The organism is Streptomyces geranii (genome assembly GCF_002954775.1).
In the GTDB taxonomy this organism is placed as follows: Bacteria; Actinomycetota; Actinomycetes; order Streptomycetales; family Streptomycetaceae; genus Streptomyces; species Streptomyces geranii.
Window position 1 is genome coordinate 372,554 of sequence record NZ_KZ672952.1, and the last position, 57,671, is coordinate 430,224.

Annotated in this window: 40 protein-coding genes and 3 pseudogenes (2 of these 43 running past the window's edge); 19 read left to right on the forward strand and 24 right to left on the reverse strand. The window is 68.0% G+C overall.

Annotated features, from left to right (window positions below):
* Positions 1-868, forward strand: partial view of a (2,3-dihydroxybenzoyl)adenylate synthase gene (locus tag CW359_RS01460; protein ID WP_105967820.1) — the 3' portion only. It extends 758 nt beyond the left edge of the window; only the last 868 of its 1,626 coding nucleotides appear in the window; its start codon lies beyond the left edge, outside the window; it ends in the stop codon at positions 866-868.
* 4 nt (positions 869-872) lie between these two features.
* Entirely contained in the window at positions 873-2,093 is a 1,221-nt protein-coding gene (locus CW359_RS01465; protein ID WP_105967821.1) for an FAD-dependent oxidoreductase, read from the forward strand.
* Positions 2,094-2,184: 91 nt separating this feature from the next.
* On the opposite strand, the gene CW359_RS01470 is transcribed toward CW359_RS01465, so the two are convergent.
* Complete coding sequence (locus CW359_RS01470) at positions 2,185-11,814, reverse strand: non-ribosomal peptide synthetase (protein WP_105967822.1); 9,630 nt, start codon at positions 11,812-11,814, stop codon at positions 2,185-2,187.
* A gap of 294 nt (positions 11,815-12,108) precedes the next feature.
* On the opposite strand from CW359_RS01470, the gene CW359_RS01475 reads away from it, so the two are divergent.
* The 4 genes from CW359_RS01475 (at position 12,109) to CW359_RS01490 (ending at position 16,775) form a co-directional block, all read left to right on the forward strand.
* Positions 12,109-13,848, forward strand: coding sequence for an ABC transporter ATP-binding protein (locus tag CW359_RS01475; RefSeq protein WP_232838159.1), 1,740 nt, complete (start codon positions 12,109-12,111; stop codon positions 13,846-13,848).
* A complete protein-coding gene (locus CW359_RS01480; RefSeq protein WP_105967823.1) occupies positions 13,845-15,605 on the forward strand; it encodes an ABC transporter ATP-binding protein in 1,761 nt (586 codons plus the stop codon). Before CW359_RS01475 ends, CW359_RS01480 begins: the two co-directional genes overlap by 4 nt.
* The gene (locus tag CW359_RS01485) at positions 15,605-16,462 is read left to right on the forward strand and encodes a class I SAM-dependent methyltransferase (RefSeq protein ID WP_105967824.1); all 858 of its coding nucleotides are present in this window, start codon (positions 15,605-15,607) and stop codon (positions 16,460-16,462) included. Before CW359_RS01480 ends, CW359_RS01485 begins: the two co-directional genes overlap by 1 nt.
* Before the next feature lie 61 nt (positions 16,463-16,523).
* On the forward strand, positions 16,524-16,775 hold the full coding sequence (locus CW359_RS01490; protein ID WP_105967825.1) for a phosphopantetheine-binding protein: 252 nt from the start codon (positions 16,524-16,526) through the stop codon (positions 16,773-16,775).
* Between the two features lie 103 nt (positions 16,776-16,878).
* Here CW359_RS01490 and CW359_RS01495 read toward each other — a convergent pair whose 3' ends face one another.
* From CW359_RS01495 to tcuA, 11 genes are all read right to left on the reverse strand, one after another.
* The gene (locus CW359_RS01495; protein ID WP_105967826.1) at positions 16,879-18,729 is read right to left on the reverse strand and encodes a siderophore-interacting protein; all 1,851 of its coding nucleotides are present in this window, start codon (positions 18,727-18,729) and stop codon (positions 16,879-16,881) included.
* Positions 18,730-18,783: 54 nt separating this feature from the next.
* Entirely contained in the window at positions 18,784-26,349 is a 7,566-nt protein-coding gene (locus tag CW359_RS01500; protein ID WP_157968462.1) for a non-ribosomal peptide synthetase, read from the reverse strand.
* Positions 26,350-26,404: 55 nt separating this feature from the next.
* A complete protein-coding gene (locus CW359_RS01505; RefSeq protein ID WP_105967828.1) occupies positions 26,405-27,292 on the reverse strand; it encodes an ABC transporter ATP-binding protein in 888 nt (295 codons plus the stop codon).
* Positions 27,289-28,398 carry a FecCD family ABC transporter permease gene (locus CW359_RS01510; protein ID WP_105967829.1) on the reverse strand — a complete coding sequence of 370 codons (1,110 nt, stop codon included), beginning with the start codon at positions 28,396-28,398 and terminating at the stop codon, positions 27,289-27,291. The genes CW359_RS01505 and CW359_RS01510 overlap by 4 nt, the downstream gene beginning before the upstream one ends.
* Positions 28,395-29,393 (reverse strand): FecCD family ABC transporter permease, encoded by a 999-nt coding sequence (locus CW359_RS01515; RefSeq protein WP_232838160.1) that lies wholly within the window; start codon positions 29,391-29,393, stop codon positions 28,395-28,397. Before CW359_RS01515 ends, CW359_RS01510 begins: the two co-directional genes overlap by 4 nt.
* 44 nt (positions 29,394-29,437) lie before the next feature.
* A complete protein-coding gene (locus tag CW359_RS01520; protein WP_105967830.1) occupies positions 29,438-30,439 on the reverse strand; it encodes an ABC transporter substrate-binding protein in 1,002 nt (333 codons plus the stop codon).
* 41 nt (positions 30,440-30,480) lie between these two features.
* Entirely contained in the window at positions 30,481-32,346 is a 1,866-nt protein-coding gene (locus tag CW359_RS01525) for a siderophore-interacting protein (RefSeq protein ID WP_105967831.1), read from the reverse strand.
* A gap of 251 nt (positions 32,347-32,597) precedes the next feature.
* Complete coding sequence (gene panD / locus CW359_RS01530) at positions 32,598-33,011, reverse strand: aspartate 1-decarboxylase (RefSeq protein ID WP_105967832.1); 414 nt, start codon at positions 33,009-33,011, stop codon at positions 32,598-32,600.
* Positions 33,012-33,085: 74 nt separating this feature from the next.
* Positions 33,086-33,361: an MbtH family protein gene (locus CW359_RS01535; RefSeq protein ID WP_105967833.1), complete on the reverse strand. Its 276-nt coding sequence runs from the start codon at positions 33,359-33,361 to the stop codon at positions 33,086-33,088.
* Between the two features lie 21 nt (positions 33,362-33,382).
* On the reverse strand, positions 33,383-34,768 hold the full coding sequence (locus tag CW359_RS01540; RefSeq protein ID WP_198655034.1) for a lysine N(6)-hydroxylase/L-ornithine N(5)-oxygenase family protein: 1,386 nt from the start codon (positions 34,766-34,768) through the stop codon (positions 33,383-33,385).
* Between the two features lie 171 nt (positions 34,769-34,939).
* A complete protein-coding gene (gene tcuA, locus CW359_RS01545; RefSeq protein ID WP_105967834.1) occupies positions 34,940-36,388 on the reverse strand; it encodes an FAD-dependent tricarballylate dehydrogenase TcuA in 1,449 nt (482 codons plus the stop codon).
* Between the two features lie 356 nt (positions 36,389-36,744).
* On the opposite strand from tcuA, the gene dapB reads away from it, so the two are divergent.
* Together dapB and CW359_RS45715 are read left to right on the forward strand one after the other, a co-directional pair.
* Entirely contained in the window at positions 36,745-37,491 is a 747-nt protein-coding gene (gene dapB / locus CW359_RS01550; protein ID WP_105967835.1) for a 4-hydroxy-tetrahydrodipicolinate reductase, read from the forward strand.
* 21 nt (positions 37,492-37,512) lie between these two features.
* Positions 37,513-37,680 (forward strand): hypothetical protein, encoded by a 168-nt coding sequence (locus CW359_RS45715; protein ID WP_198655070.1) that lies wholly within the window; start codon positions 37,513-37,515, stop codon positions 37,678-37,680.
* Here the strand turns inward: CW359_RS45715 and CW359_RS47480 are convergent.
* A pseudogene (locus CW359_RS47480) lies at positions 37,639-37,722 on the reverse strand (hypothetical protein); the annotation flags it as partial. The gene CW359_RS45715 and the pseudogene CW359_RS47480 overlap by 42 nt on opposite strands.
* A gap of 260 nt (positions 37,723-37,982) precedes the next feature.
* On the opposite strand from CW359_RS47480, the gene CW359_RS01555 reads away from it, so the two are divergent.
* Entirely contained in the window at positions 37,983-38,222 is a 240-nt protein-coding gene (locus CW359_RS01555; RefSeq protein WP_105967836.1) for an NUDIX domain-containing protein, read from the forward strand.
* Positions 38,223-38,583: 361 nt separating this feature from the next.
* On the opposite strand, the gene CW359_RS01560 is transcribed toward CW359_RS01555, so the two are convergent.
* The 3 genes from CW359_RS01560 to CW359_RS01570 form a co-directional block, all read right to left on the reverse strand.
* Positions 38,584-38,940: a PRC-barrel domain containing protein gene (locus CW359_RS01560; protein ID WP_232838162.1), complete on the reverse strand. Its 357-nt coding sequence runs from the start codon at positions 38,938-38,940 to the stop codon at positions 38,584-38,586.
* 175 nt (positions 38,941-39,115) lie between these two features.
* On the reverse strand, positions 39,116-39,298 hold the full coding sequence (locus CW359_RS46220; protein ID WP_105967838.1) for a hydrophobic protein: 183 nt from the start codon (positions 39,296-39,298) through the stop codon (positions 39,116-39,118).
* Positions 39,295-39,720, reverse strand: a complete 426-nt coding sequence (locus CW359_RS01570) for an ATP-binding protein (RefSeq protein WP_105968196.1) — start codon at positions 39,718-39,720, stop codon at positions 39,295-39,297. The genes CW359_RS46220 and CW359_RS01570 overlap by 4 nt, the downstream gene beginning before the upstream one ends.
* Before the next feature lie 307 nt (positions 39,721-40,027).
* Between CW359_RS01570 and CW359_RS01575 the strand changes: the two genes are divergently transcribed.
* The 7 genes from CW359_RS01575 to CW359_RS01605 all read left to right on the forward strand — a co-directional run bounded on the left by CW359_RS01575 (position 40,028) and on the right by CW359_RS01605 (position 46,552).
* On the forward strand, positions 40,028-40,879 hold the full coding sequence (locus CW359_RS01575) for an STAS domain-containing protein (protein WP_105967839.1): 852 nt from the start codon (positions 40,028-40,030) through the stop codon (positions 40,877-40,879).
* Positions 40,876-41,247 (forward strand): STAS domain-containing protein, encoded by a 372-nt coding sequence (locus tag CW359_RS01580; protein WP_105967840.1) that lies wholly within the window; start codon positions 40,876-40,878, stop codon positions 41,245-41,247. Before CW359_RS01575 ends, CW359_RS01580 begins: the two co-directional genes overlap by 4 nt.
* A gap of 80 nt (positions 41,248-41,327) precedes the next feature.
* Positions 41,328-41,666, forward strand: a complete 339-nt coding sequence (locus tag CW359_RS01585; RefSeq protein ID WP_408647444.1) for an ATP-binding protein — start codon at positions 41,328-41,330, stop codon at positions 41,664-41,666.
* Positions 41,654-42,715: an ATP-binding SpoIIE family protein phosphatase gene (locus CW359_RS01590; protein ID WP_105967842.1), complete on the forward strand. Its 1,062-nt coding sequence runs from the start codon at positions 41,654-41,656 to the stop codon at positions 42,713-42,715. The genes CW359_RS01585 and CW359_RS01590 overlap by 13 nt, the downstream gene beginning before the upstream one ends.
* A gap of 89 nt (positions 42,716-42,804) precedes the next feature.
* Complete coding sequence (locus CW359_RS01595) at positions 42,805-44,184, forward strand: sensor histidine kinase (protein ID WP_105967843.1); 1,380 nt, start codon at positions 42,805-42,807, stop codon at positions 44,182-44,184.
* Entirely contained in the window at positions 44,174-45,781 is a 1,608-nt protein-coding gene (locus CW359_RS01600; protein ID WP_105967844.1) for a fused response regulator/phosphatase, read from the forward strand. The genes CW359_RS01595 and CW359_RS01600 overlap by 11 nt, the downstream gene beginning before the upstream one ends.
* An 81-nt stretch (positions 45,782-45,862) precedes the next feature.
* Positions 45,863-46,552 carry a GAF and ANTAR domain-containing protein gene (locus CW359_RS01605; protein WP_232838163.1) on the forward strand — a complete coding sequence of 230 codons (690 nt, stop codon included), beginning with the start codon at positions 45,863-45,865 and terminating at the stop codon, positions 46,550-46,552.
* 85 nt (positions 46,553-46,637) lie between these two features.
* On the opposite strand, the gene CW359_RS01610 is transcribed toward CW359_RS01605, so the two are convergent.
* From CW359_RS01610 to CW359_RS46225, 3 genes and pseudogenes are all read right to left on the reverse strand, one after another.
* Positions 46,638-46,844, reverse strand: coding sequence for a hypothetical protein (locus CW359_RS01610; protein WP_105967845.1), 207 nt, complete (start codon positions 46,842-46,844; stop codon positions 46,638-46,640).
* A 40-nt stretch (positions 46,845-46,884) separates the two neighbouring features.
* Complete coding sequence (locus CW359_RS01615) at positions 46,885-48,405, reverse strand: catalase (RefSeq protein WP_232838200.1); 1,521 nt, start codon at positions 48,403-48,405, stop codon at positions 46,885-46,887.
* A 231-nt stretch (positions 48,406-48,636) separates the two neighbouring features.
* Positions 48,637-48,864, reverse strand: a pseudogene (locus tag CW359_RS46225) (SRPBCC family protein); the annotation flags it as partial.
* An 89-nt stretch (positions 48,865-48,953) separates the two neighbouring features.
* On the opposite strand from CW359_RS46225, the gene CW359_RS01620 reads away from it, so the two are divergent.
* Positions 48,954-50,852, forward strand: a complete 1,899-nt coding sequence (locus CW359_RS01620) for a hypothetical protein (protein WP_105967847.1) — start codon at positions 48,954-48,956, stop codon at positions 50,850-50,852.
* A gap of 30 nt (positions 50,853-50,882) precedes the next feature.
* Here CW359_RS01620 and CW359_RS44870 read toward each other — a convergent pair.
* Together CW359_RS44870 and CW359_RS01630 are read right to left on the reverse strand one after the other, a co-directional pair.
* Positions 50,883-51,050 (reverse strand): annotated as a pseudogene (locus tag CW359_RS44870) (MMPL family transporter); the annotation flags it as partial.
* 133 nt (positions 51,051-51,183) lie between these two features.
* Complete coding sequence (locus tag CW359_RS01630) at positions 51,184-52,950, reverse strand: S8 family peptidase (protein WP_105967849.1); 1,767 nt, start codon at positions 52,948-52,950, stop codon at positions 51,184-51,186.
* Positions 52,951-53,505: 555 nt separating this feature from the next.
* Between CW359_RS01630 and CW359_RS01635 the strand changes: the two genes are divergently transcribed.
* Positions 53,506-54,129, forward strand: coding sequence for a hypothetical protein (locus CW359_RS01635; RefSeq protein ID WP_105968198.1), 624 nt, complete (start codon positions 53,506-53,508; stop codon positions 54,127-54,129).
* A 28-nt stretch (positions 54,130-54,157) separates the two neighbouring features.
* Here CW359_RS01635 and CW359_RS01640 read toward each other — a convergent pair whose 3' ends face one another.
* Both CW359_RS01640 and CW359_RS01645 read right to left on the reverse strand, forming a co-directional pair.
* A complete protein-coding gene (locus CW359_RS01640) occupies positions 54,158-54,373 on the reverse strand; it encodes a DUF4177 domain-containing protein (RefSeq protein WP_105967850.1) in 216 nt (71 codons plus the stop codon).
* 97 nt (positions 54,374-54,470) lie between these two features.
* Positions 54,471-56,051 (reverse strand): purple acid phosphatase family protein, encoded by a 1,581-nt coding sequence (locus CW359_RS01645; RefSeq protein ID WP_105968199.1) that lies wholly within the window; start codon positions 56,049-56,051, stop codon positions 54,471-54,473.
* 627 nt (positions 56,052-56,678) lie between these two features.
* Between CW359_RS01645 and CW359_RS47485 the strand changes: the two genes are divergently transcribed.
* A complete protein-coding gene (locus tag CW359_RS47485) occupies positions 56,679-56,966 on the forward strand; it encodes an FAD-dependent oxidoreductase (protein WP_105967851.1) in 288 nt (95 codons plus the stop codon).
* Here the strand turns inward: CW359_RS47485 and CW359_RS01655 are convergent.
* Positions 56,949-57,671, reverse strand: partial view of a sulfite exporter TauE/SafE family protein gene (locus CW359_RS01655; RefSeq protein ID WP_105967852.1) — the 3' portion only. 12 nt of this gene lie beyond the right edge of the window; only the last 723 of its 735 coding nucleotides appear in the window; its start codon lies off the right edge, out of view — the gene reads right to left on this strand; its stop codon occupies positions 56,949-56,951. The two genes, CW359_RS47485 and CW359_RS01655, sit on opposite strands and share 18 nt — an antisense overlap.

Consider the following 57,671-nt stretch of genomic DNA (forward strand, 5'->3'; position numbering starts at 1 on the left):
TGCGTTCAGCGTGGGCGCCACCATCGTGATCGCACCGAACGGCAGCCCCGACACGGCGTTCCCGCTGATCGAGAAGCACGGGGTGACCCGCGTTTCGCTGGTGCCCCCGATCCTGCTGGCCTGGCTGAACTCCTCACTCCGCAAGCGCTATGACCTCTCCAGCTTGAAGATTCTCATGTGCGGCGGCGCGAAGCTGACCGAGTCCGTGGCGTCGCGGGTCGAGCCGGAGTTCGGCGTGCAGCTGTCGCAGAGCTTCGGAATGGGTGAGGGCCTCGTCGTCAGCAATCCCGCCGACGTCGACCGGGCCACCAGCGTGCGGTACCAGGGCCGGCCGGCCTCGGCGGCCGACGAGTGCATCGTCATCGACGACGAGGGCAACGACGTGCCACCCGGTGCACCCGGCCACCTGCTGACGCGAGGACCGTCGGTGATTCGCGGCTACTACCGCAACCCCGAGCAGAACGCGCTGGCGTTCACCAGCGACGGTTTCTACCGCACCGGTGACATCGTCGAGCGGGACGAGCGCGGCTTCATCAGGGTCGTGGGACGGTCGAAGGACCAGATCAACCGGGGCGGCGAGAAAATCGCGCCCGAGGAGCTGGAGAACGCGCTCCTCACTCATGCCGGCGTCCACAACGTCTCCGTCGTCGGCGTCGACGACGAGGTTCTCGGCGAGCGTGTCAAGGCGTACCTGATTCCCCGGACGCCGGAGAGCGCGACCGAGCTGACCTTGGGCAAGTTGCGCCAGTTCCTGCGCGACAAGGGCCTCGCCACGTTCAAGCTCCCCGATGTCGTGGAGGTCGTCGACGAGTTCCCGTACACCGCGGTCGGCAAGGTCAGCAAGCGCCTGCAGCGCGAGCTGGGCTAGGCGCATGTCGGACAAGACCACACGTGTCCTCGTCGTGGGCGCGGGCCCTGTCGGAATGGTCTGCGCGCTGGCGCTGAATCGGCGCGGTATCCCGGTGACCGTTCTCGAGTCCGAGCCGGCGCCGGTGCGGGATCAGCGCGCGGCGACCATCCATCCGAGCACGCTGGAGATGCTCGACGAACTGGGCGTCACCGAGAAGATCCGGGCGCACAGTCTGCTCTCCAGCACCTACCGCTTCCACGACCGGCCGACCGGAGAGGTCGTGGCGGAGTTCGATCTCGGCCGGCTCAAGGACGAGATCCGGTTCCCGTACGTACTGCAGTACGAGCAGTACAAGCTGACCGCTGCCATCGCCGCGGAGTACGCGAACGAATCCGACTTCGACGTGCGGTTCTCCCACACGCTGACCGGTCTGACCGAAACCGCGAACGGCATCGAGGTGGAGTACACCTCACCCGCCGGCACGGAACGCATGACGGCGGCCTACGTCGTCGGCTGTGACGGTGGCCGATCGACGGTGCGCAAGTTCGCCGGCATCGCATTCGAGGGATTCACCTATCCGGAGCGGTTCATCAAGATCGCGACCAGCTTCGACCTCAGCACCGTCAAACCGGAGCTGGCGTTTCGCAACTACTTCTCCGACCCCCATGAGTGGGCCAACGTGTTCAAGGTGCGGGGAGAAACGCCCGGCGGGCTCTGGCGGGTGATTCTGCCGATCGGCCACGACGAGGACGACGCCACCGCGTTGTCTCCGGCGCGCGTCGAGCAGCGGCTGCAGAAGTTCCTCCCGCAGACCGGCTCGTACGACGTCGAGTACCGCAACGTCTACCCGGTCAATCAACGCGTGGCCGCGACCTTCCGTCAGGGGCGCATCCTGCTCGCCGGCGACAGCGCGCACGTGAACAACCCGATCGGCGGCATGGGCATGAACGGCGGCATCCATGACGCCGTCAACCTGACGGAGAAGCTCGCGAAGGTGATCGCCGGTGAGGCCGGCGACGACCTGCTCGACCTCTACAGCCGCCAGCGCCGCCATGCCGCGGTGAACTACGTGCAGGCCCAGACGATCGCCAACAAGCGGCTGCTGGAAGAACGCGACCCCGAGGTGCGTCGGCACAACTTCGACCAACTGCGCCGCACCGCCGAGAAGTTCGACACCGCCCGGGCCTACATGCGCCGCGCGGCCCTGTTCGACAGCCTGCAAGACGCTGCCGCCATCACCTGAGCCATCACCTCAGTGACCGGCTCATCAGCTCATCGGCTCCGAATCTGGTGCGGTACGGCTCGCCGTACCGCACCAGATTCACGAAATCCGCTCAGCCGTCCAACAGGTTCGTCAGCAGCGGGCCCCACTTCAGCAGACCGGAATCGGGTTCGAGGACGGACTGGTGGTCTTCGTCCTCAGCGACGAAGAACGAGAAGTTGGTCAAGTGCCCGTCCCATCCCAGCGCGTCCTCGCGGCCCAGCTCCGCCACTCGGGGCGTGTGCGTCGCGGATGACGCGATCACGAGCGTCTCGATGTCGAGGATGCCCCGCGTCGGCGTGGACGTCAGGACATCACATCGACGGCCGGCCGTCTCGACAGCCTTGAGTTGCTTCGCGTCGGCGAGCAACTCGTTGAACGCCTCCTCGCCGAACGCCTTCAGCATCTCGTCACGCATCGACTCGGCGGATCCCGGTCGTACGAGGAGCTCCCCCGCGTTCTCCGAACCGGCAGGCATGGCGTCCACGATCACCAGGGGGCCGACGCGTTCCCCTCGCGAAAGAAGCTGGCGTGCCACAGCGAACATGATGTGCGCGCCGTACGACCAACCCAGCAGTTCGTACGGTCCGGTCGGCTGCAGCCCCTGGATGACGTCGGCGTAGGTCGAGGCGAGGTCGTCGAGGTCGTCGAACTCGACGTCCATGCCGATGATCGCCGGATCGTCGATCCCGACCAGCCCGACCCCGTCCGGGAGGTATCGCGACAGTTCCGAGTACATGGACGAGGCGCCGAACTTCGGGTGCGCGCAGAACAGGGTGCGGCCGTTCAGGGACTGGGTGAATCGGGTCGCGATCGCGGTGATGTCGACCTCGGTATCGGCGCCAGGCTGCGTCCTCTTGTCGACCACCGCACTCAGTTCGCCGATCGTCGACGCAGTGATGACGTCCCGCATCGCTATGTTCACGGGGAACGCGCGATTCATCTGCGACGCGAGCCGCATTGCCGCGAGCGAATGCCCGCCCAGCCGGAAGAAGTCGCTCGCGGCGCCCAGGGTCAGTCCCTCGTCGAGGTCGAGCACGGCACGGAAGATCGCGGCCACCGCCAGCTCCGTCTCCGACTCCAGTGCCCGGCCCGCGCTGACTCCGGACGCGGCCACGTCAGCCGCAGGCAGCGCTCGGCGGTCCAGCTTGCCGGTCGGGGTGAGGGGGAAGGACTCCACCGGGACAAGGGCTGCCGGGACCATGTAGTCGGGCAGGTACTTGGCCAGGTGGTTGCGCAACGACTCGCTGATGTCGCGGTCCGCGGTCGTGCGGTAGTAGGCGGCCAGTTGTAGCCCGGTGGCATGCTCGAAGGCGACCACTTCGGCGCGCGTCACCTCGGGGAACTCCTGCACGACGTCCCGGATCTCGTCCGGTTCGATGCGATAACCGCGAATCTTGATCTGTTCGTCGGCGCGACCGAGGTAGTCGATCATCCCGGCTTCGTTCCACCGGGCGAGATCTCCGGTGCGGTACATGCGTTCCGCCGTTTCCCACGGGCAGGCGACGAAACGTTCGGCGGTCAGCGCGGACTGGCCCCAGTATCCGCGCGCGGTTCCCTCGCCGGCCAGGTACAGCTCGCCGGCGACACCGGGAAGGGCGGGTTGCAGGTTCTCGTCGAGGATGTAGGCCCGGGTGTTGAAGATCGGCGTCCCGACACTCGAGTCGGTGCTGTCGGCCAGGTCGGCTCCGAGGGCGTTGATGGTGTACTCGGTAGGTCCGTAGAGGTTGTACGACTCGACTCCGGGGGCGTCGCGCAGCTGCTGCCAGAGCCGGTCGGGGACGGCCTCGCCGCCGAGGGAGACGAAGACGACACCGGGCGCGTCGGAGGACACGGACCGGCCGGCCGGCCGGTCTCGCTCCAGCAGCCCTTCCTCAACGAGGAGTTGACCGTAGGACGGGGTCACGTCGAACCCGTCCATGCAGACCTCGTCGTAGTGCGCCAGCAGCCGCTGATGGTCGCGTCGCATCTCCTCGTCGATGACGTGCACCTCGTGGCCGTTGAGCAGCCAGAACAGCTGCTCCCACGAGGCGTCGAAGGAGAAGGACGTCGTGTGCGCGATCTTCATCCGGCGCCCGCGCTGGTGGTCCACCACCCGGTCGAAGATCTTCTCTACGTGGTTGACGTACATGTTCGTCAGTCCGCGGTAGCCGACGGCGACTCCCTTGGGCCGTCCGGTGGTCCCCGAGGTGAAGATGATGTACGCGAGGTTGTCGAGCGAGACCTCCCCGCCTCGCTCCGCTGCCGTAATCGGAGCTGTTCCGGTCTGCGCGAGGCGATCCACCGTCGTCGTGGAGTCCAGGTTGATCACCTTGCCGACGGCGCCGGTGAGCCGGTCCACGTCGCGGTCGGTCACCAGAGTGACGGTCGGTTCGGCGACCTCGATCATGTAGCCGATCCGTTCGTCCGGCAGTTCACTGTCCACCGGGACGTAGGCGGCTCCGATGGCGAACACCGCGAACATCGCGATGACCGTGCGCTCGTCGCGCGGCAGCAGCAGCGCGACCCGGTGCTCCGGGCGCACTCCCTCGTCGAGCAGAAGTCGGCCGTAGCGGTTCACCTCGGCGAAGAACTCCGCGAAGGTGAACCGGCGATCGCCGGCGACCAGCGCCGTCTCCGATCCGGACAGCCGCACCTGCCGGTGCAGCAACTCGGCGACCGTGACCGGTTCGATGTCGCGGACGAGGTCAGCGGCGATACCCGTATGCGGGGCGGTCTCGTCCGGCAGCAGGGCGGACAGCGTACCGACGGGCTCGTCAAGCCGCCGGGTAAGGGAAACGAGCACCTGGACGTAGCGCTTGAGCAACAGCTCCGCGGCCGGGGCGTCGAAAACGTCCCGGCGGTAGGACAGGCGCACGTGCACGGTCGCCGCTCCGTCGCGTTCCTCCGGGTCGACCGCGAACGTCACCGGGTAGTGGGTCGCGTCATCGACCTTCGCGTCGACGACCTGCAACCCGGCTGTGTCCTGCCCCGCGGCCTGGCCGAGCGGCACGTTCTGCACCACGAACAGCGTGTCGAACAGAACAGGCATGCCTGCGTTGGTCTGGATCTGGGTCAGAGCGGCTTGCGGATGGTCGATAACGAGCAGCTGCTCGGACTGGACCTGGGCGAGCAGCTGCCGATTCGTCTGGAACGGCGGCAGACTCACCCGCATCGGGACCGTGTTGAACAGCAGCCCGATGATTCGGTCGGCGTCGGGCAACGACGGCGGCCGACCGGAAACCGTGTTTCCGAACACGACGTCGTTGCTGCCCGTGAGCCGGCTGAGCGCGATCCCCCAGGCGGTCTGCAGCAGGGTACCCACCGTGACCTTGGCGTCTCGTGCGGCACCGAACACCGTCGCGGCCTCTGCCGGGCTGAGATCGAGGTGCAGTTCACCGGTCTCGCTCTGTGCGTCACCGAGGTCGACGAAGTCAGGGCACAGCAACGTCGGACCGGTCAGTTCCGCGAGGTAGCCGTCCCAGGCGCGATAGGCGGCAGCGGGATCCTGGTCGTCGACCCAGTCCAGGTAGGAGCGGAAAGACGCCGGTCGCACGCGATCGACGTAGCCGTCATCGGCGTAGATGCTGAGGATTTCGGCGAACAGCCCGTTGATGGACCAGCCGTCCAGCAGGATGTGCTCGAAACTCATGACCAATGTCCACGCTCGGTGGCCGTGTTCGAGCACCGTGAACCGGATCAGCGGCGGGACCTCGAAGTCGAACGGCTCACCTCGCTCGGCCGCCAGGAACTCCTCCACATCGACCCCGCGGCCACCCCACTCGTCCAGTCGGATGACCCGTACCGGGACTTCGACACCGGACGGGATCACCTGTACGTCCCCGGGCGGGACGAACGCCGCCTGGAGATTGGGGTACCTCTCCATCGCACTCGCGATGGAGGCCGTCATCCGCTCGGGGTCGAGATCTCCCGCGATCTGTCGGGTGATCTGCGATACGTAGGTGTTGTGGTCGTCGGATTCCCGGGACCGCAACAGGTGATAGAACAATCCGCGCTGCAAGGGGGCAAGCGGAAGGATCTGGGCGTCGTGCCCGTAGCGGGCTCGGATGGATTCCTCTTCGCCGGGCGTCAACGTGACCCGGTCGGCGCGACGCAGAGTGAATGCCTCTCGACGCTCGCGACCGGGGGCAGGGACGCCGACTCCGGCAATCTCCTCAGCGATGGCGGCAGCCAGCGCCTCGGTGTCGACACCAACGGTGTCCGCCGACTCCGCCCAGACGCGGACGACGCAATCGCCGGGCTCGCGACCCGCGATGAGGACACGGATGTCGAGTTCGAGTCCGTCCTCTGGTACGCCGACGCCTGCGGCAGGCTCGGTGATCAGCTCCGCGTGGCTGCGGAACACACCTACACGGATCCGTGGGATCGGAAGGTCATCGAAGAAGCGGCTGAACCGGGGGTGTCCGGCCAGCGAGGCGTATTCGGCCGCTCGCTCCGGGCTCAGTCCGATGACATCACCGTCATCGAGCAGCACGGGGAATCTACGCGTCATCAGGGGACCGTCGGACTCATGGAGCTCCACGAGCAGATCACCTTCGGCGATCTCGGCCAAGGCCTTGGCCACGGCCGCCAGCACAACGGACCGCAGAGAGGTTTCCGAGGTTACGGAGGTTTCGTCTGTGGCGGGAGCCGCTCGTCCAGCCGTGACACTTGATGCTTCCGATACCTCCGATGCTTCCGAAGCCACCGAGTCGCCTCGCTGCGGCAGCACAGTGGCGGTCGCATCGGCGAGCTGGTCTACCCAGTCCTCCCAGAACGGATCGTCGAGGACAGCCGCCAGTTCGTCGTCCTTGTATCCGGACGCGGCCCGAGTGGACGTGACGACGACCATCGGAATTTTCGCCTGATACGCGGTGACCAGCTCGGTGAGCTTCTCCCTGACCGCATCCAGCAGCTCAGGATTGTCGGTCTCGGCGACCAGTTCACCGGCGCCGCTGTCGCGGATCGCCAATCGCAGGGCGAGGCTTGCTCCCGACAGGGCGTGACTGACGTGGTCGATCGCCGCCCGCCAGAGCGGAGCCACGCTGATGTCGAAATCTTCGAGCGGCAGCTGGAAGCGGCGAATGTCACCGCCGTTGTCGTCTGCTTTGGTGCTGTCGGCTTTGGTCCGGCCCTCGTCGCCGGCACGAACGATCTGGGCGAGTTGCCTGACCGTCAGATCCGGGTGCTGGGAGCCAAGCACAAGGAAGCGCGCTGTGTTCCGCAACAACCGTGACGTGGTTTCCGCCGAGAACAACTCGCGGGCCGCGTTCAGATTCACTCCGAATGCGCCGCTGTCGAGTCTTTCGATACTCGACACGAGATCGAACAGGGCAGGCTGAGATTCCAGCGGGCCATCCGCAGTGGTCGAGGCGTAGTTGGTGAGCGGCGACGCCGCACCCGAATCTCCACCGCGGTCCACGTAGGCGGCCATGACCTGGAAAAGCGGACTGATCCCGACCTGGCGCGGCGGGTTCACCGCCTCGACGACCTGCTCGAACGGAACGAGCTTGTGGTCAGCGGCTTCGAGCATGCGATCGCGGCAACGGAGCAGCGTCTGCGCGAACCCGGTCGCGGCGTCGATATCGGCGCGCACCACGACGGTGTTCACGAAGTACCCGATGAGGTCCTGCAATTCGGGCTGGTCACGCAAACTGGCCGGGGTGCCGACAGGGACCGTATCGCCGGCACCTTCATCCCAGAGCGACAACGAAAACGCCGCAATCAACGCCTGCAGCGGTGTCGCCTTGTGCTCGACCAGGAATTCTTCGACCGTGGCTGTCTCACTGCTGGTGAGGGACGTGGTGGCAGGCCGTATGGTTCGTTCTTCGGATGCGTCGCGTGGTTGGTCGATGGGGAGGACGGTTTCCGTCGGGAGATCCGACAGCACGTCCTGCCAGTAGCGCAGATCCGATTGATAGCGAGACTCCGGATCTCTCCGGCTGCCCAGCACATCTCGCTGCCAGACCGCGAAGTCGGCATACTGGATGGGCAAGGGCGCGACCTCGGTGGAATTACCGGAAGCAGCTTCGAGATAGAACTTGTTCAGCTCTTGGACAAGGATCCCGAAGGAATCCGCATCGGTAACTATGTGATGCCCGTAAGCCACCAGCACATCGCCATCAGAATGGCGCAACAGATGAAACTTCAGCCCGAACTCGGACGTGAAGTCAAGTGGCAGTGCGGCAACCTGAGCGATCTTGTCGCTGAGCAGCTCAGGACCGACGTGTTCGACCTCCAGGACCTTGGTGTCGTCGTCGGGTTCCGCGCAGATGACCTGGCGGAGCGACGAGGTCTCCTCGTCCGGCACGAGGATCGTACGCAAGATCTCGTGGCGAACGAATATCCGGCGTATCGCCCTTGCCAAAGCATCCAGATCGAGCCGCACGCCTGCTTGCAGCACGATTTCGGTCCGGTAGATCGAACGCCCTGCGATCTGCTCTGTGAACCAGAGTGCTTGTTGTCCGTACGAGACTGGTAGCGGGGTTGGGCGGGGTAGTTCGCCGATTCGGGTGGTGGATGTCTCGGTGGTGGCGGTGGTAGCGGTGGTGGTGTCGGCGACTCGGGCGAGTTCGCTGATGCGGGGATGGTCGAAGACATCGCGCAACGTGAGTGCGACGCCGAGCAGGGCGTTGGCGCGTGCGATGACTCGTGCGGCGAGCAGGGAGTGCCCACCAAGGCGGAAGAAGTCGCTGTCCACGCCGAGATCGACGTCGTCGGCGAGGTGGAGTACGTCGCGGAAGATGCCGGCGAGGGTGACCTCGGTGGCGGTTTGCGGTGGGCGGCCGTCGGCTGCGCCTGCGGTCAGGTCTGGTTGCGGCAGTGCGTGGCGGTCGAGCTTGCCGTTGGCGGTGACGGGGAAGCGGTCCAGGCGGGTGAACGTGGTGGGGACCATGTAGTCCGGCAGCGACCGTGCGAGGTGCTCGCGGAGTTCGTCGATCGGCACTGCGTCCGTGGTGCTGGTGCTGGTGCTGGTGCTGGTGCTGGTCGTGGTGATGTATGCGGCGAGGTACTTTCCGCCGGCGGGATGGTCCAAGGCGATGATGGCGGCGCCCGATACTGCTGGGTGTTGTTCGAGGACGGCGCGGATTTCGCCGGGTTCGATCCGGTAGCCGCGTATCTTCACCTGGTCGTCGCTGCGCCCGAGGTATTCCAACTGGCCCTGGGGGTTCCATCGCACGACATCGCCGGTGCGGTACAACCGTGCGCCGTCGTCACTGAACGGATCGGCCACGAATCGGTCGGCGGTCAGGCCCGGGCGGGCGACGTAGCCGTCGGCGAGCTGGACTCCACCCAGGTACAGCTCACCTGCCACACCGGCCGGTACCGGGCGCAGCCACGCGTCAAGAACACGTGCTGTCGTGTTCGCGACCGGTGCACCAATCGCGGTGTTGCCGGTGATGGTGGCCGTTGTGCCGTCGCCGGTGACCTCGGTCGAGCCGTAGAAGTTGTGCAGTACTGCTTGTGGCGCGGCAGTTCGCATGCTGGTCGCGGTGCCCGAGGTGAGTGCTTCACCGGAGGAGATCCAGGACCGGATCGACGCAAGCGCGGTGGGTGCGTCGTCGTGGCGGACGAGGACGTCGGCCAGGCTGGGCACGGTCAGCAGATGTGTCACGCGGTGCCGGGCGATGGTGTCGAGCAGCCCGGCTGGATCTTGCGCGGTTTCCGCGGGCACGACCACGATCCGGGCACCGGCGATCATCGGCCCGAACAACTCCGTCACCGCGTCGACGAAACCCACACCGCTCTTCGACAGCGCCACATCACCTGGCCTGTAGTCCAGTACTCGCTGACCCCACGCGAGGCGGTTGGCGAGTGCACGGTGTGTGAGGGCAACGCCCTTCGGGTGGCCCGTCGTTCCCGATGTGAAGATCACGACAGCAGCGTCGAGGTCGCTCAGCGGCCGGGCTGGAACGGGGGCGATTTCCTGACCGGTGGTCAGCTGTCGCTGTACCTCGTGGTCGTCGATCCGCAGTGCTGGTGCGCGATGTTCACCCAGTACGTGTTGATGTATTTCTGCGGCGAGTTGGTCGGTGATGACCAGCGCAGGTGCGGCGTTGTCGAGGATGTGCTTGACGCGTTCGGCGGGGTATCCCGGGTCGATCGGCACGTAGGCCGCTCCCGCGCGGATCACCCCCGTAAGTGCTACGACCAGGTCGACCGAGCGTGTCATGGCGATCGCGACGCGGTCCCCGACCCGCACGCCCTCCTCGATCAGGAGGTGGGCGAAAGCGTTGACCCGCGCATCGAACTGACTGTAGGTGAGTTCGCTGCCGTCGTCGGCGACGATCGCGACCGCGTCCGGATCGGCCGCGACCCGGCGGCGCACCAGTGCGTCCACCGTCACCGACGCGTCCGCTGTCGTCGGCGCGATATCAAGCGTGTCGCCTTGCGTCCACGACAGATCCGGGCCATCAGCAACGGGTATGAATCCGGCACTCAGTTCGTGCAGAGTCCGGGCCGCGGACCCGTCGAGTACACCGTTGAGGAAACGGCCGAATTGTCCGGCGTGCAAGAGCGGATCGCCCGTGGCGGACCCTGCGGACAGCTCCAGCCGGAGTCCAGAGTCGGAGTTGCGGTAGATCGCGAGGTCAAGCGAGCCGACCGGGCCGGTGCTGATCGTCTCGGAGACCGCGGCAATGTCGCCCAGGCTCGGCGTCGACTCGAAGAGTCTGATGTTGATCGTCGGGAGCGTGAGGAACGAGGCTTGGCCGCTTGGCCATAGACGGGCGATCTGGTGATCTTCGACAGTCGTGTGACGCCGCGAATCCCTCAGCTGGCCCGCGACGATCCCGAGAACATTTCCGAAGGTGTCGTACGGGCTGATCTCAGTGACGACCGGAATCGCCCTCGATATCGCACTCGGTGTCTTCAGCGATTCACGGTCATCTCGCAACATCAGCGGAACCCGGACCGCCACACAGTCACGCCCATCGACCAGAGCGGTGTAGACACCCCACAACGTGATCAGAGAATCAGTCCAGGAGACCCGAGCCGCGCGAGCGAACTGCTGAACCCTCGAGTAGGTGTCATCAGGTATCGGAACGACAACCGGTCGACTCGACGACACGAAGACCCCGGACAAGTCCTCCACGATCTCGTGGCCGACGTGCTCGATTCCGAGGACGCCACTCCAATACGCGGCACTTTCTTCGTTCCTGAAATCGCCGGAATTCCTGGCGTCTACGACGTTCTTCAGGGTGCCGAACCAGCGGTCCGGGACCGAATCACCGGACTGCTGTGCGGAGTAGACCTCGGCGACTCGGCGGATGAACAGAGAAATGCTGTAGCCGTCGACGAGCAGGATGTTGGTGACCAGGATCCACGCCCAGGTGCCGTCCTCGCGACGGACCAAGGTCGAGCAGGTCGTCGGCTCTCCCGAAGTGGCCGACGATCCGGTGAGCTGCTCGCGGGCCAGCACCCGGACCTCATCATCGCCATGACCCGCGTCGACGACCTCCGTCGAGAGTGTCGTGGAGGTGTCGATGTATTGGAAAGGGACACCGTCGTCGTCCCCGAAACGAACCCGCAACGCATCGGTCTCCGCGAAAACAACACTGACCGAAGACGCGAACAGGGCCGGATCGACCGGGCCGTTCAGCCAGATCAACTGACCCGCACAGAACACCGAGGACTCAGGGGCAAGTCTCCGAGCCACCCAGTTGCCTCGCTGACTCGCAGTCAACTCCACACGGTCAAAAGCCGCCAACGGAAGCACACCCACTTCTCTTGAGACCCGATCGAGCCGATCGAGCCGACCGAGGCAACGATCACTAGAACCTCAATGAAGGGTAGGCTAACCTTGCCCCGTGCCACCACCCATACCGCCACCCGACCGAGGAGAAGCCTCCATCAGGTACGACAACCGCCCTGCGACGACGGCCTGTTGGTGTTCGATCCCGGACAGGTCGTTCCAGGAAGACGAACTCTCCGGAGCCCGGCAGCAGCGAGTGTGGGTGGCTGCGGCGCTCACTCAGCACACCGACGTCCTCTTGCTGGGCACGGACCGGGGGCGGCCATGAGGAACGACTCGCACTCCGACCCGTCGGGGCTGGGGCGGGGACCTCTGACCCGTCGGCTGCCTGTGCTTTGGCAGGCGCCCGCCGATCCGCCCGAGGTCCAGCCGTTCGAGGCCGGTTCGGAGACCACGGCCGGTCGATTCCTGTTGCGCGTGATCCTCTCGGTGCGGCGGGTCTCCGTTCCCGCGGCGCTGGCCGCGATCGTGTGGCAGGTGGGCGAGGCCGCGGTCCCCGTGGTGATGGGCCTTGCGATCGACCGGGCGCTGGCAACCGGGAACGCGGGGCAGTTGGTGCTGTGGCTCGGCGTGCTGGTGGCCCTGTACATCGTGTTGACGGTGGCGGCGAAGTTCGCTGTCCAACTGACCGCGTATGCGATCCAGCTGCTGCAGCACCGCCTCCGGAGCACCCTCTCGACCGTCGTGCTGCATCCGGTCGGCGGCGGCGCCCACGCGCCGGACGGCGGTGTCGTCTCGGTGATGACCAACGACGTCGGCCGCCTGGCCAACGGGGTTCAGCTCGCGATCATGCCGATCGCGAGGATCATGACCATCGGGTTCATCGCCGTGTCCCTGTTGAGGACGCACTGGCTGCTCGGGCTCGCGGTACTGGTGGGGGCGCCGCTGGCGGTGTGGTTGATGGGCGTGCTCAGCGAGCGGCTGTCCCGTGACACCCGTGAGTACCAGGGACTGCTGGCCACCACGGTCGGACTGGCCACGGATGTCGTGGCCGGCTATCGGGTGGTCAAGGGGATGCGCGCCGAGACCGAGGCGACCAGAAGGTACCGGCAGGCAAGCCAGGAGACGCTCGTCGGTGCCAAGCGCAACGCGGGACTGCTGGGGAGATTCCTGATGGGCTCCGGTGTGGTCACCGGCACGTTCGTCGCGGCGGTGATGGGACTGGCGGGCTGGTTCGCCGTGGACGGGCAGCTGAGCGTCGGCGAGCTGATCGCCGCCGTCGGCCTCGCCCAGGCGCTGCTGCCGCAGATCCAGTCGATCGCGAACGACTCCATCCCCAACCTCGCCGGATCCCGCGCCTCGTCCGCGCGCATCCTCGACGTGCTGAAGACCGACGTCGCCGTAACGCCCGAGCCTGACGACGCGGCACGGCCGGTGGTTCAGCGGCTGCCGGTGCTGGAGGTGTCCACGCCCAGCGGGACGATCCGGGTGGAGCCCGGCGAACTCGTGGGAGTGCGCACCGACGATCTGACCGCTGCCCGCGTCGCGGAGGCGCTGCTGGATCCCCGCGAGCCCGGCGGCGAGGTCGCGGTGCGGCTGGACGGGATCGCCGCGCGGGAGTTGACCGCGCAGGAGTACCGATCCCGGGTCACTTTCACTCCGCACCGGGTCATGCTGTTCAGCGGAACGATCCGCGACAACCTCACCGCAACCGCGGCCTCACCCGAGCTGGTGACAGCCGCGGTGCGAGCTGCGGCATGCGGTGACTTCGCCGCCGATCTCGACCTCCCGGTCGGCGAGGACGGCAACCGCTTCTCCGGCGGTCAGCTCCAGCGACTCGCGCTTGCCCGCGCTCTCGCGAGCGACGCGCCGGTGCTCGTGCTGCACGACCCGACCACGGCGGTCGACTCGGTCACTGAGCACACGATCGCGAAGCGACTGCGCGATGTCCGCGCGGGCCGCTCGACCCTGCTGATCACCTCCTCCCCCGCGTTGCTGAGCAGTTGCGACCGCGTCGTCGACCTGCTTGAGGACGCACCGATACGCGCAAGGACAACGCTATGAGCGGGGCATCCGCGGCAACCGGGCACGCGCTTCCGGTCGCGGGCAGCAGGGAGACGGCCAGGGAGGTGTGGCGGCTCAGCCGCGGGCACCGGCTCCGGCTCGCCGCTGTCGGAGTGCTGGGGATCGTCAGCACCGGCGTCAACGTGATCCCGCCCGTGATCATCGGGTTCCTCGTCGACCGGGTGCGGGCCGGCACCGCCGACCTCGGCACCGTACTGACGGTCACGGCCGTCATGGCGCTCTCGGCGGTTCTCGGCGCGGTCGGCAGCGCGGTGACGATCGTGCTCGCCACCCGCGTCTACCACACCATCCTCGCCGCGCTGCGCGAACAGCTCGTGAGCCGTGCCATGACACTCCCGCAGCACCTCGTCGAACGCGCCGGGACCGGGGACCTGATCTCCCGGACCAGCGACGACGTCACCGCCGTAGCCGATGCCGCGCCCGCCGTGATCCCCGCGCTCACCGTCAGCGGGTTCACCATCGTCGTGTCGCTGGGCGGGCTCGCCGCGCTGGAATGGCCGTACGCCGCCGCGTTCGCCGTCGTACTGCCCGTCTACGTACTCGTCATGCGCTGGTATCTCCGCGTCGGCCCTCGGGTGTACGGCGCCGAGCGCGCGGCGATGAGCGCGCGGGCACAGCAGATCCTCGAGTCGCAGCGCGGCTACTCCACCGTGCTCGGGCTGGGGCTCGCCGAGCAGCGGCACGACACCGTGATGGCCGCGTCCTGGGGCGTCTCGGTGCACACGCTCCGCGCGCGCACCGTGATGGCCATGCTCAGCCTCCGCCTGAACTTCGGCGAGTGTCTGAGCCTGGCCACCGTCCTCGTCGTCGGCTTCGTCCTGATCGACGCGGACGCGTCCACCGTCGGCGCCGCCACCGCCGCGATGCTGATCGTCCTGCGCCTGCTCGGACCGATCAACGAGCTGCTGTACGTCGTCGACGACCTCCAGTCGGCCCTCGCATCGCTCAGCCGCATCGTCGGGGTCGCCACCATCCCGGAGGAAGCGGGCGAGCAGACAGCGGCAGCGGACTCGGGCATCGCCGTGCGGCTGCACGAGGTCGCGTTCGGCTACGGCGACGGCCCCCGCGTATTCGACAACCTCACCCTCGACGTCCCCACCGGTCAGCGCGTCGCCGTGGTCGGCGCCTCCGGGGCCGGCAAGACGACGCTCGCCGCCGTCATCGCCGGTATCCATCTGCCCGACGCCGGGACGGTGGCCCAGCCCGGCCGAACCACGTTGATCACCCAGGAGACGCACGTGTTCGCCGGCACCCTGCGGGACAATCTCACGCTCGGCGCCCCCACAGCCACCGACCACGACATCCACGCGGCGCTGGACGCCACCGGGGCAGCCGGTCTGCGCGACCTGCTGCCGGACGATCTCAACACGATCATCGGCACCGGCGGGCATCCGCTCACCGACGCACAGGCCCAACAGCTCGCCCTCGCGCGGCTGCTGCTCGCCGACCCGGAACTGGCGATCCTCGACGAGGCGACCGCCGAGGCCGGCTCCACCCATGCGGGGTTGCTGGACCGTGCCGCCGAGGCGGCCTTGCGCGGTCGTACCGGGTTGGTGATCGCGCATCGTCTCTCCCAAGCCGCGACCTGCGACCGGATAGTCGTCATGGAGCACGGCCGGATCATCGAGACCGGAACACATGACGAGCTGGTCGCCGCCGATGGCGTGTACGGCGGGCTGTGGAGCGCGTGGGAGGCCGGACGGGGCATGAACAACAAGCCAGGAAGGACTGACTGATGACGGGAAATGTTGTCGGCACGCCGGACAACACAGCGGTACGGACCGCGTTGTGGCGCGCCTTGCACACACAGGTGGACGAGCCGCCGCACGTCCTTGAGGACGTGCTGGGTGCCCGGCTGGCGCAGGACGACGACGGATGGCGTGAGCGCGGGGACATGGTCCCTGGCGACTCGCGCGGAAAGCGCGCCACTGTCGTCGGGCGGGCGCGGTTGACCGAGGACCTGGTGGCGCAGGCCGCGAGCCGCGGTGTGGATCAGTACGTGATCCTCGGCGCGGGCCTGGACACCTTCGCTCAGCGGCATCCCGACGCGGGCTCGGCCATGACCGTCTTCGAGATCGACCAGCCGGAGACGCAAGGGTGGAAGCGGAGCCGGTTGATCGAACTCGGATATGGCATCCCGGATTGGCTGCGCCTGGTTCCGGTCGATTTCGAGGCGAACGACGACTGGTGGGATCGGCTGCAGGCGGCGGGATTCGATACCTCGCGTCCTGCGGTGGTGTCCTGGCTGGGGGTCACCATGTATCTGACCGAAGAGGCCACGGCTGCGACCCTCAAGCGGGTGGCGAGTCTGCCGTCCGGCTCCTCACTGATCCTCACGTTCTTCCGTCATCTCGAGGATCTCGCGCCGGAGGACGTACAGATTCGGCGAGCCTCCAGGGAGGGTGCTCGGCGGGCCGGTACGCCGTTCATCGGCTTCTACACTCCCGACCAGATCATCGAGCTGGCGCGACAGGCAGGTTTCGCCGACGCCGAATACGTCTCGGCAGCCGACCTGGCCGATCGCTACTTCGCTGGCCGGACCGACGGCCTGCGGCCGTACAGCGGCGAGGAAGTGCTGATCGCCACCGTGTGACACAGCCGGCTGGAACTGTCAGAAGAGGTTGGACAAGCAAAGCAATGAACGAGGAGTCCTGATGAGCCTGAGCAGCGAGCAGTTGATCGCCGACGTCGCCGACGTGTTGTACCTCGAACCTGCGGAGATCGACTACGAGTTGAGCCTCCGTGACCAGGGGATGGACTCGGTGCGCCTGATGGATCTGGTGGAGCGGTGGCGCACCGCGGGGGTGGACCGGATCGACTTCATCACCCTGGCCGAGGACTCGCGACTGGGTCACTGGATCGAGGTCATGGAGAAGCTTCAGGCTGGTGAAGAAGTGCCTTCATGATCCTGCGGTAGGGCGGTCGCCGGGCTCGTCGTGGACGACGACCCGGCCGGACCGCTCGGCGGGACTGCTCGGCGGGACTGCTTGGCGGGCCCACGACCTCAGGTCACGGTGCCAGCACCCGCAACGTGTTGCCCCATCCCACGAGCGACGTCGCGGTGACTTTCAGTCCGGCGCCGGCGATGACCGCCTGGAGTTCGTCCTCGGTGCGGTATCCGGACCCGTGGAGCGTCAACCGCAGAATGTCGAGTTCGGCGTCGTGTTCGTCCAACTCGGCGGGATCGAAAGTGTCCTCCACCAGCAGCACCCGCCCACCGGGGGCCAGGCTCGCGGCGGCCCGCTGAAGAATGAGCTTCGCCTCCGCGTCACGGTACTGCCCGAGCGTGTCGATGATCAGTACGGCGTCCGCGGGTTCGGTCTTCTCGAACACCGACTGCTCGGCAATCCGTATCCGCTCGCGTCGCGTCGCGTCCGCGATGCTGATCGGAATGTCCCTGCGGAACCAGTCCGCCGCGGTGGGCAGCGCGACGACGGTCACCGTCGCCTCCGGATGCCCCGCGGTGAGGTAGTCGGCGTGGACCACCGCACCAGGTGCGTGGACAACCACCTTGCCGACGCCCCCGAGCACGGGTGACTTCGCGAGCGGCTCGGCGAGTACCTGCGCGAACCGGGACTTGCTCTCCAGACGCTTGTGCTCGAAGGTCGCGTCGCTGCGCAGAGCGTCCCAGTCCTGGCCGGTCACCGACTCCAGCACCGGATGATCGTGGCGGACGGCCGCTTCGAGACCGAAGAAGGCCTGCGACATACGGAAGTCGACCCCGCCGGAAACCAGGTGATCGAGCACGGACTCACTGGTCAGGAACTCGCCGGTCTCACTGAGCTTGTATTCGTCGCCTTCCTGCTCCAGGAGTTCGATCGCCTTCAGGTACCGCAAGAACTTCGCCAGCGAGCGTTCGTTCGCGCCGGTGTGCCGTGCGAGCGCGGGTACGGTGCGCACTCCGCGGCTGATGCAGTCGGCGATGCCGAGGTTCGCGGCTGCCCGAATCGCCAGCGGCGGAAGCAGCTCGGACATCTCGTGGAACCTGTCGAAGGCCTCGTCGTTGCGCTCGGGGTCCGGCATGGAGGGGTCCTCGTCCAACGCCACAACCTCTGCGCGCCGCCAGTAGCCGGTGAAGTCGATGTCGGACTTGTCGACACCGCGCTCCTCGATGAGATACCGCCGCAGATCACGTACCACGGACTGTTCCCCGGCGAGCCAGGCGAACATCGCGCCCTCTCGCCGGCCGCCCTCGCGTACCGCCCGCAGCAGCAACGGCTCGGATCCCGCTGCCAGTCCGTTCCGCACAACCCAGGTCACCTCGACACCGGGGCGTTGCGGGAAGTCGATCCGGTGCGACTCCTCGGCCACCTCGATGTAGACCTCGGCCTGCGCGTCGTCGGGCAGTTCCCCGAGCAACCGGTCGATCGCCGGGACGGCCGTGTCGTCGCCGACGACGAGGTGCCAGTCGTAGCCTTCGGGCCGCCTGGTGGAGACCGAGGGTCCCCCGACGTGCAGGCGATCGCCGGGGTTCGCCCGGTACGCCCACGTCGTCGCGACGCCCACACCATGTTTCGCGAAGTCGATGTCGAGCTCGCGAGCCTGCGCGTCGTAACGCCGTACCGTGTAGACCCGCCACAGCGCCGGCGGGTCGGCCGGCCACCTGTACTTGCCGTCCTTGTAGACCGGGAGCACCGGCTCGCTCTCGCCGGGGTACGGGAAGATCAACCGGACGTTGTCGTCGAAACCCTCGCTGGCGAACTCGGGGAAGGCCGTACCGTCGCTTGCGGTGAACGATCCCAGCTGATCACCGGTCAGGGTCACCCGGCGCATCCCGGGAGTGACGTCGACAACCCGCGCCACCTCCAACTCCCGCAGGACAATGGTGTGTACGACGGTGGGGCGGGCACGACGCGGCACGGCGACTCCTCATCGAACAGGTGTCAGATGCCAAAAACCTTAGCATTGCCTAACCTAACAAAGGTCGTCTACCAGGGCTGCTCGGAGATCGGTGACCACTTTTTCCGCGAAGCCGAGGAAAGTGATCGTTGTCGTGTCCGGGGCGATGTGATAGCGGACAACCGCGCGATACAACAGCTCGGTGCCCTCCGGAGTCGGTGACCCGCTGTCCGGCCCGTAGACCCGCGTGAGGAGCACCGCGGGAGAGGGGGCACGCCGCAATGCCCGGCGTCCGGCCTTGTTGTGGTAGCGCAGCAGTGCCAGCTCGGCGGTCCCGGTCGGCTCGACCTCGGCCTCGGCCTCGTCGAGAGCGATGGTGGCGACCGCGGTGAACGGACCTACCGACATCGCGTTGTGAGCGGGAGTCAGCGGGACGTCTTCGTCGACCACGCCGCCGATCAGTGGTGCGATTCCTGTTGAGTGGAGCGCGTCGCGGATGGCCTTGCTGACGACGCCTTCGGTGAGGGAGCTGTCCCAGCGGAAGGTGGAGGCTGTGGCCTGAGCAAAGGTGGATACGTCGATCGTCCGGGCTCGGGCGAGAAGACCCTTCCAATGATCGAGGCCGTCCGTAGCGACCGCGTCGCCGGCTGCTTCGATGGCTTCGAGCGCGGGGACGAGCGCCAGTGGGCGGGACACGTCCACTACGCCGGACACCGCCTGCCGAAGTGCCTCCGCCAGACGGTGCAGCGAGGCTCGGTCGACGATCGCCGCATGGACGGCGAGCACCGCAACCGTCTGTTCGGGGTTGTGTGTGAACGCAAGGGCAGCCGGGCGGCCGGTCGAGATGTCGATGAGATCAACGGCGGCCGACCTGATCGCGTCAACGGAGACGTTCGTGTCGGCGGTCAGCTCAACGCTCTGGGGCTGGACTGTTTCCGGAGGCAGGAGGTAGGTGAACCAGAGCCGCCGGCCGGTAGCGTCGACCGACAGGCGAAGCGCGTCAGTGTTGGCGACGAGTGAGCGGAAGGACGAGGCGACCGATTCGCTCGTCGATCGCGCGGGCAGGTTGATCAGCTCGGTGAAGACGTACTCGTCGGGCGCGGTGTCCGCCTCGCGCAAGCGCTCAAGGGCAGCGGAAGTCGGCACAAGAACCGGCTCGGTCGAAATGGCGTCGTGCGTCGGCGGCGCGAGCTGCGCGGCGAGGGCGCCGATGGTCCGTCCCACGAACACCTCGGACAGTTTGAACGTCAGATCGTGCTCACGCGCGTAGGCAACGAGTCGTGCCGCGGAAATGCTGTCGCCGCCCAGGCGGAAGAAGTCGTTGTCCACGCCGAGGTCGACGTCGTCGCCGAGGTGCAGTACGTCACGGAAGATGCCGGCGAGAGCGATCTCGGTGTCGGTCTCCGGTGGCCGACCGTCGGCTGTGCCGGCAGCCAGGCTCGGTTGCGGCAGCGCGCGGCGATCCAGCTTCCCGTTCGCCGTGACCGGGAAGCGGTCCAGGCGCAGGAACGTCGCGGGCACCATGTAGTCCGGCAGCGACTGTGCGAGATGCTCGCGCAGCGCGTCGAACAGCAGCGCGTCCTCGGCCGTCGTAGCACTGGCCGTCGTGGCGCTGGCCGTGGTCACGTATGCCGCGAGGTACTTTGCGCCGGCCGGGTGCTCCAAGGTGGCGATCACCGCGCCCGTTACGCCTGGATGCTGCTCTAGTACGGCGCTGATTTCGCCGAGTTCGATCCGGTAGCCGCGTATCTTCACCTGGTCGTCGCTGCGGCCGAGGTACTCCAACTGTCCCAGGGAGTTCCACTGCACGACATCGCCGGTGCGATACAGCCGTGCGCCCTGGTCGCTGAACGGATCAGCCACGAATCGGTCGGCGGTCAGGCCCGCGCGAGCCACATAGCCATCCGCGAGTTGCACCCCGCCCAGGTACAGCTCACCTGCCACCCCGACCGGCACCGGACGCAACCACGCGTCAAGAACACGCGCCGTCGTGTTCGCCACCGGAACACCGATCGGCACCCCGACCGCGTCGACGAGCCCGGCCTGGACCACCGGGTGAGCGGTCACGTCCACGGCCGCCTCGGTCGGCCCGTAGAGGTTGTGCAACTCCGCGTTCTCGAACAGCGCGACGGCACCGGCGGCGGGAGACACGGGCAGTGCCTCGCCGGAGCAGAACACTCGTCGTAGCGAACCCACCGACGTCCGGTCCGGGCCCGAGGTGAGGAAGGCCTGCAGCATCGACGGCACGAAATGGGTGACCGTCACCGCGCGACGGTCGATCACTTCGAGCAGATACTGCGGATCCTTGTGTCCGCCCTCCTGCGCCACGACCACCACCGCGCCGGTGACCAGTGGCAGGAAGAACTCCCACACCGACACGTCGAACGTGAACGGGGTCTTCAACAACACCCGGTCCGAAGCACCGATCCGGTAGAGATCACGCATCCACCACAGTCGGTTGACTATCGCCTCGTGGTTGATCTGAACGCCCTTGGGACGTCCGGTGGTGCCGGAGGTGAAGATCACGTACGCGGCATCCGACGGGAGCAGCGGACGCGAGAGCCGCGGTGGGGCGATCACGCCGGCATCGAGGTGTTGCCGCACAGGTTCGTCGTCGATGAGCACGATGCGCACAGGATGATCGGTGAGCACGTGGTGCTGAGCACCGGAGGTGTGCCGGTCGGTGATCACCGCACGTGGTTCGGCGTCCGCGAGGATGTGCTTGACGCGTTCGGCGGGGTAGTCGGGGTCGATCGGCACATATGCCGCCCCGGCACGGATCACCCCGGCCAGGGCGACCACCAGATCGGCCGAGCGAGGCAGTGCGACGGCGACCCGATCCCCGACCCTCACGCCCTCCTCGACGAGGAGGTGGGCGAGAGCGTTGACCCGGGCATCAAGTTCGCCATAGGTCAGTTCACCGCCGTCATCAGCGATGACCGCGACCGCGTCCGGGCTCGCCGCGACCTGACGGCGTACCAACTCCTCAAGAGTCGCCCCGGGAACATCGAGCGTCTCACCACATGACCACGCGTCGAGTTGTCGCGACTCCGGTGCGGGCAACAGGTCCAGGTCACCGACCCGCGCCTCTGGACCGGCGGCGATCGTCTCCAGCACCGACTTGAGGACGGCGACAAACCGCTCAGCGGTAGCGCCGTCGAACAGATCGGTCGCGTAAGAGAGCTTCCCCGACAGGTCGTTGAGCGAATCGAAGATGTCGAGGTCGAGATCGGTCTTGACCGCGCCCACCGCCGCGGGACTCGGTGTCGTGGTGACATTCCCGATGCGCAGGCCCCGCGGGCGGCGGCTGTCGGCGACGCGGTGGGTGAGCATGATCTGGAAGAGGGGGTTTCGGCCGGCGAACCGCTCGGTGCCCAGCGCGCGGGTGATTTCCTCGAAGGGCGCGGCCTGGTGATCGAACCCGCCGAGCACCGTTCGCCTGGTGTTCCGCAGAACGTCGGCGATCGAGTCACCGGCGTGGAACCGATGGCGGATCGGCAGTGTGTTCACGAAGTATCCGACCAGGTCTTCCAGGCCGTCCTCGGTGCGTCCACCGACCGGTGAACCGATCACCACATCCGCACCGGCGCCCAGCGCCGAAACGGTCAACGCGGTCGCGGACTGGAGCATCATGAACATGCTCACGCCCTGCTCGTCCGCGACCTGACGCAGACCGGTCACGACCTCTGGATCGACGGCGAACCGCAGATCCGCACCGCGGTGGGTCGGTACCACCGGTCGGGCCCGGTCCGGCGTGATCGCGGACTCCTCGGGCGCTCCCGCGAGGACGTCCTGCCAATAGGCAAGGTGCTCGGAGAGCAGCGAACCCGAATCGGACGCCTCCCCCAGGACCTCGCGTTGCCAGATCGCGTAGTCCGCGTACTGGACCCGCAACGGCGTCCATCCCGGCTCCTGCCCCGCGGCCCGCGCCTCATAAGCGGTCGACAGGTCGCTCAGCAGCGACGGGAACGACCATTCGTCCACCGCGTGGTGATGTACCGCGACAACGAACACCCAGTCGTCAGCGCCGGCGCGTAGCAGCGCGACACGGATCGGGATGTCGACCGCGAGATCGAACCCGGCCTGCACCACCGCGCCCACCCGCGCATCCACGCCGGCGGCATCCGCACCCGTGACGTCCTCAACGAGCAGAGAGAGCCTGTCGGCCGCTTCGTTCGCCGGAACGACGACCTGACGCAGCGTGCCGTCCTTCTCCACCAGGAGCGTGCGCAGCGCCTCGTGACGGGACACCACATCCCGTACCGCCATGATCAGAGCATCAGGATCCAGATCACCGCCCAGACGCAGCACCACCGGCACCACATACCGCCCACCCGGCCCGCCCAACTGGTCAATCAGCCAGAGTGCTTGTTGTCCGTACGAGACTGGTAGCGGGGTTGGGCGGGGTAGTTCGCCGATTCGTGTGCTGGGTGTCTCGGTGGCAGCGGTGGCGGTGGTGGTGTCGGCGATTTGGGCGAGTTCGCTGATTCGGGGGTGGTCGAAGACATCGCGCAGCGTGAGTGCGGTGCCCAGCAGGGTGTTGGCGCGTGCGGCGACTCGTGTGGCGAGCAGCGAGTGTCCGCCCATGCGGAAGAAGTCGTTGTCCACACCGAGGTCGACGTCATCACTGAGGTGCAGTACGTCGCGGAAGATGCCGGCGAGGGCGATCTCGGTGGCGGTTTGCGGTGGCCGGCCGTCGGCTGCGCCTGTGGTCAGGTCTGGTTGCGGCAGTGCGTGGCGGTCGAGCTTGCCGTTGGCGGTGACCGGGAATCGGTCCAGGCGGGTGAACGTGGTGGGGACCATGTAGTCCGGCAGCACTCGTGCCAGGTGCTCACGGAGTTCGTCGATCGGCACTGCGTCCGTGGTGCTGGTGCTGGTCGTGGTGATGTATGCGGCGAGGTACTTTCCGCCCGCGGGGTGCTCCAAGGCGGTGATGGCGGCGCCCGATACTGCTGGGTGTTGTTCGAGGACGGCGCGGATCTCGCCGGGTTCGATCCGGTAGCCGCGTATCTTCACCTGGTCGTCGCTGCGCCCGAGGTACTCCAACTCCCCTACGGAGTTCCATCGCACGACATCACCGGTGCGATACAACCGTGCGCCGTTGTCACTGAACGGATCGGCCACGAATCGGTCGGCGGTCAGGCCCGGGCGGGCGACGTAGCCGTCGGCGAGCTGCACTCCACCCAGGTACAGCTCGCCTGCCACACCGGCCGGTACCGGGCGCAGCCACGCGTCAAGCACGTGCGCTGTCGTGTTCGCGACCGGTGCACCAATCGAGGTGTTGCCGGTGATGGTGGCCGCTGTGCCGTCGCCGGTGACCTCGGTCGAGCCGTAGAAGTTGTGCAGTACTGCTTGTGGCGCGGTCGTTCGCATGGTGGCCGCGGTGCCCGGGGTGAGTGCTTCACCGGAGGAGATCCACAACCGGATCGAGGCGAGCGCTGTGGGTGCGTCGTCCTGTCGGACGAGAACGTCGGCCAGGCTGGGCACGGTCAGCAGATGGGTGACGCGGTGTCGGGCGATGGTGTCGAGCAGAGCGGCTGCGTCTTGCGCGGTTTCCGCGGGCACGACCACGATCCGGGCACCGGCGATCATCGGCCCGAACAACTCGGTCACCGCATCGACGAAACCCACACCGCTCTTCGAGAGGGCCACATCACCTGGCCTGTAGTCCAGTACTCGCTGCCCCCATGCGAGGCGGTTGGCGAGTGCGCGGTGCGTGAGGGCAACGCCCTTCGGGTGGCCCGTCGTTCCTGAAGTGAAGATCACCACGGCAACGTCGAGGTCGTTCAGCGACCGCGCCAGAGCAGGGGCGGTTTCCTGACCGGTGGCCAGGTGCTGCTGTATGTCGCGGTCATCGATGCGGAGTAGTGGTGCGGGATGTTCACCCAGTACGTTTTTGTGTGCTCCGGCGGTGTGTTGGTCGGTGATCACGACGCTGGGTGCGGCGTTGTCGAGGATGTGCTTGACGCGTTCTGCGGGATATCCCGGATCGATCGGCACGTAGGCCGCTCCCGCACGGAACACTCCGGTAAGCGCCACGACCAGGTCGACCGAGCGCGTCATAGCGACCGCGACGCGGTCCCCGACCCGCACTCCCCCGTCGACCAGGAGCTGGGCGAAAGCGTTGACCCGCGCATCGAACTGACCGTAAGTGAGTTCGATGCCATCGCCGTCGGCGACGACCGCTACCGCGTCCGGGTCGGCCGCGACCCGACGGCGCACCAGCGCGTCCACCGTCTCGGGCGCGACATCGAGCGCCTCGCCTCGTACCCACATCGAATCCGGACCATCAGCAACGGGTATGAATCCCGCACTCAGTTCGTGCAAGGTCTGGGCCGCCGACCCGTCGAGGACGGCATTGAGGAAACGGCTGAATTGTCCGGCGTGCAAGAACGGATCGCCCGTGGCCGACCCTGCGGACAGCTCCAGCCGGATTCCGGTATCAGGATTGCGGTAGATCGCAAGATCGAGCGAGCCGACCGGTCCAGTGCTGATCGTTTCGGAGACCGCGTCGATATCACCCAGACTCGGCGTCGACTCGAAAAGCCTGATGTTGATCGTCGGGAATGTGAGATACGAGGCCTGGCCACCAGACCACAGACGGGCGATCTGGTGATCTTCGACAGTCGTGTGACGCCGCGAATTCCTCAGCTGGCCCGCGACGATCCCGAGAACATTTCCGAAGGTGTCGTACGGGCTGATCTCAGTGACAACCGGAATCGCCCTCGAGATCGCACTCGGAGTTTTCAGCGATTCGCGGTCGTCTCGCAACATCAGCGGAACCCGGACCGCCACACAGTCACGACCGTCGACCAGAGCGGTGTAGACACCCCACAACGCGATCAGGGAATCGGTCCAGGAGACCCGAGCCGCGCGGGCGAACTGCTGAACCTTCGAGTAGGTGTCATCAGGTATCGGAACGACAACCGGTCGACTCGACGACACGAAGACCCCGGACAAGTCCTCCACGATCTCGTGGCCGGCGTAATCGATTCCGAGGACACTGCTCCAGTACGTGACGTCTTCTTCGGCACTGGAATCGTTGCGCTTGTCGGCGTTTGTAATGTTTTTCAGGGTGCCGAACCAGCGGTCCGGGACCGAATCACCGGACTGCTGTGCGGAGTAGACCTCGGCGACCCGGCGGATGAACAGAGAAATGCTGTAGCCGTCGACGAGCAGGATGTTGGTGACCAGGATCCACGCCCAGGTGCCGTCCTCGCGACGGACCAGGGTCGAGCAGGTCGTCGGCTCTCCCGAAGTGGCCGACGATCCGGTGAGCTGCTCGCGGGCCAGCACCCGGACCTCATCATCGCCATGGCCCGCGTCGACGATCTCCGTCGTGAGTGTCGTGGAGGTGTCGATGTATTGGAAAGGGACACCGTCGTCGTCCCCGAAACGAACCCGCAACGCGTCGGTCTCCGCGAAGACAGCACTGACCGAGGACGCGAACAGGGCCGGATCGACCGGGCCGTTCAGCCAGATCAACTGACCCGCACAGAACACCGAGGACTCGGGAGCAAGCTTCCGTGCCACCCAGTTGCCGCGCTGACTCGCAGTCAACTCCAGGCGATCGAAAGTCGTCAACGGAAGCCACATCCACTTCTCTTGAGACCAGGTCGAGCCGACCGAGGCAAGGATCACCGTAACCCTAATGAAGGTAAGGCTAACCTTGCAACGCGGGGTGCGGTGTGCGTGGTCAGGTCGTTTCGGTTTTGGGTGCCGCTGGGGGGCGTTCGCGGCCCAAGGGCACGACTGACGGGGTACCGGCGACCGGATCGGGAACGACGAGGCAGCGGAGTCCGAAGACCTCCTGCACGAGGTCGGCGGTCACGATCTCGGCCGGCGAGCCCTCGGCGACGACACGGCCGTCCTTCATGGCGATCAGGTGCGTGGCATAGCGGGCGGCATGGTTCAGGTCGTGCAGCACGGCGACCAGGGTGTGGCCGACGTGGTGCAGGTCGGTGAACAGCTCCATCAGCTCGATCTGATGGGTGATGTCGAGGAAGGTGGTCGGCTCGTCGAGCAGCATGATGCTCGTGTGCTGCGCGAGCGCCATGGCCACCCACACCCGCTGGCGCTGACCACCCGACAACTCGTCCACCAGGCGGCCGGACAGCTCGGTGACCGAGGTCTGGTCCATCGCTCGCAGTACGGCCTGCTCGTCGGCCTCGGTCCACTGCCGGATGAACCCCTGATGCGGATACCGGCCCCTGGCCACCAGATCGCCCACGGTGATGCCCTCGGGGGCGATGGAGGACTGCGGCAGCAGTCCGACCCGCCGCGCCACCTCCTTGGTCTTGAACGAGTTGATGTCGGCACCGTCGAGAACGACCTGCCCGGCCGACGGTTTCAACAGCCGGGACAGGCCGCGGAGCAGGGTGGACTTGCCGCACGCGTTCGGACCCACGATCACGGTGAACGACTCGTCGGGGATCTCCACCGACAGCTCTCGGGAGATGACGCGTTTGTCGTAGCCGAGAGTCGCCGACTCCACGTGGAGCCGTGAGCCGCTCGGGGACGGAGTGGACCTGGATGCGTCTCCCGCTGCCGAAAGATCGTCGACGGCGCTGGTGTGGGTACTCAAAGGTGTCTCCTGGCCTCGGTGATCAGCAGCCAGCCGAGGTATCCACCGCCGAGCATGACGGTGATGATGCCGACCGGCAACGGGGTTGGGGCGATGTGCTGGGCGATGTAGTCCGCCGTCAGACAGAGCAGCGCGCCGACCAGGGCGGCGGGAGCGAGGGTGATTCCCGCGGCGCGGGTCAACCGGCGTCCGATCTGTGGCGCGAGCAGCGAAATGAACGCGATCGGGCCCGACACGGCGGTGACCGTCGCGGTCAACGCCACCCCCAGCACGATCAGCCGGAGGCGAGTTGCCGAGACCCGCACTCCCTGGGCCGCCGCCGCGTCGTCACCCAGCTCCAGTTGCCGCATCTGCCGACTCGACATCCCCGCCAGCACCAGGAGTACGGCGACGCAGGCGGCGCCGAAGGTTACCTGGGCCGAGGAGACGCCGTTGAGTGACCCGGCTCCCCATGCCGCGGCGGCCATCGCCTTGTCCAGGTCGGCCTTGAGGATCAGCCAGGTGTTGAGCGAGCCGAGCATCGCCGAGATGCCGATGCCCACGACGATCAGGCGGAATCCCTGCACACCTCGTTGGTAGGCGAGCAGGTACACGGCGACGGCCGCCGCGGTTCCGCCGATCAGGGCTCCGCCGGCCAACTGCCAGTAGGTTCCGTTGACGAGGAGGATCACGATCAGCGCCCCGGTGTAGGAGCCCTGGGAGAACCCGATGATGTAGGGGTCGGCGAGCGGGTTGCGCATCGTCGACTGGAAGACCGCGCCGCTCACCCCCAGCGCGGCGCCGAACACCAGCGCCGCGGCGACGCGGGGCAGCCGCCACTCGACCACGATGTCGTGGGCGAGCCCGGTCGTCCCACCGGTCAGCGCGGAGATCACCTCGCCTGGACTGAGCTGGTACGAGCCGGTCATCAGCGCGAGCACGGCCATGCAGGCGATCGCCAGCGCGAGGACCGCGCAGACGATGACCGCGCGCCAGTCGAGCCGGACCGCGACCTTCCGGCGCCGCAGCACCAGCACCCGCCGCCCGAAGTCCACCCGGCGCGTCCCCGGCGACGAGGCGGTCCGGGAGGAACCAGCATGCGGATCGAGTCCGCTGCGCGTGCTCATAGCCCGCTCGCTTTCTTCTGCCGCACCAGGGCGATGAGCACGGGGGCGCCGACGAAGGCGGTGACGATGCCCACGGGGATCTCGCCGGGCCGCATCACGACCCGCCCGAGAATGTCGGAGGACAGGAGCAGGATCGGGGCCAGCAGCGCGCTGTAGGCGAAGATCCAGCGCTGGTCCGGGCCGACGATCCAGCGCGCGACGTGCGGGACCATCAGTCCGACGAAGCCGATCGGCCCGGCGATCGCGGTGGCGCCGCCGGCGAGCAGGGTCAGCGCGATGATCGCGATGATCCGGGTGCGTACCAGCCGGACGCCCTGGGCGACGGCCAGTTCGTCACCAAGGGCCATGGCGTTGAGCGGGCCTGACACCGCGAAAGCCAGGACGAGCGCGATCGCGAAGAACGGCAGGGTCGGCCACAGCAGGTCGAGCGGGCGGCTCACGATCGAACCGGCGTCCCAGGATCGCATGACGTCGAAGGCGTCCGGGTTGGTCAGTTGGAGTGCCGAACCGGCCCCCATGAGCACCGAGCCGACGCAGAGCCCGGCAAGAACCATCATCACCGGCGATTGGCCGCGTCGGGTCGATCCGAGGACGAGCACCGTGAGCGTGACGATCAGCGCTCCGCCGAAGGCGAACCACATGTAGCCCTGGATGTCGCGGATTCCGAGCAGCCCCACGGCCACCGTCACCGCGAAGGAGGCGCCCGCGTTCAGCCCGAGGATGCCCGCATCGGCCAGCGGATTGCGGGTCAGCGCCTGGATCAACGCCCCCGAGACCCCCAGCGCCATACCCACGACCAGTCCGACGACGGTTCGCGGCAGCCGGAAGTCACGGACCGCGAACTGATCGATGTCTTTCGACGGATGGAACAGGGCATCCCACACCACGGTGGGCGGGATGGCCGTCGATCCGATCATCATGCTCGCCACCAGCAACCCGAGGAGCACCGCGAGCGCGACGGCCAGGCCGATCAGACGACGACGCGGTCCGGGCACCGTTCTGGTGTCCGGACCGACGGGTCGTCCCAGGGCGAGGTCCGTCACTGCTTGGCTGCGGGGAGGGACGCCAGTGCGGTGTCGAGCGATGCCAGGTACCGCAGAACGGCGCCGTAGGAGTTGTTGCCGGGGCAGAAGACACCGAGCGCGTCACCGGACTTCACGGTGGACAGCTCCTTCCAGGTGTTGGTCTGGACCACCGGAGCGAAGGCCTCTGTCGGCTGGCCCTTGGCGTCGGCGGGGTAGGTGATCACGTTGTACTTGGACAGCTTCGTGAGCTGCTCGAAGGGCAAGGACGTGTAGGCCAGGGGGTCGGCGCCGGCGGCTGCCTTGGGGAAGTTCAGGCCGATGTCCTCCTGGGCGATTTCGACGCACCCGATGTCCGCGATGACGAACGTCCCGGGATCGGAGCTCGAGTAGCGGTCGAGATTGACGAACTTGGTGTTCTTGATGAGGCCCGCGTACTTCTGCTTCATCTCGGCGATACGTGCCTCGTAGTCCGCCTTCTGGCTGTCGAGCGCGTCCTTCACGTTGCCGGCGTCAGCAATCGAGTCGGCGAGGGTCCTCCACTCGGTGTCGAGTCCCCAGAAGGCCGTCGGGGCTATCGCCTCGAGTTGCTTCTCGATCTTCTTGAACTCGGCATCGGGAATCTGGACCAAGATGAGGTCCGGCTTGAGGCTGGCGACCTTTTCGAGGTCCACCTCGTCACCGAGGTCCGTGGCCTTCTCGTACGTCGCGCGCTGGTCCTCCGGCAACAGGCTGAGTTCGGACTCCTCCACCCCGGTGACGCCCACCGGCTTGCCACCCATGTCGATGAACGGCAGGTCCGTGTTGCCGATCGTGACGACCCGCTTCGGGGCGTTGGGGACCTTGATGTCGCCGTTGCCGGCCTTGACGGTGTGGGTCTCGTCGGTCTTGGCGGCGGTCTTGTCGCTGCTGGTGTCGGAGCTGTCGTCGGAGCTGCCGCAGGCCGTGAGGACGAGCGCGGCGCTCAGGATCGCGGCGGTCAGGGCCGCACGGCGCCGTCTCGGGTGTGTCGTGGTCATGAGTGTGCTTTTCCTTTTCTTCTTCATCGGGGCGCGGGGGGTCAGTGGGGGCCGGCGGGTACGAGTTCGTGGACTGTGGTGCCCCAACCGACGGTGTGCGTGGCTGTGCGGACCAGTCCGGCGCGAGTGATCACCGAGTCGAGTTCAGCCGCGGTGCGCAGGCCGGAGCCGTGCACGGTGAGGCCGAGCAGGTCTGCTTCGCCGTCGTGCTCGGCCAGGGCGCCGGTGTCGAAGAGCTCCTCGATCAGCAGCACCCGGCCGCCGGGGAGGAGGTTCTCGGCTGCCCGGCGCAGTGCGTGGGCGGCGTCCGGGTCGGGCAGGGCTTTGAGGGCGCGGCTGATGAACACGGCGTCGGAGGCCGGGCCGGGCTCGAAGACGGATTGCTCGATCACGCCGACCCGCGCACGCTGCTGCTCGTCGGGGATGGTGGCGGGCAGGTCGCGGCGCAGCCAGTCGGCCTGGGCGGGCAGCGCGCAGATCGTCACGCGCAGGTCGTCGTGGACGGCGACGAACTCACCGGCCTGGGCGCCCGCGCCACCGGAGTGGATCACCAGATGCCGGACCCCGGCGAGCAGTTCGGACTTGGCGATCGACATGGCCAGGGCGGGCTGGAACTTCGCCAGGCGTTCCAGGTAGCGGTCCTCGTAGTCCTGTTCGGCTCGCACGTCGGCGAAGGTCTGCCCGGTCACGGACGCGTAGGAGGGACGGCCGGTGCGGATCGACTCGGTGAGTCCATGGAGGCCGAGCGTCTCCCGGCCCACCACCCCGGCAGGGTGCAGCGTGTCGGCCATGAACTCGTTGGTCAGAACCTCGCCCACCGCCGTCAGCCCGTAGCGGCCCGGTTCGGTCTCGGTCACGATGTCCACGGTGTGCAGGTAGCGCAGCAGCTTGCCCAGCGCCCGCTCATCGCTTCCGGTCCGGCCCGCCAGGTCCGCGACACCGGTGACGCCACGGGAGATCAGCTCGGGTACGCCCAGCTCGACGGCGGTGCGGATCGCGATCGGCCGGATCAGCTCGGTCAGTTCGTGGAGCTTCTCGAACGGCGTGATCGACTTCTCGGGGTCGGGTATCGCCTCGTCGGTCTCCAGGACGACGACCTCGCCGCGGCGCCAGTATCCGGCGAACTCGATGTCCTCCTTCGGCACCGCCCGGTCTTCGACCAGATGGCGGCGCAGATCCCGTACCGCCGTGTGCTCCCCCGCGACCCAGGCGAACGGACGCCCCTCCCACCAGTCGGTGTTCCCGACCGCGTCCCGCAGAAGGCTGGTCGTACCCGCCTCGGCGCCGGCGCGTACCAACCAGGTCACCTCGACGTGCGGCAGCGCCCGCAGTTCCAGCCGGTGGGCATCCTCGGCGACCTCGACGAACACCTGTGCCCGCGCGTTGTCGGGGAGTTCGTCGAGCAGGCGGGCGATCGCGGGGATCGCGGTGTCGTCACCGGCGACAAGGAGCCAGTCCGTGTCGTGCGGGAGCGCGCGAGACGCGCTCGGGCCGTAGAAGTGGATCCTGTCTCCGACCTGGGCGCGGTACGCCCAGGTGGTGCCCACGCCGACGCCGTGCCTGACGAAGTCCACGTCCAGCTCGCCCGCCTCGGGGTCCCAGCGGCGCACCGTGTAGACCTTCGACAGGGGCCGCGGGTTCCTCGGCAGGTCCACGCCCTTCTCCTGCTGCACCGGCAGCACCGGCTCGGCATGGCCGGGGTAGCGGAACACCAGACGGACGGCGTCATCGAATCCAGGGGAGTCGAAGGCCGGTTGTGGGAAGCCGTTCGCCGAGGTGAACTCGCGGAGTTGCTCACCGCTCAGTGTGATCCGTCGCATCCCCGGCGTCAGGTCCACCACCCGCACGACTTCGACCTCCCGCAGGGTCAGGGGGTACACCGTGAGACGGCGTGAGGTCTTCGGCATGCTGAGAGCGGGCCTTTCCGATCTTCTTCCGGGCTGATGAGGTCGCGCTCCATCGACGCAGGCCTCGGATCATATTAGGTAACCCTTACCTTAAAAGCCAGCCATCAACACCGGCGGCCCGCCGCCGACTTCGGGAGTACGGTCACCGTGCGGTCGTGACCGAGTCGGGCACCGTTGCCGACGTAGTCGCAGCGTCGGGACAGAGGCCCACAAGCACCCGTTCGCGATGTCACCGGCTTGGTGACGAAGGCTCACCCCACGCGAGAGGAGATCTGATCCTCCGCCCCTGGGACCGGCTCGGCGAGGTCGTTGCCCAAGGCGATGATGCGGTTGGTGGCGTCGACGTGTACGACCTTGGGCTGGTAGCCGGCCAGTTCGGACTCCTCGGCCAGCACGAAGGACATGATGATCACCAGGTCGCCGGGGTGGACGAGATGCGCCGCCGCGCCGTTGATGCAGATCTCGCCACTGCCGGCGGGCCCGATGATGATGTAGGTCTCGAGACGGGCCCCGTTGGTGATGTCGACGACCTGAACCTTCTCACCTTCCATCAGGCCCGCGGCGCGCGCGAGGTCTTCATCGAGTGTCAGCGAACCCACGTAGTGCAAGTCGGCCTGGGTGACAGTGGCGCGGTGGATTTTTCCGCCCAGGACTTCGCGAAGCATGTCCGGCTCCTCTTCCTCTATGAGTTGTGCGGGGTGGGTTCTGCGGATAAGTCGATGCTGTTCGGGCCGACTCGCTACGCAAGGGCGGCATCGGAGGTGCCGGCGGCCTTGTCGGTGTCGTGTGTCTCGTACCGGGAGATGTGATCGCGCAACGACTTAGGGCGGATGTCGGTCCAGTGCTCGTCGATCCAGTCGAGTACTTCCTGGCGCGGTCTGCCGCCGGGTTCGCCGTACGCGATGCTCCAACCGGTCGGCACCGGCTTGAACGTCGGCCACAACGAGTGCTGCTCCTCGCGGTTGGTCAGCGCGTAGAAGGAACCGTTGTCGTCGTCGAACGGGTTCTGGGCCATGAGTGCTGCTCCTCGTTGTTCCTATCGGGGGTCGGTACGGATCGCAGCGGGCAATCGTTGCCGGGTGGCGGGGTGATCGGGCTGCTCGCCGGTGATCGCACGCAGAATGTCGGCGGCGCGGACCGCCACGTTGGACAGCAGGGACGAGGTCAGCCCGTGGCTGTGCAGGACCCCGCCGTTGAGGAAGATCCGTTCGGGAACGCCGCGCAGCCGCAGCCGGTAGTCACGCTCGACGATCGGGAGATCCCCCTCGAACGATGACGACCCGTCAATGCTCGGCCCGAGCATGCTGCGGGTGTCCGCGGAACGGAACCCGGTGGCGAAGACGGCGGCGTCGACGTCGAGCGTGGTGCTGCCCCGGTTTCCCAGGTCCCGGATCGTCACGGTGACCCCGTCGGAGGCCTCGCTCAGCCGCTCGATCCCGGTGACCCGGTGCACGATCAGCCGACGCACACCACGCGTGCTCTCGTCGTACTCACGCCGGTAGAGGTCCTTGATGAGGTCGGCGTCGACGGCGGAGTAGTTGGTCTGCCAGTGATGGTCCAGCAGTTCCCGCTTGAGTTCCGGCGGTGCCGTGTAGAACTCGTCGACCGCCTCCGGATCGAAGATGCGGTTGGCGTAGGGCGTGTCATCGGACGGGGTGTAGCCGTACCGGCGGAAGGACGCGTGCACTTCGGCAGCGGGATACGAATCGTGCAGGTACGCGGCGACCTCCGCCGCGCTCTGCCCGGACCCCACGACGAGGAATCGGCCGTGCGGACGCGAGGGCAACTCGGCAAGCCTGTTCAGCAACTGATGGTTGTGGAACACCCTGGCTCCCGGCGCGATCCCCTCCGGCAGCACCGGCCGGCTGCCGGAGCCGATCACCACATGACGTGCCGCGACCTTCGTCACCTTCGTCACCTCCGAGCCGTCGACCACGGACTCGAGCGTGACCTCGAACCTCCCGCCACTCCAGTCGATACGGGTCGCCCTCGTACCGTAGGAGACCGGGAGGTCGATCCGGCTCGCGGCCCAGCTCAGGTACCCGTGGAACTCACGTCTCGTCGGGAAGAACGTCTTGAGATTGATGAAGTCGAAGTACCGACCCTGTTCATGCAGGTAGTTCAGAAAGGTGAACGGACTGGTCGGGGTCCGCGGCGAGACCAGATCCTTCAGGAAGCTGATCTGCATGGTCGCGCCCGGCAACAACATCCCGTCATGCCACCCGAACCGCCGCCGGACATCGACGAACCTCGCCGTCAGCCGTCGGCCCGCACGACGGCGGTCGTTGAGTTCCTCGATCGCGATCGCCAGGCTCAGGTTCGACGGCCCGAAACCGATACCAAGAATGTCGACCTCGCCGTCGGCACGATCTCCCGATCCGGGACGACGGTCATCGCCCTCGGTCAACTCATCCTTCGTCATCCGGGATTGGCCCCTTTTGGCACAGGTCGCGAACGAACGGCGCAATGACCGGCCATCCCTCATCGAGGGCCAACCGTAGCACCAATAACTTAGGTAAACCTAACCTCAGTTGGTGTGCGCCGCAAGCCATCGCGACACACCTCTGAGGAGATCGCCGGTCCGATCGGCGGCTCAGGCGAGCGAGCCGGCACGTCGCCCGATCACCATTCCCGCGGTCAGGCCGGCACCTGTCGGGTAGTTCGCGCTGAAGAGCCCGCCGAGCGTCTCACCACACGCGAAGAGTCCGGGGATGGGCTCACCCGACCGATCGAGCACCCGGCCGTCGACGTCACCGCGAAGGCCACCGAAGGTGAAGCTGATTCCACAGGTCACCGCATACGCGTAGTACGGCGGCGCCTCGACCGCCGCCGCCCAGTTGCTCTTGACGGGCTCCACCGCCGCGCTGCGGCCGTCCTTGATCGTCGGATCGAGCGGACGGCTGGTGTCGATCGACGAGTTGAACTCCCGAACCGTCCGCACGAATCCGTCGACATCGACATCCATGGCCGCGGCAAGCTCTTCGACGCTGTCGGCGACGAGCGGGACGATCCCGGGCATCTCGTACTCGTACGCCGCCAGCATCGGGCGCGACTTCGCGTCGAACACCTGAAACGCCACCGAACCCGGCTGTTCGAGGATCACCTTGCCGTACTTCGCGTACGTGTAGTTGCGAAAGTCCGCGCCTTCGTCGAAGAACCGCTGACCCCGGCGGTTGACGACGATGCCGAGCGGATAGCCGTACCTGCTGAGCCGGTTCGTCAAGGCCCGATTGCTCTCGTTCTCGGGAAACGACGCGTCCCACGGAACGCTGTGGCAGGTCGACCAGTCGCCTCCACGATCCGCGCCAATCTCCAGCGCCGCGCCTATCAGGTCACCGGTGTTGTACGGCGTGCCACGCACCTTCGCGTGCTGCCAGCCGTCGCCCAGGTAGCGCTGACGCCATTGCGGATTCGCCTCGAAACCGCCGCTGGCGATCACCACCGACTCCGCCGTCAGCTCCTGATCGCCCATCCGAACGCCGACGACCGCACCACCGTCAGTCATCAGCCCCGTGACCGGGCAGTCGTAGCGCACCTCGACTCCGAGTCGTGACGCGACGCGCTCATGAGCCGACATCAGCCCAGGTCCGCCGTCGACGTTGCACACGTGCGATCCACCCCAGAACACGAAGGTGCCGTCGGGATGTTGGTGAGCCTGCCGCTCGTACATCAACTGGAATCGCAGCCCCAGCGAATGCAGCCAGCGGACGGCGTCACGCGAGCCTTCGACGACAGCCTCGGCGAGTTCCTTGTCGCCCCGCCCTCCGGTGACCCGCTCCAGATCGGCCAGGAACTCCGCCGCCGGATAAGGGGGGACCTCGGTACGCGCGTGGCGCTCATCAGGGTCGAGGACCTGGAGCAGGTCGCCGAGCCCGTCGTGCACCATCCGGGTCGAACCCAGGGTGTAGTAGCTGTTCCCACCGGCGTGCGCCCGCGGCGCCTTCTCCAGCAGCACTACGCGTCGCCCGCGCTCGGCCGCCGCGTGAGCTGCGCAGTAACCGGCGTTTCCGCCGCCCACCACCACAACCTCCGGATCGCGCATGTCCACCTCCCCACCGACAGCCGCATCCCTTCGGGAACCAAGCTGCCTCGTCAACCCAGGTGATCTGCCACCGCCAGCCCGACCGGCCGGAACCGACCGTGGCCAGGCCGAGCGGCGGCCCTGTCCGTGTGAGCCGCGGCCGGTCCTTGGCCCGCCGCTCACTCTGCAGCAATGCAGCTTAGCCTTACCTAAATTGAATGATCGTGTGTTCTGGACCACTGCCACCGAGGTGACGAGTCGGGCGAGGCGGCGCTTGCGGAGGCAACTTCCGGCATCCAGAACCGCCCCGCCCGCAGATCCCGTCCGCGGGACTCAGGCACTGGAGGCGGGCGGCCAACATAGGTTAGGCTAACCATATGAATCGAGTTGCTGTGTTGGGGTCCCGCGGGCGGATGGGCGTGGCGTCGATCCGCGCGATCGAGGCCAGCTCCGACTTGACCGTGGTTGCCGAGATCGACGTTGATGACGACGTACAGGACATCGTCGACCACAACGCCGATGTCGTGCTCGTGTTCTCGCCGCCGGACGTTGCCCACGAGCAGGTCCAGTGGTGCATCAAGCAAGGCGTTCATGTGGTGGTGGGGACATCCGGCTTCGACGAGCGGGCTGTGGAGCAGATCCGCGCCGCGCTGGTCGACCATGGTGACGTCAGCGTGTTCGTCGTTCCGAACTTCTCGCTCGGTGCGGTGCTGATGACCAAGTTCGCCACCAAGGCCGCCCCGTTCTTCGAGTCGGTCGAGATCATCGAGATGCATCATCCTGACAAGGCTGACGCACCATCAGGAACCGCGCTGCACACGGCCGAACTGATCGGTCGCGCTCGTGCCGAAGCGGGTTGCGCCCAGTCACCCGATGCCACCTACCTCGACCCGCATGGCGTGCGGGGCGGGCGGATCGAGGGAGTCTCCGTACACTCGGTCCGAGTCCGTGGGTTCATGTCGTCGCAAGAGGTGCTGTTCGGCGTCGACGGCGAGATCCTGAGGCTGCGATACGACTCCGTGACACGCGAGTCCCTCATGCCCGGAGTGCTCACCGCGCTGCGCGCCGTCCCGAGTCTCACCGGAGTGACGGTCGGACTCGACGCCGTACTCGGCCTGGACTGACCAGATTCCGACTCTCTCCGCATGACGATCAACGACCTCGGTGCAGGTGAAGGCGACACCGCGTCCCTGACCACGCCGGCGCAGCCGGACGATCAGACGGTCGTACGGCGCCTGGTCGGGGTAGCCGAGTCCACCATTGCCGGTGACGACGTGCACATCGCCGTAGCCGGTGGCGGTCAGCGCTTGTGAGGCTTTCGCGGTCACGTCCGGGTCGATGTCGATCGTGGTCATCAGGCCGCGCGGCCGGTCAACTGGGCGAGAAGACAGGCGTGTCCAGCAGGGACCCGTTCAACCTCGTTGAGCTGCGCGCACCCCGCCCTGCGGACCTCGGCGACCCTCTCCGCGCGCAGCGTCGTCGGCGACTGTGAGCTGGACGGTGCTCGCCGAGAAGACAGCGGGGTCCACTCGGTACAGCCCGAGGCAGTCAACGGCGAAGGTGGTGCTAAGCCAACAAGCACGTCCGGACGGGGCCGTTGAGGCATCGCTTGGCGATGGTCATCGTCGTGGGCCGGGTGATTGACCAGGTGACCGTGGAAGCGGCGGTCACCGATGCGCACCTTGCTTCGCTGCTCGGGCGGCACCGCGTGCGCGGATGGGTACCTCCTGGTGGCAAGGTCGAGCCGGGCGAAACGCCTCGGACAGCTGCGGCCCGCGAACTCGCGGAGGAGGCCGGCGTGGCGAGCGAGTTGCTGCCGGTGCCGGCCGCGATGGCTGTCCGCTCCCTCCGTTGATCTACCTCACCGGCCTGGCCGTCCATCAACCGGCTGCGCGAACAACTCCTGAAGATCTTCCCGGCCTTGGAGCGTGCCCTGACCCGCAAGGGCCAAGGGCTCGTCGTCGCGGCCACCGGTGGAGACCTTGCAGCTTTCGGCACCCCGGACCGGCTGCTGATCGTCACCTACGCCCAGTTCCGGCTCGTCCCCGCCCGCATCCCGACGGGAGTTCAGGAACCTTGCCCACGAAGACCGGACCTCCGGCCAGCGCACCGAAACCCTCAACACCAGGACCAGGAAGACCACTTGGTTCGAGCGCGCGCGAGCCCCGGGACTCCTTGGAAGTCCCGGGGCCGCGGTGCCCGGAGTGGGCGGTGGGTCAGGCGAGGGGGTGGCCCTTGCCGTAGTAGGTGCCCAGTTCGTCGTGGTAGCCCTGGTTGCCGAGGTGCTTCTCTCGGTCGAACTCCGGAGCGTCCTTGATCTCCTGCTTGGTGCGGCCGACGAAGACCTTCCGCTCCTGCGGGTCGATGCCGATGACCGTGCTCGCCGGGAGCAGCACCTCCTTGCCGAAGATCCACACACCGGTGTCCACCACCAGGTAGGCGGCGCCGGCCTCGTCGGAGTGCTTGTCGACCTTGCCGATACCGCCGTCCGTGGCCTCCACCTTGAAGCCGACGAGGTCCACGCCCGACTGACGGCCGGCCGTCGAACCGTAATTCCACATATTCTCGGTCACCCGAAAACAACTCCTCCGGTAAACGGAGAACGGCAGGGATTTCCGCCGTTCCTCCTTTTTCCGTACGTCCTGTGCGACGGTCTCAGTGACCGTCCCGTCTGCGAGTGCCCAACGTCCTTGGTCTCACTCACATCGGATCCATCATTCTTTCTTGAAACGCATTGACGCAGGTCAGCTACCAGCGATACCTGCGTCCGCTCCCGCCCTTCGGACGGGCGACGAATCCGATCAGCCACAACACCAGAACGGCAATGGCAACCCACCACAGGATTTTCAGTGCGAAACCCGCACCGAAAAGAATCAGGACCAGCAGAAGAACGAGAATCAGGGCCTGCCCGGGTGAGTCCGGGCGTCTCACCGAGGGCCGACCGAGCCGTCCGTCAGGGCGATCCGGGCGGTCACACTCTTGCCCGCCGGTTCCAGCCGGACCTGGAACGCCTGGACGACGGCCATGACGATCTCCAGCCCGTGCTGGCCGACCCTTCCCGGCTCGACCGGGCGGGCCACGGGCAGCACCCGGACTCCGTCCCGTACGGTCACCTCCACCGCGTCGTCCACGATGCGCAGCTCCATCCGCAGTGGCCCGGGAGCGTACTTGTGGGCGTTGGTGACCAACTCGCTCACGACCAGCTGGGCGAGGCCGACGGCCCGCGTGGAGACGGCCATGCCGTGATCGGCCCGGGCCCGGCCGAGGAAGTCCGCCATCAGGTGGCGGGCTCGGGCGATGCAGGTTCCGTCGCCGTCGCTGTCCCCGTCGTCGTCGCCGTCCAGAGCGATGATGACGGCTGCCGGACGGCTGTCCGGCTCCCCCTGGGCATCACCATCGACAGACTTCACGCCGTGTCACCTTCGTTTCCGTCGTCTGTCGGCGGATACCCGGTCCGGGGCGGCTCATGTTCCTCTCACCCGCATTACCCGTAGTACTCCCGTATCCCCCGATTGTCCGAGCCCAGCTCCCCGTGGGGTCCGGGCCCGCACTCAACGGCGTCAACACGCTTGTCCGCGTCCACACCCTCGCCCCACCCCGTGCCGTAGCCTGCGGACGCCAGCAGTGGCACACATTTACGAATATCGAAGGAGTATCCGAATGGTGAAGCGAGACAACGCTGCGGACCTGATGGGGCTCCTGTCGAACGGCGACCGGGATCTGGCCGCCATGTGGGTCGCGGAGGTCGCGGGGTCGCTGGGGAGCCGGGTGGGCTCCGCGGAACTCGACCGGGAACTGCGGGAACTGTACGAGGCCCTGGTCCAGGCCCTGCGCCAGGGCGCCGTCGACGTCCACTCGGAGGAGATGTCCGAAGTCCGCGCCCTGCTGGCCGAGTTGTCCCGCAACCGGGCCCGTCAGGGGTTCTCGCCGAGTGAGACCGCCATCAGCGTCTTCGCGCTGAAACGGGTCCTCGAACCCATGCTGGAGAACGGCTCCGCCGACGAGATCCCCGCCTATCTGCGGCTCGCCCGGATCCTGGACGGGCTGGGGCTCTTCACCATCGAGACCTACACGCGGACACGCGACGAACTCATCACCGCGCAGGCGGAGCAGCTCCTCGAACTGTCCACGCCTGTCGTCCGGTTGTGGGACGGGGTCATCGCCGTACCGCTGGTCGGCACACTCGACTCGGCGCGGACCCAGGTCGTGATGGAGAAGCTGTTGCAGGCCCTCGTGGACACCGGCTCGGAGCAGGCCATCATCGACATCACGGGCGTTCCGGCCGTGGACACCCAGGTCGCCCAGCATCTGCTCAAGACCATCGTCGCCGCCCGGCTGATGGGCGCCGAGTGCACCGTGTCCGGCATCAGTCCGCAGATCGCCCAGACCATCGTCGCGCTGGGCATCGAGTTCGACGGCATCGTCACGAAGGCGAGCCTGGCCGACGCCCTCAAACTGGCCCTGCGCAGGTCCGGCGTGGACATGGTCGCGCACACCGGTACGCGGCGATGAGCGAGCGCATTCCGATCCTGCGGATCGGCGACACCCTGCTGGTGTCCGTCCAGACCGACCTGGAGGACCAGACCGTCCTCAACCTCCAGGAAGACCTGGCCGACCAGATCGTGGCCAGGTCCGCCCAGGGCGTCATCATCGACATCAGCGCCCTGGAGATCGTCGACTCCTTCGTGGGACGCATGCTTGCGACGATCGCCGCCATCTCCCGCATGCTCGACGCAAGGACCGTGGTCGTCGGCATGCGCCCGGCGGTGGCCATCACCCTGGTCGAACTGGGCCTCTCGCTCGGCGGCGTCAGCACCGCCCTCGATCTGGAGAAGGGGCTGGCGAAACTGAGCCGGCCCACCAGTTCGGCCCCGCAGTGACCGCGCCCTGGACGGTCGACGAAGAGCCCCGGGTCCATCCCGTCGCGCGCAGCGGCGATCTCGTCCACGTCCGTCAGGTCATCCGGGTACTCGCCCAGCGGTGCGGCCTGTCCCTGGTCGACCAGACGAAACTGATCACAGCGGCGAGCGAACTCGCCCGGAACGCACTGATCTACGGCGGCGGTGGCACGGTCAGGGCCGGCCTGGTCGAGGCGAACGGCAGACGCGGTGTGGCCGCCGTCTTCGAGGACTCGGGCCCGGGCATCTCCGACGTCGGACAGGCGATGACGGACGGCTGGACATCGGGCAGCGGCCTGGGCCTGGGCCTGAGCGGGGCCCGACGCCTCGTCGACGACTTCGAACTCAGCACCGTACCGGGCGAGGGAACGGCCGTGACCATCGTGAAGTGGGCACGGTGAACACCACGACCGTCGTGCACGTCGAGGACGTGGCATGGTTCCGCGACGGTGCGTCGCTGGCGTCGGCCGCACGGGGCGCGGCGGCCACGCTGGCCCGGCGCCTCGGTCTGGGCGAGCACCGCTCGGCGGAGGTGGCCCTGGCCGTCACCGAGGCCGCCACGAACGTACAACGGCACGCCGAGGACGGGGCGTTGCTGCTGCGCGCGGTCCGCTCCGACGGCGCGGCAGGGGTGGAGTTCGTCACCGTCGACTCGGGCCCCGGGATGACCGACGTGTCCGCCGCCCTCAGCGACGGAACGTCGAGCGCCGGCACCCTGGGGATCGGGCTCGGCGCGGTCTCCCGGCTCGCCGACCATTTCGACCTGCACTCCGTACCGGGCCGCGGCACGGTCATGACCGCGCAGTTCTGGCCACGCACCGGGGACGGCAGAGCGGCCGTCCCCGTGCCGGGTGCCTCCCCCGTGGACGGCGTGACGAGGCCCATCAGCGGCGAGAGCGTGTGCGGGGACGCGTGGGCCGTACGCACCCTCACGGTCGAGGGCGCGCGCCCGGTGGTCCTGCTCATGCTGTGCGACGGTCTGGGTCACGGTCCTCTCGCGGCCCGCGCCAGCCAGGCGGCGGTCAAGGCGTTCCACGAGACGCGCGATCTCAGTCCGGAGGGCGTCCTCAACGCCGTTCACCCCTCGCTGCGGGGTACCCGGGGCGGGGCGGTCGCCGTGGCGCGGATCGAGCCCGACGCGGGGCGGGTGCTGTACTGCGGCATCGGCAACGTCAGCGGTTTCCTCCTCGCCGACGACGGGCGCCGCGCCCTGCTCTCGGCCCCCGGAATCGTCGGCTCGCACATGAGGCGACTGCGGACGTTCGAGGAACCCCTCCCCGTTCACGGTGCCTTGGTGATGCACTCGGACGGACTGACCGAACGGTGGGACCACACGGCTCTCCCCGGTCTGCTGCACCACTCGCCGCTCGTCGTCGCGGGCCATCTGCTGCGCGAGGCGGGTGTACGACGGGACGACGCCGGCGTGGTCGTGGTCAAGGGGGCCTGGTGACCGAGGACGGGCGAGGGAGCACAGCGGCCGAGGCTCGCGCACCGGGTCCACGCGGCGGCCCGTCGTACGCGGACCGTCCGCCCGTTCCGGTGACGTCCTTCGGTCTCTCCTCCGCCCAGGACGTGTTCGGCCTGCGCCGCCGCGCACAACAGGCCGCCGCCGCGCTGGCGTTGGACCACCAGGACCAGGTCAGACTGGCGACGGCGCTGAGCGAACTGGGCCGGGAACGGCTCGGTTCTCTCGATCTGCGGGTCTCCTTCGACCTGGACACGACTGATCGGCCGGCATCCCTCGTCGTCACCTTCGACTGGAGCGTGGGGCCCCCGCCCGCCCCGGAGACAGTCGACCTGGCCAGGAAGCTCGTACAGGTCAGGCACCAGGCGGACTCAGGGGCCAACCGTGTCGTCATCACCCAGCCGCTGCCCTCGGACGGGGCCGGCGCGGCCGAACGGCGCACCCGCCTCGCGGAGGCGCTGAGGGACGGGACTCCGTCGACCGAGGCGGACGATCTCCGGGCCCGGACACAGGATCTGATCGCCACGTTGGAGGAGACCCGCGCCCAGCGGGAGGAACTCCGTCGGGTGAACGAGGAGTTGGAGGAGACCAATCGCGGAGTCCTCGCCCTCTACTCCGAGTTGACCCAGGAACTGGAGACCACCAACAGCGGCGTGCTGGCACTGCACTCGGAACTGGAGGACAAACGACACCAGTTGCAGGAGGCCGGCGAGGCCAAGACCAGGTTCTGGACCAATGTCAGCCACGAGCTGCGCACTCCGGTCAACTCGGTGGTCGCGCTCTCCACCCTGCTGCTGGCGCCCAGTTCGCCGCCGCTCACCGAGGAGCAGCGGGAACAGATCAACCTCGTCGCGTCCTCCGGCCACACACTGCTGTCACTCGTGAACGACCTGCTGGACGTCGCCAAGGCCGAAGCCGGTCACCTCGACATCCATCCCCGGCCCGTGGATCTACGACTGCTCGTCGCCCACCTCGGCGGCCTGCTGCGGAGCGGCTACGACCACGACCGGGTCACCCTCGTCACCCCCGGCCTCGAACAGCAGCCGACACTGGTGACCGACGAGACACTGCTGGTCCGCATCCTGCGCAATCTCCTGTCCAACGCCCTGAAGTTCACCGAGCGGGGCGAGGTGCGCCTGGACATCGCCGTCGACCCCGAACCGTCGCCCCACGCAGTGCTGTTCACTGTCACCGACACGGGAATCGGGATCCCACCCGACGAACTCGGCCGCGTCTTCGAGGCGTTCTACCAGGTCCGCGGCCCGCACCAGAACGGGCGGCCGGGCACCGGCCTGGGCCTGCCCTACGCCCGCACACTCGCCGAGCTGCTCGGCGGCTCCCTCACCCTCACCAGCACCGTGGGCGTCGGCACCCGGGTGCGGGTACGGCTGCCGGACCTCGGCCTCCGGCCCCTGAAGGAACCGGACATCGAAGGGTCAGGTCATGCCCGATAGCGTCCAGGATCTCTCGCCCGCGACCGTCCTGGTCATCGACGACAGCGAGACGAACCGCTACGTCCTCACCAGCTGGCTCCGGCGCGCGGGGCACACGGTCATCGGCGCCGCCACCGGTGAACAGGGGCTCACCCGGCTGGACTCCGCCGAGGTCGACGCGCTCCCGGATCTCGCAATCATCGACGTCCGGCTGCCCGACATGAGCGGCTTCGAGATCAGCGAACGCCTCAAGGCAGATCCACGCACGGCCCATCTGCCGATCATCCAGATCTCCGCCGCCGCGATCAGCCCCGACGATCACGCCGAAGGGCTGAGACGCGGCGCGGACGCCTACCTCGACCAGCCCATCGACCCCGGCGAACTCCTCGCCACCGTCAGCGCCACCCTGCGCTACTCCAGGGCCCGCGGGCGGGCCGAGAAGCTCGCGCAGCGCCTCATCGCGCTGAACGAGGCGACGCTGGACGTCTACAGCGCGATCGGCTTCCGCTCCTTCGCGTCGGCGGCCACCGGCGGTGCGGCGACCGTCCTGGGCAGTCCGGCCGGCGCGGTGTTCCTCTCGCCGCAGGGGCAGGCCGTCCACAGCATGAGCGACGGTCCGCGCGCCACCGTACAGATCAGTCCCGCGCATCCGGGCCTCCTGGACCGGCTCGCGGCGCACGGTCTGAACCAGGACACCGGAGCCAGGGTCGTCCGTGTCCCGCACAGCCGGTGGCGAGCCCTGCTGCCGGGCGACCACCTCCACGGAGAGATCGCCCTGGCCGCCTCCCGCACCAAGCGCGGGCGTCCGCCCGTCTGCCTGGCCGTCCCCGCGACCGCCCTGCGCGACGCCGACGACGAGCGGCTCTTCCAGCAGCTGGCCAACACCAGTGCCCTGGCCCTCGAAGCCCTGCGGACCTACAACGAGGAACACGCCCTGGGCCTGGCCCTCCAACGCTCCTTCCTCCCCAAGGAGTTGCCGACCGTCCCCGGCATCGAACTGGGCTTCCGCTATCTGCCCGCCTCCGAACACGCGGAGATCGGCGGCGACTTCTACGAAGCGGTCCAGACAGTGAACGGTCTCCTCCTGGCCATCGGAGACGTCGTCGGCCACTCGCTGACCGCCGCGACCGTCATGGGCGAAGTACGCCACGCCCTGCGTGCCTACGCCATCGAGGGCCACCCTCCGCACCACATCCTGCAGCGCCTGGAAACGCTGCTGGGCCAGTCCCAGCCCGGCCTCACCGTGACCCTCTGCCTCGCCCTCGTCACCCCGGGCAACCGCCAACTGCACATCGCCAACGCCGGCCACATCCCCCCGCTGGTGATCGACCCACGGGACGGGCCACGGTTCCACCACCCGCACGGTCCGCTCCTGGGCCTGGGCCTCCCCCACCCGCCGCCGACCGTCCTGCCCGCCCCGCCCGGCACCCGCCTGCTCATGGTCACGGACGGACTCGTCGAGGTACGTACGACCCATCTCGACACCTCCCTCGACGAGTTCCGGGACGCCGTGGCCGACGGCCCGGAAGACCTTGAGGAACTGTGCGATCTGCTGCTCGCCCGCTTCGGACGCGACAAAGACGACGACATCGCCCTGATCACAGCCCTGTTCACGTGAGCGCTCGCGACGCCCTTGTGCAGCTTGCGTGAAAAGCTGGGTAGACGGTGTGTCCAGGCGACGTCGACACAGGAGGACGCGGTGGACTGGGGCCGGTTCGCGCAGCAGATGGCAGCGATGGCACGGGACCTTCTGGCACAGGAGTCGGTGGACGCCACGCTGGAACGGATCACCGCGTCGGCCACCGAACTGGTGGACGGCTGCGACGCGGCCGGCATCCTCGTACAGCACGACGCGACGACGGAGACCCTCGCCCCCACCGACCAACTGGTCGTCGACAGCGACCTGCTGCAGTACCGGCTGCGTGAAGGGCCGTGCTTCGACGCCGCCCGCGCCGCGCAGGGCGAGCGGGTCTTCCGTATCCACGACCTCACCGCCGAGCAGCGGCGCTGGCCCGTGTACGCCCCGCAGGCCCGTGCGCTCGGAGTGGGCAGCATGATGGGCTTCCTGCTGTTCACCGACGACGAGGACCTGGGCGCGCTGAACCTCTACTCCCGCGAGCCAGGCGCGTTCACCGAGACCAGCGAGCTGGTCGGCTGGCTGCTGGCCTCGCACGCCGCGGTCGCCTTCTCCAGCGCCCGCACCCACGCCCAACTGGAACAGGCCGTCACCACCCGCCATGTCATCGGCGAGGCCATGGGCATCATGATGGGCCGCCACCGCGTCACCGAGAAGCAGGCGTTCGACATGCTGCGCCGCTCATCGCAGCTGACCAACGTCAAGCTCCGTGAGGTCGCCCGACAGGTGTGCGAGAAGGGCAGCCTCCCGTGACCCCGGCCGGGCACGACGTGTCCATCTGCCTTCCTGCTCTCCTGTTCCGGTACGCCTGACGTCGTGCGCCTGACCTGGTACGCGGTCAGCGCCTCGTCGTGAGCCGCGGATCGGCCTCCTTCTCGGGCTCCTCCTCGGACCCGTCGTCAGGCGCGTCATCGGGCTCGCTGTCGTTCTCGGCCTTCTCCCGGACGTCTCGCGGTGTGGGTGCGACGACGCTCCGCTCCTCCGCGGACCGTTCACGCGTCTTCTCGTCGACCGGAGGTGTGTCGTCGTCACCGGGGGTGTTCATGGGGTTCCCCTCTCTCGGGTTTCGGGCAGCGCTGCGGCAGCTATGCCTTGTGCTGCATGGAGCGGCGTGCGGGGTTGCCCTGGTCCGTCGCCTTCGGGTCCTTCTCCTGGGACTTCGCCCGTACGCCGTCGGCGATGCGTTTGCCGGTCGATTCGTCGATCCTCGACCAGTAGGCGAAGGCGCGTTCGAGGACGGGCTCGCTCACCCCGTTGAGGAGGTGGCCGACGACGTTGTCGACCAGGCGGTCACGGGCCGCGTCGTCCATGACCTCACGGATCAGCGTGCCCGGCTGCCCCCAGTCGTCGTCCTCCGGGTGGGACACGTATGCCGTACGAGTGATCTCACCGTCCGCCGCCCAGCCGGGCGGGGTCCCGTAGCGGGCCGTGTCGGCGGCCGGACCGCCCTTGGAATTCGGCGCGTAGACGGGGTCCGTGGCCTTCCGGTAGGCCATCGCGCCGTCCTTGGAGTACGTGTGGACGTCGACGACGGGCGCGTTGACGGGAAGCTGCTGGTAGTTGGCGCCGATCCGGTGGCGGTGCGCGTCCCCGTACGAGAACAGGCGGGCCAGCAGCATCCGGTCCGGGCTCGGCCCGATGCCGGGGACGAGGTTGTTCGGCTGGAAGGCCGCCTGCTCGATCTCGGCGTGGTTGTCCGTCGGGTTGCGGTCGAGCGTCATACGGCCGACCGGGATGAGCGGGTAGTCACCGTGCGGCCACACCTTGGTCAGGTCGAACGGGTTGAACCGATAGCCCGCGGCGTCCTGGTACGGCATGACCTGCACATGGAGGGTCCAGCTGGGCCACTCCCCGTCACGGATGTGCTCGAAGAGATCACGCGTGTGGTAGTCCGTGTCGACGGCGGCCATCTGGTCGGCCTCGTGCTGGGTGAAGAACTCGATGCCCTGGTCGGTCCTGAAATGGTATTTCACCCAGAACCGCTCACCGTCGGCATTGATCCACATGTACGTGTGCGACGAGTAGCCGTTCATATGACGCCACGTCCGCGGAATTCCACGGTCGCCCATCAGCCAGGTGACCTGGTGGGCGGATTCCGGGGAGAGCGTCCAGAAGTCCCACTGCATGTCGTGGTCGCGAAGGTTGTTGTCCGCGCGGCGTTTCTGGGACCGGATGAAATGCTGGAATTTCATCGGATCCTTGATGAAGAAGACCGGCGTGTTGTTGCCGACCATGTCGTAATTGCCTTCGCTGGTGTAGAGCTTCACCGCGAAACCGCGCGGGTCCCGCCAGGTGTCCGGGCTGCCGCGCTCCCCCGCCACGGTCGAGAACCGGACGACCAGGTCGGTGCGCGTACCCGGCTGGAACACGGCCGCCCTGGTGTAGGCGCTCACGTCGTGGGTCACCTCGAAGTTCCCGAAGGCGCCGCTGCCCTTCGCATGCGGCTGGCGCTCGGGAATCCGCTCCCGGTTGAACTGCGCCATCTGCTCGATCAGATAGGCGTCCTGCAGCAGGACCGGCCCTCCGGGACCGACGGTCAGCGAGTGCTCGTCGCTCTCCACCGGAGCGCCCGAGTCGGTCGTGGTGGCCGGGCGGATCTCTGTCATGACATTTCTCCTGTCACCTGTCGCCTGTCGACGGGTCTCACCGCCATCGCGCGGGACGGGCACACACCGGAACGCGCCACGCGCCGGACTCGGCCCGACGGACCGACGTCGCCACCGCCGACCCGTCCGAGGCCCACAGACCGCGTGACCCCGAGCGGCCACACCAAACATCGCCCGCCTCGCCGGGGCGGATGCGTCCGCGCCCCTCTCGGCCATACCGCTGGGCTCGACGTCCATCGTCAGCTCCACGCGGGTGTGCGTGTCGTCGAGTCGCTCGAACCGGACCGAGCCACGCTGCTCGGTGTCGAACTCGCGCCACACCCCGCCGATCTTGGTCCTCCAGTGGTTGTGCCGGTCGTCGAGCTGCCGTACCTCCTCGACACCCTCCATGAACCTCGGGAACTCCTCGAACTGGGTCCACTGGTTGTAGGCGGCGTGGACGGGAGCGTCCACCTGCACTCCGGGCGGCGGCGACCGGTGACCGGCGCGGGATTCACTCGTTTGACGCAACGAAAGGTCACACGCCCCGCCCGGAAAGGATCCCGTTCATGCACCTTCGCCCGTTCCGGCGCAGCGCCGAGGACGCCAGGCTCCGCGTACTGGACGCCGAGTCGGTCCTCCTGGAGCAGTACGGGGACCTCGTACGTCTGGCCCATCTCGTTCTTCCCGCGTCGCTCGGCCGGCATCGCCGAGTGCTGCTGGCGCACTCCTTGGTACAAGGCGCCTTGTCCGGCGCGCGGACCGGCCCGGTCGAACGGTCGTTGTGGGTGGCGGTGTTGCGGGGCGCTCTGGCGTACGGGCACCGTCCGTATCCGTGGCCCCGGCTCCCCTTCGTCGTGGGGCTGCGGCTGTTCCCGCGTTCGGGCGGGGCCGCGGAACTCGCCCTGGCGCAGCGGCTGTCGGAGGTGTCGGCCGCCGGGCGTGCCGCGTTCGTCCTGTGCGTGGCGCACGCGCTGCCCGATGCCGCCGTGCACGACCTGCTCAAGGACGCCGGTGCTGCCGACCCGGCCGACGCGCTGCGTGCCGCGCGGTCGGTGGAGGCGGGTCTCGGGGAGTCGGCCGCCGCGCTGCTGGTGGCGCAGGAGTTCGACGCCTGTGCCCTCCAGGCGGGCCCCACCGATCTGGTGGGCCGTCGAAGGCGGGCCCGGCTGGGCCTGGGGGTGGCGGCCGTCGCCGTGGTGACCGCGGGGGTGCTGGTGGCGACCGCCGCCGGTGGTGCGGCTCCCCCGGCGGACCGGTCCGTGCCGGTGGCGGCCGGGGGTGCCGGGCCCGCGACGGCGGACCTGGTACGGGCGCCGGCCGGGCTGTGGGACAACACCTCGCGCGTCGACTTCACCGCGTGGCCCGCCCGGGGCTCCCTGGTGCGTGACGAAGCCCTGCTGGGCCGCGCCCTGACGTCGTGGACGCACAGGCCCGCCGGGACACGGGTAGCCCTCGCCGCCGCCACGACCGCAGACCCGCCGGTGTCCGCGCCGCAGTTGCTGTACGCGGGCGACGTCGACGGCCGTGCCGTGGTGCTGCTGTACGACGGTCAACGCCTCGCCCGCTACAGGGAGCCCGGTCCCTCGGGGCGGGCACCGGAGCTGAGTCTCGCCCGGGTCGACGACGCGGACGTGACGACGGCGGCGGCCGTCACGCTGGGCGCGGAGGACGGCCACGCGCGCTATGTGCTGGCTCCGTGGGTCGCCGAGGCGCAGACCCGGGACCTGACGCGGCCCGAGGTGCTCGGCCGGCCGTTGCGAGTGACGGCGGACGGTGTCACCGATCCGGTGCCGGTCGTTCCGGCGGCGGACCGCTGCGGCAGCCGTCCGGTGCTGCAACTGCGGTCCTCCGAGCGGATCGCCGAACGGCACGCCTTCCTGCTCGCCGGGCTGGGGGACCTGTCCCCGGCGCATCTGACCTACACCCCGCTGCCGAGGCGCGGGACGCCTCCCGCCCGGCAGCCCCGGGAGGCCACCGGTACGGCGGCGCTGCTGGCCTGGGCCCACCAGGCCTGTTCCCTGGAATCGGCGGGGAGCACCGGTGTGCGGGCCGTCAACGTATGGGACTTCGCCGAGCAGCAGCTGCCGGACGGTGGCGGGCGTGCCGTGTGGAGTTGTGCCCGCGCGGACGGTTGGCGGGGGTCGGGGGACGTGACGGTGTCGTTCCGGACGAGCCGGGACGCGGCCGACGCACCGGCCCGCGCGGTCGCCCGGGCGCAGGAGACCGCCGCGTGCAGCCGGTTCGGCCAGCACGTCGTGGCCGCTCGGGGCTGGCGTTCGCCGAAGAACCGCTGGTTCGTGCTGGCCGCGGGCAGCCGTGCCGTGGTCAGGCTCTCGGTGAGCGGGGGCGTGTCGGCCGTCAAGGGGGCGCGGACACTGGCGGTGCCGGCGCCCCGGGAGCCGCGCGTGGTCGTACGGGCGCGGCTGAACACGGGTGAGGAGCTGGACGGCGTCGGTTCCCGCTGACCCGTCGGTCGCCGTCCCCCGGGAACGCCTTGGAACAACCCCGAGGGCGGCGACGGTCGCGGCGAGGACCACGCCGGCCGAGGTGATCACTCCCCCGGCGCCGACCGGTCCGCGCGGCACATCCTCACGTACGCCATGTCGCAGCGACTCCTCCCGGACCCGGGACATGAGGAAGATGTTGCAGTGCACGCCCTCGGCACGGGCCCGGGCTTCGAGGAGAGCTACCGCCTTGCGGCCCGCATCTTCGGTGAGCGGACGCGGGCCGCAGGCGTGCGGCGCGTCGTCGCGCCGGCTCAGTGCGTGCTGTACGCGGGCGTTGCCGCGCCCTTCGCTAGAAGGTCAGGTTCCAGGCGTCGATCTTGCCCGTGTCGGAGGCGGCGTTGTCGTTGACGCGCAGCTTCCAGGTGCCGTTCGCGACCTCCGAGGAGGCGTTCACGGTGTACGTCTGGGCGATGTTGTCGGCGCTGCCGCCGGTGTGGTTGTGCAGCGTGTAGACGGTGCCGTCCGGGGCCACCAGGTCGACCTTCAGGTCACCGATGTAGGTGTGCTTGATGTCCACGCCCACCTTGAGGGTGGCCGGGGCGTTGCCGGTCACGCCGGTGACGGCGATCGGGCTCTCCACGGTCGCGTTGTCGTTGACGGCGAAGTCCGCGAGGTTCTCGAAGTACGCGCCGGGCGGCGGGGTCGTCCCGACGGCCTTGAGGGCGTCGACCTGTCCCTCGCCGAAGAACGCGTTGCTGGCCGTCGTACCCGTGCAGCGGCTGTCCGAGGGGCAGGCGATGTCGTTGGCCTGCGTGGCCAGCTTGGCGCGGATCTGCGCCGGGGTGATGCCCGGGTTCGCGCTGGCGATGAGTGCCGCCACGCCGACCACGTGCGGGGTGGCCATCGACGTGCCGCTCTTGCTGCCGTAGCCGCCGCCGGGGACGGTGGAGTACACGCTGCTGCCGGGCGCCGCGACGTCGATGACGCCCTGCCCGAAGTTGGAGAACGAGGCCTTGGTGACGCCCGTGCCGTTGGCCGCGACCGTGACTACGCCCGGCAGTTCGGTCGGGATGTCGAGGCAGGCGTTGGTGATGGTGCGGGTGACCGGCGTCGAGTCGTTCGGGCTCGCGGAGTCGGTCGTCTTGTGGGCGAGGTCGTAGTTCTCGTTGCCCGCGGCGGCGATCTGGAGTGAGCCCTTGCTCTCGGCGTACTCCTGGGCGCGCGTGACGCCCTCGATGATGGCGGCCTGGTCGATGTTGTCCGGGCAGTTGAACTGCCACGGGTCCGTGTAATAGCTGTTGTTGGTGACCTGGAAGCCGTGGTCACCGGCCCAGACGAAGCCGCAGATGGTGTTCTCGGCGAAGAAGAAGGCGTTGCCCGGCTCGGCGACCCGGACCGCGGCGATCTTCACTCCGGGGGCCACGCCGACGACGCCCTTGCCGTTCTTGGCCGCGGCGACGGTGCCCGCCACATGGGTGCCGTGCGTGTCGACGTCCCGCCAGGCGCCGGCACGGGTGTCGGGCTTGCCGTAGGCGCAGGAGACCGAGTCGGCCGCGTCGAAGTTGGGCGCCAGGTCCTGGTGCTGGTCGTCGACACCGGTGTCAAGGATGCCGACCTTGACGGAGGCGGAGCCCGGGTTCACGGCCCAGGCCTGGTCGGCCTTGATCTGGCTCATGTCGGCGCGGACCGGTTCTCCGGCCGGGGTCGTGGCCTGGGACGGATTGGCCGGGAGCGCAGGGTTGTAGGCGTCGGCCGGGACGTCCGAGGTGCGCGTGGCGCCGACCTTCTGCACGCCGGAGACACCGCGCATGGTGGCGGCGAACCCGCTGGACGCCGAGTGGGCGACGATCACGCCGATGGCGTCGAAGTTCGAGAAGACACTGCCGCCGTTGGCCGCGATCGCGGAACGGACCGCCGAGCTGTCACCGGGGGCGGTGATCACGAGGTAGGCACGCGTGCCGGCCACCCAGGCCGCGCTCGCGCTCTGGGAAGCCGGCACGGCGGCCGGAGCGAGGGCCTTGGCGGCCGGCGCGGTGGAGGGGACGACGGGGAGCCTGCCCGCGAGGGCGCCCGGGGCGCCGAACGCGAGGGCGGCGCCGAGCGTGGCCGCCAGCACCAGCGTGCGTCTGGGGCGGCTGGATATGTGGGGTATCAAAGCGTCCTCCGGAGACAGCCCGACCGTGCCGAGGGCACCGGCCGGGCCGTACGAAACGAGTGGTCGATGCAAGATGTCAGGTGCATGCCCCTGTGCGGAAGTACCTTTCCGCGCCGCGACGCCAAAGGGACATGGCTGAAAAACACCGCTCGGCGTACTGGCGAAGTACCGGATGGCCACCACCGCGCGTCGAGGGGCTGGTCGACCGCATCACCCTGACGTGAATGCCGTCGTCCTGTACCGACACAGGTCTCTTGTCCTCGTACAGCCCGACGCGGCCCCATGCAGGCCCACGCGGGCCCACGCGGGCCGGAACGGCATCCCAGGCACCCCACATACCCGCACGTCAGCGGGGATGGGATGGTTCCACCGTGGTCAATCGGCCGTCGGCTGTTGCGCCCGGCCGCCGGGACCGCCGATGCTCTTGGTGCCCCACCGACCAGGCCCGGTCCGACCAACCGGCCTTGCCGGGGCAGCCAAGTCCACGCACTCATCCACGGGGGAACACCCATGTCCATGTCCATGCGTATTCGCACGAGCGCCCTCACCGCACTCGCCGTCGCCGCCCTCGCGGCGGGTACGGTCCTGACGGCACCGGCGGCAGGTGCCGCGCCGAAGGCCGCCGTGCCCACGTTCCTGTCCGCGTCCCAGCTGCCGCCGCACCCGACGTCGTCCTGGACCGCCGGTCCTGTCACCGAGGGGTTCCCGGAGGCACTCGGCTTCTGCGTGAGCACGGAGGGCGTGCTCGACTACGACTACCGGCACCGGGAGTTCCGAACGGACCTCGACACCAGCGCTGTTCAGCTGACCGTCGTGACAGGCACGGCCGCCCAGGCCAAGGCCCTGGCGAAGCACTACGACGACCTGATCCGCACCTGCGCCGACCGCATCGAGAAGTCCTCGCCCGACGTCGAGGCCGAGGGCCGGGACTACGGCACGCTGCCGGTCGAGGAGGGCGCCCGTGTGCGCGGCCTGCACACCGAGACGTCCTGGGGCGCCAACGACATCGCCCTGCTGTCGGTCGGCAGGGACGACAGGACCGTAACCGTGATCGAGTGGGGACAGATGGGCGACTTCGACGACGCGCCCGTGGCCGCCTTCAAGAAGACCACGACCACGGCCGTCGACAAGCTGCACTGACCGGGCGGCCGACGGACAGGGGTCCCCCTTAGACCCGGGGCCGTTCGAAGGTGAGGAGCAGACCTTCCACGGCCCCGGGGCCTATCCGGCCCTTGACGTCCGCCGAGGTGATCGCCTTGAGCCCCCAGCCGTCCTCCGCGTGCTTGTTGAGGACCTTCTCCAGCTTGTCGCTGTCGAGCGCGTCCCCGATCAGGGACTCGCGGAACGTGACGACCTTGTACTCGTAGGCGTAACCGTGGCTCATGGCTGCAACATCCTTGTGAGGTGGGGAAATGCCCGGGCCGGCCCATCATGGCGCACGCTCATTCCCGGCAGACGACTGGGAGGCGACCAGGACGGGACTACCTGTTGCCCCCGTCCGACCGCCTCCGGTGCAGCGTGAACGTCTCGAAGACCGACAGCTCCCCGTGCGGCTTGTTCACGTTGTAGTAGCTGACGTGCATACGGGTGGTGTCACCGGGATGCCGGCCGGGGTCGACGGTGAACGCCGCGAAGCCGTAGGGGTGTTCGATGTCCCGGACGCCCACCCAGACCGCCTCCTCCTTCGTGTACGTGGAGGTGCGCTTGCCGTTGGCGCCGGGGGACGAGGACACCGCGGTGATCACCTTGGCGGTGCCGTCCTTGAAGAAGTTCTGGTTCGTCGTCCCCGACACACCACCGCCGCCGAGGATCATGTGCACGGTGCCGAGCTGGGTGTCGATCGCGTCGGTGGCCTGCGAGACCGGCTGCGGAGTCAGCGTCTCGCTGCCGGTGACGACACCGCGGACGGCCAGGGAGCGCTCGTAGTTGTGCTCGTGACCGCACAGCACGAGGTCCACCCCGTACCTGTCGAAGAGAGGGCCGTACTTCTGGCGCAGACCCAGGTCGGCGCCGTTGGCGTCGGAGGAGCTGATCATGACCTGGTGCATGGCGACGACTACCCAGTCGATGTCGCGGGAGCCGCGCGCCTTCCTCAGCTCACGCTCCAGGAAGGCGAGTTGGCGACCGCCTGAGTAGCCGCTGATGTAGACGTCACCGCCGTCCTGGAGGCAGTTGTCGTCGTTCTGGAGCACGATCACCCGGACCGAGCCGACGGTGAACGCGTACCACAGGCCCGCGAGTTCGGTGTCCGTCTCGGTCGAGGGAAGGGTGAAGTAGGCCTGGTAGGCGCCGAGTCCGAGCGGACCGTTCGCCTTCTCGATCTCGTGGTTGCCGGCCGCCGGCATCCAGGGCCGGAAGCGCGCCGAACGGGTGTTGTTGGTGAAGAAGTTGTTCCAGGTGCGCACCCGGTCGACGTCGAGGTTGGCGTAGCACAGGTCGCCGTTGAGGAGATGGAACAGCGGGGCGACCTGCTCGATGCCGGTGACGATGTCCTTGGTGGCGGGGGTGGAGTTCGCGTCGAGCGCGACCGTGCCGTTCGCGGCCCAGGTCACCTGCGGGGCGGACTGGTCGCCGAAGCTGGTGAAGGTGAACGGCCGGCGTCCCTGCGGGGCGGTGCGGAACGTCCCGCTGTCGGCCGTGGCCCCTTCGTGGGTGGCGAGGTAGAGGTAGTCGGTGTCCGGGGCGAGCCGGTTCAGTGCGGCATGGTGCACGTACACGGTCCGCTGGGAGGTGCCGTCCACGTACGTGACGGTCCGGGCCTCGGCGGTGGAGCCGAGGCCGTGCTCGGGGATGCCGTAACGCACCACGGGTCTGCGCACCGGCCGGTCCGTGATCCACGAGACCGTCATCTGGGTACGCGGATCCGCCCCGAAGGTCAGGTGCAGCCCCTGGACCGGAGGTGCGCCGGAGGAGTCCGCGGTGAGGTGCAGGGACGGCGCGGCCTGCGCCGTGCCCGCCCCCAGCAGAGGAGTGACCGCCGCGCCGGCGCCCAGCAGGCCCAGCGTGTGTCGGCGACTGAGCCCTTGCGAGGTCGTGTCCGATGTACCTGTCTGTGTGGCCATGGTGCCCTCCCCGACGAGCCGTTCGGCTGTCGACGTCGGCACCCTGACCCCGCCTTGCGGATTCCGGGTGAACACCGCATGGCCAGTCGGCCGTTCGGAGGCAGGTCCACGGCGAAGGCGGCGATCCTTGTCCGTGCCTTTGCCCGCGTCTGCCCTGCCGTTGACGCGGCGGACCACGCGACCGCGGCGAGCGAGGCCGGGGTCGTCGTGCCCGGCCACGAGACCGAGCCCGGGCACCATCACCCGGTGTCGTCCAGGCGCCGTCACCGATTCAATTTCGAAGACGCTCCTCGCATATCACCGGCAAGCCGTGAGGCCAGAAACAGTCGTTGACACTCGCAGCAGGGCCTACTAGCTTGATCGCGAATTTTGGTCTCGAATTCAACCGGCAACACCGCAATCGCACGGCAGGAGTTGAGGCAGGCGTGCATCCGCATCCGGAGGCGAGAAAGCGATGTCGCGGCTGTAGGCCGAGGCACCTTCGTACCCGTTGAGGCGAAGCGGCGATCGGTGAGGCTCCTCACCCCTCACGCCATGAATGCCGGTCTTTGATTCCTCTTGCGTCCATCCCTCCTGTGCCGCGATTCCCGGGGAGAATAATGCTGTCCATCCATCTGTTGGAGACCCATGTCCCGGCGTTATGACGTGGCCGTCGTAGGGCTCGGCGTCATGGGAAGTGCCGCCGCCGCAGTGCTCGCGCGGGCGGGACATCGTGTCGTCGGTCTCGAGCGCGGACGTCCTGGAGATGTCGAGGGTTCCTCCCGAAGCGAATCGCGGATACTGCGTCGTGTTCATCCGGGCCAGCCCGAATACGGGCCACTCGCCACGTCCGCCTTTTCGGCATGGCGCGACCTCAGGGCTGATGCGTTCTCACGTGGTGAGATCGAGCGACGGACCTCATCGCATCCCCCATAGGCCCTTGATCAGGACGGAAAGGCCGCCGACAAGCGCCAGGGCGAAGATGAGTCGCCGGATCCACTGCTCAGGAACCCTCGGCGCGAGTGCCCTGCCGATGAGCGCGCCCGTTGCCAGGGCGGCCGTGGCCACCGTCCACGCCGTACCGCTCAGCTGCGGCGCGCCGTTCGCGGCAACCGAGAACACATTAACCGTAATTCCATAAAATTGTGCGTTTGGAACAAATTCTCGCACCGGCCAGCCTGCGTTCACCGCATACAAGGAATACGGCGGCCCGCCCACACCGGCCGCAGAATTCATGAATCCGCCGACCGCGCCGGCAGTGACTGCTCCCTTGGTTCCGCTCAGGGCAGATATGCGCAAGCCTCGCATCACAAATATCACGGCGGCCGTCACCAGAATGCCGACGCCAGCCAGCAGTGTGGGTTCGGGTAGTCGGGCCGCCACCCAGGAGCCCATCGGGACGGTGCACGCGGACGCGATGACCAGGGGAATCATTGCGCCGAGCCTCACCTGTCTCCAGCCCGTGGCAAGTCCGACGATGCTTATGACGCCGGCCGCACAATTCGCGAGCACCACGCCCTGGGCGGGCCCGAGTACTAAAACGAGCGCGGGTACAGCGACCAGCGCGAATCCCATTCCGGTGAGCCACTGCACGGATGCGCCCAGCACCACTATGACTCCCAGTAGCAACTCTGCTGCCCC

Coding starts and splice junctions, on each gene's coding strand:
- CW359_RS01525 (WP_105967831.1), bottom strand. CDS start 32,346: ATGCCGAAGACCTCACGCCGTCTCACGGTGTACCCCCTGACCCTGCGG.
- CW359_RS01490 (WP_105967825.1), top strand. CDS start 16,524: ATGAGCCTGAGCAGCGAGCAGTTGATCGCCGACGTCGCCGACGTGTTG.
- CW359_RS01465 (WP_105967821.1), top strand. CDS start 873: ATGTCGGACAAGACCACACGTGTCCTCGTCGTGGGCGCGGGCCCTGTC.
- CW359_RS01510 (WP_105967829.1), bottom strand. CDS start 28,398: ATGAGCACGCGCAGCGGACTCGATCCGCATGCTGGTTCCTCCCGGACC.
- CW359_RS01575 (WP_105967839.1), top strand. CDS start 40,028: ATGGTGAAGCGAGACAACGCTGCGGACCTGATGGGGCTCCTGTCGAAC.
- CW359_RS01535 (WP_105967833.1), bottom strand. CDS start 33,361: ATGGCCCAGAACCCGTTCGACGACGACAACGGTTCCTTCTACGCGCTG.
- CW359_RS01475 (WP_232838159.1), top strand. CDS start 12,109: ATGAGGAACGACTCGCACTCCGACCCGTCGGGGCTGGGGCGGGGACCT.
- panD (WP_105967832.1), bottom strand. CDS start 33,011: ATGCTTCGCGAAGTCCTGGGCGGAAAAATCCACCGCGCCACTGTCACC.
- CW359_RS01645 (WP_105968199.1), bottom strand. CDS start 56,051: ATGGCCACACAGACAGGTACATCGGACACGACCTCGCAAGGGCTCAGT.
- CW359_RS01520 (WP_105967830.1), bottom strand. CDS start 30,439: ATGACCACGACACACCCGAGACGGCGCCGTGCGGCCCTGACCGCCGCG.
- CW359_RS01620 (WP_105967847.1), top strand. CDS start 48,954: ATGCACCTTCGCCCGTTCCGGCGCAGCGCCGAGGACGCCAGGCTCCGC.
- CW359_RS45715 (WP_198655070.1), top strand. CDS start 37,513: ATGACGATCAACGACCTCGGTGCAGGTGAAGGCGACACCGCGTCCCTG.
- CW359_RS01580 (WP_105967840.1), top strand. CDS start 40,876: ATGAGCGAGCGCATTCCGATCCTGCGGATCGGCGACACCCTGCTGGTG.
- tcuA (WP_105967834.1), bottom strand. CDS start 36,388: ATGCGCGATCCGGAGGTTGTGGTGGTGGGCGGCGGAAACGCCGGTTAC.
- CW359_RS01485 (WP_105967824.1), top strand. CDS start 15,605: ATGACGGGAAATGTTGTCGGCACGCCGGACAACACAGCGGTACGGACC.
- CW359_RS01615 (WP_232838200.1), bottom strand. CDS start 48,405: ATGACAGAGATCCGCCCGGCCACCACGACCGACTCGGGCGCTCCGGTG.
- CW359_RS01555 (WP_105967836.1), top strand. CDS start 37,983: ATGGTCATCGTCGTGGGCCGGGTGATTGACCAGGTGACCGTGGAAGCG.
- CW359_RS01480 (WP_105967823.1), top strand. CDS start 13,845: ATGAGCGGGGCATCCGCGGCAACCGGGCACGCGCTTCCGGTCGCGGGC.
- dapB (WP_105967835.1), top strand. CDS start 36,745: ATGAATCGAGTTGCTGTGTTGGGGTCCCGCGGGCGGATGGGCGTGGCG.
- CW359_RS01600 (WP_105967844.1), top strand. CDS start 44,174: ATGCCCGATAGCGTCCAGGATCTCTCGCCCGCGACCGTCCTGGTCATC.
- CW359_RS01610 (WP_105967845.1), bottom strand. CDS start 46,844: ATGAACACCCCCGGTGACGACGACACACCTCCGGTCGACGAGAAGACG.
- CW359_RS47485 (WP_105967851.1), top strand. CDS start 56,679: ATGTCCCGGCGTTATGACGTGGCCGTCGTAGGGCTCGGCGTCATGGGA.
- CW359_RS01540 (WP_198655034.1), bottom strand. CDS start 34,768: ATGACGAAGGATGAGTTGACCGAGGGCGATGACCGTCGTCCCGGATCG.
- CW359_RS01640 (WP_105967850.1), bottom strand. CDS start 54,373: ATGAGCCACGGTTACGCCTACGAGTACAAGGTCGTCACGTTCCGCGAG.
- CW359_RS01635 (WP_105968198.1), top strand. CDS start 53,506: ATGTCCATGCGTATTCGCACGAGCGCCCTCACCGCACTCGCCGTCGCC.